General features: G+C 38.6%; 51 protein-coding genes, 1 pseudogene and 2 other annotated features (1 of these 54 running past the window's edge). Of the genes and pseudogenes, 33 read left to right on the forward strand and 19 right to left on the reverse strand.

Going from position 1 to position 57,671, the window contains the following annotated elements; all coding sequences use genetic code 11:
- Nucleotides 1-81: 81 nt before the first annotated feature.
- Nucleotides 82-348: a hypothetical protein gene (locus ASE01S_RS11235; protein WP_067842197.1), complete on the reverse strand. Its 267-nt coding sequence runs from the start codon at nt 346-348 to the stop codon at nt 82-84.
- Nucleotides 349-756: 408 nt separating this feature from the next.
- Here ASE01S_RS11235 and ASE01S_RS11240 point away from each other — a divergent pair.
- From ASE01S_RS11240 to ASE01S_RS11250, 3 genes and pseudogenes are all read left to right on the forward strand, one after another.
- Nucleotides 757-1,371 (forward strand): annotated as a pseudogene (locus tag ASE01S_RS11240) (Mur ligase family protein); the annotation flags it as partial.
- Between the two features lie 349 nt (nt 1,372-1,720).
- Nucleotides 1,721-2,266 carry a hypothetical protein gene (locus tag ASE01S_RS11245; RefSeq protein ID WP_067842203.1) on the forward strand — a complete coding sequence of 182 codons (546 nt, stop codon included), beginning with the start codon at nt 1,721-1,723 and terminating at the stop codon, nt 2,264-2,266.
- 436 nt (nt 2,267-2,702) lie between these two features.
- Nucleotides 2,703-3,905, forward strand: a complete 1,203-nt coding sequence (locus tag ASE01S_RS11250; RefSeq protein WP_067842206.1) for an ROK family transcriptional regulator — start codon at nt 2,703-2,705, stop codon at nt 3,903-3,905.
- A 644-nt stretch (nt 3,906-4,549) separates the two neighbouring features.
- Here ASE01S_RS11250 and ASE01S_RS11255 read toward each other — a convergent pair.
- The 4 genes from ASE01S_RS11255 to ASE01S_RS11270 are packed head-to-tail and all read right to left on the reverse strand — an operon-like array spanning nt 4,550 to nt 9,276.
- Nucleotides 4,550-5,593 (reverse strand): aldose epimerase family protein, encoded by a 1,044-nt coding sequence (locus tag ASE01S_RS11255; protein WP_067842209.1) that lies wholly within the window; start codon nt 5,591-5,593, stop codon nt 4,550-4,552.
- Nucleotides 5,594-5,611: 18 nt separating this feature from the next.
- Nucleotides 5,612-7,099 carry a UDP-glucose--hexose-1-phosphate uridylyltransferase gene (galT, locus tag ASE01S_RS11260; RefSeq protein ID WP_067842212.1) on the reverse strand — a complete coding sequence of 496 codons (1,488 nt, stop codon included), beginning with the start codon at nt 7,097-7,099 and terminating at the stop codon, nt 5,612-5,614.
- Between the two features lies 1 nt (nt 7,100).
- The gene (galE, locus tag ASE01S_RS11265) at nt 7,101-8,093 is read right to left on the reverse strand and encodes a UDP-glucose 4-epimerase GalE (protein ID WP_067842215.1); all 993 of its coding nucleotides are present in this window, start codon (nt 8,091-8,093) and stop codon (nt 7,101-7,103) included.
- A gap of 13 nt (nt 8,094-8,106) precedes the next feature.
- Nucleotides 8,107-9,276: a galactokinase gene (locus ASE01S_RS11270; protein ID WP_217995655.1), complete on the reverse strand. Its 1,170-nt coding sequence runs from the start codon at nt 9,274-9,276 to the stop codon at nt 8,107-8,109.
- Between the two features lie 183 nt (nt 9,277-9,459).
- Here ASE01S_RS11270 and ASE01S_RS11275 point away from each other — a divergent pair, with 183 nt between their 5' ends.
- Both ASE01S_RS11275 and ASE01S_RS11280 read left to right on the forward strand, forming a co-directional pair.
- Nucleotides 9,460-10,017, forward strand: coding sequence for a nitroreductase family protein (locus tag ASE01S_RS11275; protein ID WP_067842218.1), 558 nt, complete (start codon nt 9,460-9,462; stop codon nt 10,015-10,017).
- Between the two features lie 635 nt (nt 10,018-10,652).
- The gene (locus ASE01S_RS11280) at nt 10,653-12,101 is read left to right on the forward strand and encodes a glycoside hydrolase family 1 protein (protein WP_067842221.1); all 1,449 of its coding nucleotides are present in this window, start codon (nt 10,653-10,655) and stop codon (nt 12,099-12,101) included.
- 550 nt (nt 12,102-12,651) lie between these two features.
- Here ASE01S_RS11280 and ASE01S_RS11285 read toward each other — a convergent pair.
- Nucleotides 12,652-13,386, reverse strand: coding sequence for a MurR/RpiR family transcriptional regulator (locus ASE01S_RS11285; protein WP_067842224.1), 735 nt, complete (start codon nt 13,384-13,386; stop codon nt 12,652-12,654).
- Between the two features lie 255 nt (nt 13,387-13,641).
- On the opposite strand from ASE01S_RS11285, the gene ASE01S_RS11290 reads away from it, so the two are divergent.
- A complete protein-coding gene (locus tag ASE01S_RS11290; protein ID WP_067842227.1) occupies nt 13,642-14,412 on the forward strand; it encodes a LysM peptidoglycan-binding and 3D domain-containing protein in 771 nt (256 codons plus the stop codon).
- Between the two features lie 249 nt (nt 14,413-14,661).
- Here ASE01S_RS11290 and ASE01S_RS16360 read toward each other — a convergent pair whose 3' ends face one another.
- Nucleotides 14,662-14,787 (reverse strand): hypothetical protein, encoded by a 126-nt coding sequence (locus tag ASE01S_RS16360; RefSeq protein WP_281176904.1) that lies wholly within the window; start codon nt 14,785-14,787, stop codon nt 14,662-14,664.
- 678 nt (nt 14,788-15,465) lie between these two features.
- Nucleotides 15,466-15,713 (forward strand) — a binding site (T-box leader).
- 28 nt (nt 15,714-15,741) lie between these two features.
- Nucleotides 15,742-15,963, forward strand: a binding site (T-box leader).
- A 149-nt stretch (nt 15,964-16,112) separates the two neighbouring features.
- Here ASE01S_RS16360 and trpE point away from each other — a divergent pair.
- Genes trpE through trpA form a run of 7 tightly spaced genes read left to right on the forward strand, consistent with a single transcriptional unit; the run spans nt 16,113 to nt 22,457 of the window.
- Nucleotides 16,113-17,501, forward strand: coding sequence for an anthranilate synthase component I (trpE, locus tag ASE01S_RS11295; protein WP_067842229.1), 1,389 nt, complete (start codon nt 16,113-16,115; stop codon nt 17,499-17,501).
- Complete coding sequence (locus ASE01S_RS11300) at nt 17,485-18,117, forward strand: anthranilate synthase component II (RefSeq protein WP_067842232.1); 633 nt, start codon at nt 17,485-17,487, stop codon at nt 18,115-18,117. Before trpE ends, ASE01S_RS11300 begins: the two co-directional genes overlap by 17 nt.
- A complete protein-coding gene (gene trpD / locus ASE01S_RS11305) occupies nt 18,068-19,096 on the forward strand; it encodes an anthranilate phosphoribosyltransferase (RefSeq protein WP_067842235.1) in 1,029 nt (342 codons plus the stop codon). The genes ASE01S_RS11300 and trpD overlap by 50 nt, the downstream gene beginning before the upstream one ends.
- The gene (trpC, locus tag ASE01S_RS11310; RefSeq protein WP_067842238.1) at nt 19,093-19,875 is read left to right on the forward strand and encodes an indole-3-glycerol phosphate synthase TrpC; all 783 of its coding nucleotides are present in this window, start codon (nt 19,093-19,095) and stop codon (nt 19,873-19,875) included. The genes trpD and trpC overlap by 4 nt, the downstream gene beginning before the upstream one ends.
- Entirely contained in the window at nt 19,865-20,467 is a 603-nt protein-coding gene (locus ASE01S_RS11315; RefSeq protein ID WP_067842250.1) for a phosphoribosylanthranilate isomerase, read from the forward strand. Before trpC ends, ASE01S_RS11315 begins: the two co-directional genes overlap by 11 nt.
- A 6-nt stretch (nt 20,468-20,473) precedes the next feature.
- Nucleotides 20,474-21,679 (forward strand): tryptophan synthase subunit beta, encoded by a 1,206-nt coding sequence (trpB, locus tag ASE01S_RS11320; RefSeq protein ID WP_067842253.1) that lies wholly within the window; start codon nt 20,474-20,476, stop codon nt 21,677-21,679.
- Nucleotides 21,672-22,457: a tryptophan synthase subunit alpha gene (gene trpA / locus ASE01S_RS11325; RefSeq protein ID WP_067842256.1), complete on the forward strand. Its 786-nt coding sequence runs from the start codon at nt 21,672-21,674 to the stop codon at nt 22,455-22,457. The genes trpB and trpA overlap by 8 nt, the downstream gene beginning before the upstream one ends.
- A 15-nt stretch (nt 22,458-22,472) precedes the next feature.
- Here the strand turns inward: trpA and ASE01S_RS15855 are convergent, their stop codons facing one another.
- Nucleotides 22,473-22,643 carry a hypothetical protein gene (locus ASE01S_RS15855; protein WP_157065207.1) on the reverse strand — a complete coding sequence of 57 codons (171 nt, stop codon included), beginning with the start codon at nt 22,641-22,643 and terminating at the stop codon, nt 22,473-22,475.
- Nucleotides 22,644-23,110: 467 nt separating this feature from the next.
- Here ASE01S_RS15855 and ASE01S_RS11330 point away from each other — a divergent pair, with 467 nt between their 5' ends.
- Entirely contained in the window at nt 23,111-23,302 is a 192-nt protein-coding gene (locus tag ASE01S_RS11330) for a helix-turn-helix transcriptional regulator (protein WP_067842259.1), read from the forward strand.
- Entirely contained in the window at nt 23,295-23,870 is a 576-nt protein-coding gene (gene def / locus ASE01S_RS11335) for a peptide deformylase (protein WP_067842373.1), read from the forward strand. Before ASE01S_RS11330 ends, def begins: the two co-directional genes overlap by 8 nt.
- A 490-nt stretch (nt 23,871-24,360) precedes the next feature.
- Here the strand turns inward: def and ASE01S_RS11340 are convergent, their stop codons facing one another.
- A complete protein-coding gene (locus ASE01S_RS11340; protein WP_067842262.1) occupies nt 24,361-25,713 on the reverse strand; it encodes an FAD-dependent oxidoreductase in 1,353 nt (450 codons plus the stop codon).
- Nucleotides 25,714-26,132: 419 nt separating this feature from the next.
- The gene (locus ASE01S_RS11345) at nt 26,133-27,752 is read right to left on the reverse strand and encodes an ABC-F family ATP-binding cassette domain-containing protein (RefSeq protein ID WP_067842265.1); all 1,620 of its coding nucleotides are present in this window, start codon (nt 27,750-27,752) and stop codon (nt 26,133-26,135) included.
- Nucleotides 27,753-28,121: 369 nt separating this feature from the next.
- Between ASE01S_RS11345 and ASE01S_RS11350 the strand changes: the two genes are divergently transcribed.
- Nucleotides 28,122-28,721 (forward strand): nitroreductase family protein, encoded by a 600-nt coding sequence (locus ASE01S_RS11350; protein WP_067842267.1) that lies wholly within the window; start codon nt 28,122-28,124, stop codon nt 28,719-28,721.
- Between the two features lie 114 nt (nt 28,722-28,835).
- Here ASE01S_RS11350 and dat read toward each other — a convergent pair whose 3' ends face one another.
- A complete protein-coding gene (gene dat, locus ASE01S_RS11355; RefSeq protein ID WP_083512120.1) occupies nt 28,836-29,675 on the reverse strand; it encodes a D-amino-acid transaminase in 840 nt (279 codons plus the stop codon).
- 402 nt (nt 29,676-30,077) lie between these two features.
- Here dat and ASE01S_RS11360 point away from each other — a divergent pair, with 402 nt between their 5' ends.
- The 10 genes from ASE01S_RS11360 (at nt 30,078) to ASE01S_RS11405 (ending at nt 39,352) form a co-directional block, all read left to right on the forward strand.
- Nucleotides 30,078-30,473 (forward strand): DUF4181 domain-containing protein, encoded by a 396-nt coding sequence (locus ASE01S_RS11360; protein WP_067842271.1) that lies wholly within the window; start codon nt 30,078-30,080, stop codon nt 30,471-30,473.
- A 519-nt stretch (nt 30,474-30,992) separates the two neighbouring features.
- Nucleotides 30,993-33,146 carry a DNA topoisomerase III gene (locus tag ASE01S_RS11365; protein ID WP_067842273.1) on the forward strand — a complete coding sequence of 718 codons (2,154 nt, stop codon included), beginning with the start codon at nt 30,993-30,995 and terminating at the stop codon, nt 33,144-33,146.
- Between the two features lie 641 nt (nt 33,147-33,787).
- Nucleotides 33,788-34,375, forward strand: a complete 588-nt coding sequence (locus ASE01S_RS11370; protein WP_067842276.1) for a hypothetical protein — start codon at nt 33,788-33,790, stop codon at nt 34,373-34,375.
- Nucleotides 34,376-34,523: 148 nt separating this feature from the next.
- Entirely contained in the window at nt 34,524-34,832 is a 309-nt protein-coding gene (locus ASE01S_RS11375) for a lmo0954 family membrane protein (protein ID WP_067842279.1), read from the forward strand.
- A gap of 18 nt (nt 34,833-34,850) precedes the next feature.
- A complete protein-coding gene (locus ASE01S_RS11380) occupies nt 34,851-35,480 on the forward strand; it encodes a PspA/IM30 family protein (protein WP_067842282.1) in 630 nt (209 codons plus the stop codon).
- A 68-nt stretch (nt 35,481-35,548) separates the two neighbouring features.
- Nucleotides 35,549-36,268, forward strand: a complete 720-nt coding sequence (gene liaF, locus ASE01S_RS11385; protein WP_067842285.1) for a cell wall-active antibiotics response protein LiaF — start codon at nt 35,549-35,551, stop codon at nt 36,266-36,268.
- Nucleotides 36,265-37,311 carry a sensor histidine kinase gene (locus ASE01S_RS11390; protein WP_067842288.1) on the forward strand — a complete coding sequence of 349 codons (1,047 nt, stop codon included), beginning with the start codon at nt 36,265-36,267 and terminating at the stop codon, nt 37,309-37,311. The genes liaF and ASE01S_RS11390 overlap by 4 nt, the downstream gene beginning before the upstream one ends.
- Nucleotides 37,308-37,937, forward strand: a complete 630-nt coding sequence (locus ASE01S_RS11395) for a response regulator (RefSeq protein WP_067842291.1) — start codon at nt 37,308-37,310, stop codon at nt 37,935-37,937. The genes ASE01S_RS11390 and ASE01S_RS11395 overlap by 4 nt, the downstream gene beginning before the upstream one ends.
- A 17-nt stretch (nt 37,938-37,954) precedes the next feature.
- On the forward strand, nt 37,955-38,503 hold the full coding sequence (locus ASE01S_RS11400; protein WP_067842294.1) for an HAAS signaling domain-containing protein: 549 nt from the start codon (nt 37,955-37,957) through the stop codon (nt 38,501-38,503).
- Nucleotides 38,504-38,512: 9 nt separating this feature from the next.
- On the forward strand, nt 38,513-39,352 hold the full coding sequence (locus tag ASE01S_RS11405; RefSeq protein WP_067842298.1) for a DUF4097 family beta strand repeat-containing protein: 840 nt from the start codon (nt 38,513-38,515) through the stop codon (nt 39,350-39,352).
- A gap of 622 nt (nt 39,353-39,974) precedes the next feature.
- On the opposite strand, the gene ASE01S_RS11410 is transcribed toward ASE01S_RS11405, so the two are convergent.
- Together ASE01S_RS11410 and ASE01S_RS11415 are read right to left on the reverse strand one after the other, a co-directional pair.
- Entirely contained in the window at nt 39,975-40,604 is a 630-nt protein-coding gene (locus tag ASE01S_RS11410) for a YpmS family protein (protein ID WP_067842301.1), read from the reverse strand.
- A 38-nt stretch (nt 40,605-40,642) separates the two neighbouring features.
- Nucleotides 40,643-41,578 (reverse strand): GDSL-type esterase/lipase family protein, encoded by a 936-nt coding sequence (locus ASE01S_RS11415; protein ID WP_067842304.1) that lies wholly within the window; start codon nt 41,576-41,578, stop codon nt 40,643-40,645.
- A 525-nt stretch (nt 41,579-42,103) separates the two neighbouring features.
- Between ASE01S_RS11415 and ASE01S_RS11420 the strand changes: the two genes are divergently transcribed.
- On the forward strand, nt 42,104-42,550 hold the full coding sequence (locus ASE01S_RS11420) for an Hsp20/alpha crystallin family protein (RefSeq protein ID WP_067842306.1): 447 nt from the start codon (nt 42,104-42,106) through the stop codon (nt 42,548-42,550).
- Here ASE01S_RS11420 and ASE01S_RS16220 read toward each other — a convergent pair.
- Entirely contained in the window at nt 42,547-43,218 is a 672-nt protein-coding gene (locus tag ASE01S_RS16220; RefSeq protein WP_245630367.1) for a NusG domain II-containing protein, read from the reverse strand. The two genes, ASE01S_RS11420 and ASE01S_RS16220, sit on opposite strands and share 4 nt — an antisense overlap.
- Before the next feature lie 55 nt (nt 43,219-43,273).
- Here ASE01S_RS16220 and cls point away from each other — a divergent pair, with 55 nt between their 5' ends.
- The 3 genes from cls to ASE01S_RS11440 all read left to right on the forward strand — a co-directional run bounded on the left by cls (nt 43,274) and on the right by ASE01S_RS11440 (nt 48,342).
- Nucleotides 43,274-44,716 (forward strand): cardiolipin synthase, encoded by a 1,443-nt coding sequence (gene cls / locus ASE01S_RS11430; protein WP_067842312.1) that lies wholly within the window; start codon nt 43,274-43,276, stop codon nt 44,714-44,716.
- Between the two features lie 422 nt (nt 44,717-45,138).
- Entirely contained in the window at nt 45,139-47,022 is a 1,884-nt protein-coding gene (locus tag ASE01S_RS11435; RefSeq protein WP_281176905.1) for an ABC-F family ATP-binding cassette domain-containing protein, read from the forward strand.
- 84 nt (nt 47,023-47,106) lie between these two features.
- Nucleotides 47,107-48,342, forward strand: a complete 1,236-nt coding sequence (locus tag ASE01S_RS11440; RefSeq protein ID WP_067842318.1) for an aminopeptidase — start codon at nt 47,107-47,109, stop codon at nt 48,340-48,342.
- Between the two features lie 521 nt (nt 48,343-48,863).
- Here ASE01S_RS11440 and recQ read toward each other — a convergent pair.
- Both recQ and ASE01S_RS11450 read right to left on the reverse strand, forming a co-directional pair.
- Nucleotides 48,864-50,954: a DNA helicase RecQ gene (gene recQ / locus ASE01S_RS11445; RefSeq protein WP_067842321.1), complete on the reverse strand. Its 2,091-nt coding sequence runs from the start codon at nt 50,952-50,954 to the stop codon at nt 48,864-48,866.
- Between the two features lie 326 nt (nt 50,955-51,280).
- Nucleotides 51,281-52,372 carry an AI-2E family transporter gene (locus ASE01S_RS11450; protein ID WP_373277950.1) on the reverse strand — a complete coding sequence of 364 codons (1,092 nt, stop codon included), beginning with the start codon at nt 52,370-52,372 and terminating at the stop codon, nt 51,281-51,283.
- Nucleotides 52,373-52,743: 371 nt separating this feature from the next.
- Here ASE01S_RS11450 and ASE01S_RS11455 point away from each other — a divergent pair, with 371 nt between their 5' ends.
- Together ASE01S_RS11455 and ASE01S_RS11460 are read left to right on the forward strand one after the other, a co-directional pair.
- The gene (locus ASE01S_RS11455) at nt 52,744-53,739 is read left to right on the forward strand and encodes an acyltransferase family protein (protein WP_067842327.1); all 996 of its coding nucleotides are present in this window, start codon (nt 52,744-52,746) and stop codon (nt 53,737-53,739) included.
- Nucleotides 53,740-54,083: 344 nt separating this feature from the next.
- Nucleotides 54,084-54,329, forward strand: coding sequence for a DUF5327 family protein (locus tag ASE01S_RS11460; protein WP_067842330.1), 246 nt, complete (start codon nt 54,084-54,086; stop codon nt 54,327-54,329).
- Nucleotides 54,330-54,447: 118 nt separating this feature from the next.
- Here the strand turns inward: ASE01S_RS11460 and gerQ are convergent, their stop codons facing one another.
- Nucleotides 54,448-54,891: a spore coat protein GerQ gene (gerQ, locus tag ASE01S_RS11465; protein ID WP_067842334.1), complete on the reverse strand. Its 444-nt coding sequence runs from the start codon at nt 54,889-54,891 to the stop codon at nt 54,448-54,450.
- Between the two features lie 19 nt (nt 54,892-54,910).
- Nucleotides 54,911-55,330, reverse strand: coding sequence for a cell wall hydrolase (locus ASE01S_RS11470; protein WP_067842337.1), 420 nt, complete (start codon nt 55,328-55,330; stop codon nt 54,911-54,913).
- Between the two features lie 800 nt (nt 55,331-56,130).
- Here ASE01S_RS11470 and pta point away from each other — a divergent pair.
- The gene (gene pta / locus ASE01S_RS11475; RefSeq protein ID WP_067842340.1) at nt 56,131-57,102 is read left to right on the forward strand and encodes a phosphate acetyltransferase; all 972 of its coding nucleotides are present in this window, start codon (nt 56,131-56,133) and stop codon (nt 57,100-57,102) included.
- Between the two features lie 139 nt (nt 57,103-57,241).
- Here pta and ASE01S_RS11480 read toward each other — a convergent pair whose 3' ends face one another.
- Nucleotides 57,242-57,671, reverse strand: partial view of a lipoate--protein ligase family protein gene (locus tag ASE01S_RS11480; RefSeq protein ID WP_083512122.1) — the 3' portion only. 410 nt of this gene lie beyond the right edge of the window; 430 of the gene's 840 nt are visible here — the last part of the coding sequence; the start codon falls outside the window, past its right edge; the stop codon is at nt 57,242-57,244.

Below are 57,671 nucleotides of genomic sequence, written 5' to 3' on the forward strand. Positions count from 1 at the left end.
CAAACTGGAAGTTCCGTTTGCTTTTATTGTCTTATTGAACTAACGCAACCCGTTAGTTTAAGTATTTTTCTTCACAAGTAGTTATTCTTTCTGTGCCTGTTTAGGATAAACTAAAACATTATCAATAAAAATTCTACAATTTATAGTAAAAAAACCTCCAAGGCTTACTTTAATACTTTTAGTAACATCATGACTGCTTTTTAAGATACCAGTCAAAGCAGCTCTAAGTCCAAAACCAATATTTTCGTCTTGTAACTTGCCATCAACATAGAGCTTTTCACCATTAAACCAAGTATTTACTACTTGTATTTGGTGTCCTTCATATGTAACTTCAAATACTTTTTTCATTTTAAAATTCCTCCCATACAAAGTTATGAATACAAATTAGAAACAAAATAAGTATTTGACTAAACTTCCCCGTTAGTTGAATAAAGAAATAGCCTTTATACCGTAAACTTAGATAATCTAATTGTATCATAAGTTTCTATATTTGGAATTAAATCCCCTTTTTTATTTAAAACCGATCCATCCAAACTAACCTCATTTTCTGTTAATAAAATATAAATGGTTTATAAAAATATTTAGCATAGCAAATAAAAAGGTATTAATGATCTGGGTATTGAAGATAGTAATAGGCTAGATTTTTTTGTCAATATAAGAAGGTATTTCTAACTAACACAATAGAGATTGTTCAAAAATGGTCAAATCATTAGTCATAAGCATCGCATCTTATTATTGGTTTGCATTTTGAGACATATTGATGTCCATTTAAACTTATTAGGTTATTTCAATGTCTACAATGCTTTAGCAGCTATAGCAACTGCTTTGGCTGAGGGCGTAACTCTTGAAAATAACAAAAAGAGTCTTGCGACAATGGAAGGTGTATCGGGGAGAATGGAATTGGTTAGTGGTGAACAAGATTTTCAAGTAATAGTGGATTATGCCCATACTCCTGATGCACTAAAAAAAGTATTAAAAACCATTAAGGAATTTGCAAAAGGTAAGATAATTACTGTATTTGGCTGTGGAGGTTCAAGAGATATTAGTAAAAGGAAGGTTATGGGCGGTATCGCAAGTCACTTAAGCGATTACATGTTTATAACTTCTGATAATCCAAGAAAAGAGGATCCGATTAAGATTATAAAAGATATTGAAGTTGGAATTGGCAATGGCTTTGTAGACTATAGACTTATTGTTGATCGAGAAGAGGCGATAGAAAAAGCTATCGATCTAGCAAGCCCAGAAGATATTGTTTTGATAGCCGGGAAAGGACACGAAAACTATCAAATTTTAAGTGATAAGACTATTATTTTTGATGATAGGGAAGTAGCAAGAAAGAAAATAATAAAAAAAATAAACGCTAATCACTAAAATTCGGGAAAAGAGAATTACAAATGGTAATACTATGTATTTTTTTGAGAATTAACCAAATTAATTGAAAATAAAACGCAATAAATATACACTGTGAAATAACATCAAGAGATTTATTCTATTTAATTTACAAGGAAGAAAATTGGTAACATATTAAGCAACTTCTTTAAGAAACCTTAAGGAGGAGGGTATTTTATAACAAAAAATATCTTTAGAATTTTTTTATGGCGGCTGCATTTTTGTTAATCCCGGGTTTAAAGTGAATGCTCAATAGAATATAGCAGTTTTTAAAACAAAAGAAAATATAATACAATACTTTGTCGAGAACCCCAATTTAGAGGAGATAATAATGAAAAAGAAAATATTTATTATTTTAGCCATTGCTTTAATTGTAATCGTATCCATTAAAATATTTTCAGGAGAAAGGAATATTGAAAAATTACTTGAAAATCCCTCATCTTCTATGATTAATATTCTTCATAAAATTGAAACTAACGATAACTTAATTGTGTTTTATCAGCAATTTGAAAATAAAGATTTATCTGTTGCATGGATTGAAAAAAAAATCTTCGGCTATAAACTAGTTAATTCTATGGTTCAAGGAGAAATAGATTATACTTTAGATCGAAATGGTTTGACTATTTCAAATTCTCCAATTGAAAATAAAAATTTTTTTCCAATTATATTTGGCCTTATTGGCGATTCTAATATTAAAAATATAAAAGTTATCGATTCCATTAACGAAATTACTAAAGATGCAACCATTATTGACAATGATACTTACCGTCTCTGGTATATTGATTCATCGGTATTTTATGACTTGAAATCCCGAATAACCATCTCTGTAATTTCAAATAATGGAGAAGTGATGAAAGAATTTGAAGATAGTTTTTAATTATGGCATCAAAGCTGTCGGCGATAGGAATGTTCATGAAAAGATGTTGGAGCAAAGTGTTTATCAAAACCAATTACTGTCCTAAATAATAAACCATTCCAAATACTTCGAATAATGGTATCTTGAGTTAAGACATGTTCCATCGAACCTTTAAGCAAAACTATAGTATATAAAAGGAAGAGTTAGCAAATCGAACACCTGCTATTCCGATAAAGACTACATCAGTACACCAAATGGATAAGGAAATAAATGAATGAAGTATTCCAAGTCATGTCATGTGAAGCATACTTTACAGGCCATGCGTCTACAAACAATTCCTTTGCCATACACTTAGAAAATAGCTATATCTATCTAAGTTTGATTTCATTCTTTAATTAATTTAACTTAGATGATAAAATAAAAGTCTGGATAGTAATTGACTGACGGAGGTAACATCATGCAACGCGGAAGCTTTCAAGCTATGAAATCTTTGAATAAATCAATCATTTTAACTAAAATATTGAATAATGGCCCTATTTCACGTGCCCAAATAGCAAAGGAAACAGAATTAACCCCTCCTACTGTAGGGTCGTTAGTGAAAGAGTTAATTGAACAAGGTATTGTGAAAGAAAGCACACAAGGTGTTTCTAAAGGCGGCCGTAAACCAACCATGCTAGTTATTGATCAACAAGCTTTTTATATGATAGGTATTGATGCTGGGCCAAGCAAAATTTCTGCCATTTTAACCGATTTGGCAGGAAGAGTCCTCATGAATTTAGAGCAGCCGCTCTCCACTCCTATTACAGAAACGCAATTCACTCAACAATTAATAGGAATAACCGAACAGATGTTATCCCATAATCAAGCACATCAGGATGATATTATTGGAATAGGTGTCGCTATGCATGGAGTCGTCAACGCAGAGCTAGGCCAAGCTTTGTATGCGCCTAACCTAAATTTACGTGATATGCCGATCGGTGAAACACTGTCAGCACATTTCCCCTATTTAGTTAAAGTTGAAAATGATGCACGAGCATTAGCGTTAGCAGAATCATGGTTTGGAGACGGGAAAGGATTTGAACGGTTAGTTACCTTAAACATTGGAACTGGTGTAGGGGCAGGAGTTACGATAGATGGTGAACTTTATCGCGGTGAGTCACATATTGCTGGTGAGGTAGGTCATATGACGATAGATATAAATGGCGAAACATGTACTTGTGGGAACCAAGGCTGTCTACAAACAATGGTTTCTGGTCCTGCCATTGCACGTCGAATTGATAAATTAATTAAGACAGGGACAGAAACAAGCTTAAAAGGTCAAACTGAAATAACAGCATTTGATGTTTTTAAAGCAGCAGAAGCTGGTGACGAGTTAGCAGAGCAGGTTTTGGTTGATACCGGTGTTTATCTTGGTATTGGCTTAACCAATCTAATTCATACGCTAAACCCGAGTAAGATTATTTTAACAGGTGGTGTAGCTAAGGCTGGTAAGTATTTATTACCGGCTGTTAAACAAACCGTAGCAAAACGGGCGTTAACCCAATCAGCTAAAACGACCTCTATTTCCTTATCTAAGCTTGGGGATCATGCTACAGCTTTAGGTGCTGTCGCATTGATCTTGGTTGAACTATTTTCTAAAAATGGTGAAATGACTATTTAACTTTAATTAGCAGAAGCTCCCACTGCTAAAGTGGTGAGATCAATATCTATTTGTGTCTTTTATTGCAGTTTAACTGGCTGGGGCTGCGATTACTCGCCCCATCGAAGGGCTTTTGTAAGACTCCCGCTACAAGAAATAAGGGAACACGTCATGTCTAAGTGGGAGGTCCAACAGCCATAACGGCCCGATTGGTTCAACTAACGTTCAGTAGGGGAGAGAGGAAGCCGAATAAGTCAACATCTGCACGAGCACATCTTATGACTCGAAACTCCCACTGAACGAAGTTTCACTTTATCCAATGGGGTTCAAACCTCGGCAGCATCAAGTTAAACACAGCTTCAGAGGACAGCTTCGAGCATAGCTCGATAAAATTTGGGCGCAAATAACCCAAGGTGCATTTGCTTGGTTAAGCAAAGGATTAATTTGCTAAGGTCAGTCATGAAAATGGGAGGTTAGCCGCTTAGAGGTCCTAGGCAGATCGGGAAAACGTTCCAATCTAACAGGTCAAGGATTGCTGAGTGAACAGCTCAAAATGTACAGATCTATTAGAAAATGGGCATATGGCTTATTGGCCATGTGCCCATTTTTTTAGTCCAAGTTTGTTTACTACGCCTGTAGTCGCTAAATGTTCACTAAGACAAACTTCAAATCGTTTTAAAGGAAAAGGTTGTCGACTGGCGATACAACTCATCTGCTGGTAAATAAATACTTGGGAAGCCAGTATGCTCAAGGGATGCTGGTGAGCTTTGCGTTTCTAAGCATACACCTAAATACTTCTCAGACTGACGTTCCTTTAATGCTAATGTGTGATCAAGTCCGTTAGATGTGTACATCACCATACCTGGTTGATCGGTTTTAACCGTCAACATCCGACCACTAATCGGTTCTGTCACCACGACCTGTTCTTCATTTTGGTGGTCGAAGATAAAGAAATGATCATAACCATTTTTGGCATAAATATTTTGCTGGTCTGTCGAGTCAACACCATCAACGATTTTTCTTCCGTTTCTAAAGTCAAATACGGTGTTCGTTACAGATAAGATTTTTCCTGTTGGGATAAGGTCATGATCAAGCTCAACAAATTGACTTGAATCCATCTTTACTTCATGGTTTAAAATATTATCCTTTAAGTCTCCAGATAAATTAAAGTAGGAATGGTTGGTTAGTGTGAGCACAGTATCTTGGTCAGAAACGGCTTCATAGTCGATCATAAACTGGTTATCATTGGTTAGCCTATAGCAAACCTTAAGCTTTACTGTACCTGGATAACCACCTTCCCCATCATTACTCGTATGAGATAAAATCGCGCCAGCACTCGTAGCTGTGTCAAATAATTCAACTTGCCACACAACCTTGTCAAGTCCAGCAGGACCACCGTGAAGATGGTTCTCTCCTTCATTTTTCGGGAGCTGGCAGGATTGACCATTAAGCATAAAGTGTCCTTGTTGAATCCGTCCAGCAACACGTCCAATCAAAGCCCCGAAGTAATTCTCGTTATTTAAATAGTCTTGATAGTTATCAAAACCAATCACGACATTTTCAAAGTGATTATCTCGGTCTGGAGCGGTAATCGTTGTAATAATCCCACCATAATTTAAAAATTTAACGGTCATGCCATGATCATTAATTAAGCTATATTCAGTCCAATCTGTTCCTACTCCTTTTATTGGGTTTGAGCTAGTTTGCATGCTGATGTCCTCCTATTGCTATGAATTGAGTGTTTTGAGAAAACGCTTAAATGCTTCTCTTCCTATTGTATTCGTCTTAAAGACTCCAGAATCCTCTAAAACTTTGACAAATTTCTCAGCTAACGCTTGCTCAATAATATGATCAATGTTCTGTTGATTGACATTTGAATAGGTTTGTTTTAACTGCATGGCCCATTGTTGATGATAATCTTTAACAGAGTTGGATTGACCAAGTAAATAATTCTTAACTTGATCAAGCTCAGTACGTAATCGTGGTGGTAATACAGCAAGACCCATCACCTCAATCAACCCAATATTCTCTTTCTTGATATGGTGGACATCCTGATGCGGATGAAAAAGACCATCAGGATATTCAGCTGTTGTCCGGTTATTACGAAGGACCAAATCAAGCTCAAATACGCCCTGATTTTGCCGTGCTATCGGCGTAATGGTATTATGTGGACGTCCTTCAGTATAGGCGATAAGATCAACACGTTCATCACTATAATTGCGCCAGGCGGTTAAAATATGATCACCAGCATGAACAAGTTGGTCTGGATCTTGATGGCGTAATCGAATAACAGACATTGGCCAATTAAGTACGCTAGCTCTTATTTCAGGAAATGGGTCTAGCGTAAAATGAAAGGCATCTTCAGCTACAGTCATCGCAAACGTATAGTGTCCAGCCTGATAATGATCATGACTTAATATACTTCCACCTACTATCGGTAAATCTGCATTAGATCCTATAAAATAATGTGGAAATTGCTGAACAAAATCGAGCAAACGAGCAAAGGTGTATTTGGAAATGACCATGGGTCTATGCTCCTTAGCCAAAACAATACTATGCTCATTGTAGTAGACATAAGGAGAGTATTGGAAGAACCATGATTCCCCTGCTAATGTTAAATCAATGATGCGATGATTGGAGCGAGCCGGATGTCCAGTTCGTCCCATATAACCTTCATTTTCGATACAAAGTAAGCAGGTTGGATACTGAACATCATGCTTCATTTCACGTTCACGCTTAATCTGTTCAGGATCTTTTTCTGGTTTAGATAGATTGATGGTAATATCCATTTCACCGTAGCTTGTGTTTGTTTTGTAATGAATGTTCTTGGCAATACGTTCTGTTTGAATATAGTTACTAACTTGACTAAGCTGATAAAAATAATCGGTTGCTTTTGTCGGATCAACTTGGTATAGCTGTTTAAAGTGATGGTTGATCTCAGAAGGCTTTGGCAAAAATACATTCATTAGTTGGGCGTCAAGCTGCTCTCGCTCGTCTAATGCACCGCCAATCACTCCTCTTTTTACCGCATTGTCAATAAGCTGATTGAGTAAATGAGGAATCGTAGCATTCTCTTCTAAAACAGGGGAGTTGGTAAATGCATCTAGTTTGAGTAAACCTAGAATTTGATTGCGAGCATAAATGCGATCGCGTTCTTCAATTAGTCCTGCCTCAATGACTTTGTCGATGAGCAGTTCTATGATTTGTTCTGGCATTCTACTCCTCCTCATAGCCATTCGGATTTTGCTGATGCCAACGCCAAGCATCTGTTAGGATGCGATGAATTTCTGTTCGTTTAGGTTGCCAGCCTAAGATGTCCTTGGCTTTACTAGATGAAGCAATTAATGTACTTGGATCACCAGCTCGTCGTGCTCCATATTGTTCTGGGATTGGGTGGCCTGTAACCTTTCGAGCCGCATCAACAATTTCTTTAACTGAGAAACCTTGTGAGCTACCAAGATTAAAAATATTATTTTCTCCACCCTTACTCAAATATTCAACAGCACATATATGAGCATCGATTAAATCCTCTACATGAATATAATCACGAATACACGTCCCATCAGCAGTTGGGTAATCATCACCAAAAATCGTAATAAATTCGCGTTGTCCTAGAGCAACCTGTAAGACAATCGGGATAAGATGGGTTTCGGGATCATGGTCTTCTCCAATCTTAGCATCTGAACGGGCTCCAGCTACATTAAAGTAGCGTAACGAAACATAGCGGATTCCATATGCTTGCGAACACCAATGCATCATTTTTTCCATCGCTAGTTTCGTCTCACCATAGGTGCTTGTAGGTCTGTTTGCCATCTCTTCAGTGATAGGAACGGCCTCTGGTTCTCCATAAGTTGCAGCGGTTGAAGAAAAGACAATATCTCGAACTTGATGCTCTTGCATCGCCTGTAAGATAACTTGTGTCCCGTATACATTATTATCAAAATACTTTAACGGATTCTCCATAGATTCACCAACAACGGACTTAGCTGCAAAATGGATTACCGCATCAATTGGCTCCTGTTTAAACACTTGACGCATAAACGTTAAATCACGTATGTCACCATCATAAAATTTAGCGCTAGGGTGGACAGCTTGACGATGCCCAGTTGATAAATTATCAACGACGATTACATGATAACCTTGTTCAATTAATTGAAAGACAGCATGGGAACCGATATAGCCAGCGCCACCTAATACTAAAATATTCATCAAACATCCTCCTTTAAATTAATTCTTTTGCACCATCACCAATGGTAGCTTGATAGAAAGTAGGCGAGTAGCCTATTCGTCTTTTATAAGCATCTTCAACATTAACTTTGAAATCGTCAACCTTGGATTGGTTAACTAAAGCAATGGCACAGCCACCGAAGCCAGCTCCTGTCATTCTTGCGCCTAATACACCTGACTGATCCCATGCTGATTCGACTAATGTATCAAGTTCAATACCTGTTACCTCATAATCATGCTGTAAGGAGAGGTGTGATTGATTAAGTAAGAGACCAAAATTAGTCAAATCGCCTTGCTCTAATTTTGTCAAAGCCTCTTTTGTCCGTTGATTTTCATAAACTGCATGTTTGGCGCGCTTTTGATCAACCGTATGCTTAATTAAGTCTTTATGGGCTTCAAACATCTCAATCGTCATTTCGCCAAGACTATTAATCGGGAGCTCTTTCTGCAAGTCTTGCAATGCCCTTGCACACTCATTCCACCGCTCATTGTATTTGGATTCAGTTAGTTCGCGTCTTTTATTTGTATTCATTATCATTATCACATAGTCATCAAGCTTGATGGGTGCATATTGATACTCTAAAGTCTGGCAATCTAAAAGAATCGCATGATCTTTTTTGCCCATACCAATTGCAAACTGATCCATAATTCCACTGTTTACCCCAATATAATCATTTTCTACCTTCTGCCCTAATTTTACCATATCAATCCGATCGATAGAGAGGTTAAAGATGGATTCAATAGCTACGCCAGTGACTAGCTCAATGGAGGCTGAGGAGGAAAGACCAGCGCCATGTGGAATATTACCATAAAATAAAATATCAAAGCCGTGATCAATTGGGTAACCGGTCTCAATAAAAGCCTTGATCATACCTTTAGGATAATTAGCCCAATCATCTCTCTTAGCATAGCTAAGCTGGTCAAGGCTAACCGTTATGATTCCCTGATCTTCAAAGTTCATCGAATAAAAGCGTAGGTGACGATCGTTTCGCTTAGCGACTATGGCGTATGTTCCAAATGAAAGAGAGGCAGGGAAGACATATCCACCATTATAATCTGTATGCTCGCCGATCAAGTTGATACGTCCGGGAGCAAAAAAATGGCGTGTTTCTTGGTTGGTTTGAAAGATATCGTGAAATGTATTGATTAACCTTTCCATCTGCATTAAAGTTGTCACACCTTTCTAAATCACTTAATTAAATTAATTTATTAACTAACCTTATCTTATCATGGATGACATCTTCGGGCAACAGAGATTTTTGAAAATGGCAGATAAGTCTAATCTGCAGATTTTTCTGACAGTATATGCTATACTAACGACACAAATGGGAAGAAAGGATGAAACAGATTGAATTTAGAGCAGCTTATACAAGAGAGAAGATCCGTATCGCTTTTTGATGACCGCTCCGTTGATTTGTCTGAAGTTAAGGCACTGTTAAAGACAGCTGCTTGGGTCCCTAACCATAAAATGACTCAGCCCTGGCGGTTTGTATTGGTAACAGGTGAGACAAAGGATCAGCTTGCTCAATTAGCAGGTCGTTTTAATAGTCGAGGAAAAACAGGTGAAGAAAAAGACACAGCTTACACAAAGGGGTATCAAAATTTTAAGCAGGTGCCTGTTTTTTTAATGGTACTAATGCGTGAAACGCATTTATTAAAGCTAAGACAAGAAGATTATATGTCAACGGGACTCATTATTCATAACCTAAGCTTATTATGCTGGGAAAAGGGAATCGGAATGATTTGGAAGACTGGACCGCTTACAGACGAAGCAGAGTTCCGTGACTTAATTGGGGCAACCCCAGGAGAAAAATTTGTTGGTATGATCCAGCTAGGTTATCCTAAGAAAATACCTAAGGCTCGACCCCGAATTGACTTAGAAGAGCGAATTACCGAATTAAAATAATCAAAACAGCACGTATCATCTGATGCGTGCTGTTTTAACTTACCCACTTCTATAAATGGTGGGATGAATGTTTTGGTTCAAACCCTGGATAAATCAAGTTAAAACGTCCGGCAGATTGGTTCAACTAACGTTCAGTGGGGGAGAGAGGAAGCTGACTAAATTCGGCGCATTTGATTGTACAGTTAATTCGCAGACGAAATACTACGGATAAAGAGTCGCTTTATCTTAAAGGATCAATAAGCTATAATAAAAATATTGGTAAAAATTAAATCAAAGTGCTGTTCAAATACTACCAAATGATAAGCGTTGCATTTATCGCGTATAACTGGCTGGGGCTGCGATTAATCGCCCCATCGAAGGGCTTTTGTAAGACGCCCACTTCAAGAAATAAGCGAGTACGTCATTTCAAAGTGGAAGATCCAGTAGCCAGTAACGGTCCGATTGTCAACTAACGTTCAATGGGAGAGAGGCAGCTAACTAAGTTCGCGACGTTGCACGAGCACATTCTATGCGTCGAAACAACTACTGAACGAGGTTTCACTTTTTGTTAATACGACTCGTGTATTTACAAGCATCCATGCCAATCCTAGCTTTTCATTCGGTATTTTTGAACAGAGACTAAAAGGAGTTATTATATGGAACATAAAAAAATGAAAGCGTTCCCGTCAAACTTCCTATGGGGATCAGCTTCGGCAGCCTACCAGATTGAAGGTGGGTACAAGCAAGACGGAAAGGGCCCTTCTGTCTGGGATGTTTATACTAAAATACCGGGGACAACATTTAAAGGAACCAATGGTGATATCGCGGTTGATCATTATAATCGCTATCAAGAGGATGTTAAACTAATGGCTGAACAAGGCCTGAAAGCCTATCGTTTCTCGATTGCTTGGAGTAGAATTTTCCCTGAAGGTCGTGGTCAAGTAAATGAAGCAGGTTTAGCTTTTTACGACAAATTAATTGATACGTTATTAAAGTACAATATTGAGCCGGTTATTACTGTGTATCATTGGGATGTGCCACAAGCTTTAATGGATGCTTATGGTGCGTGGGAGTCACGTGAGATTATTGATGATTTTAATCATTATTGCAAGACAATCTTCAAGCGTTATGGAGACCGAGTGAAGTATTGGGTAACCTTAAACGAGCAAAATATTTTTATCGGATTAGGCTATCGATCAGGCGTACATCCACCGGGAGTCAAAGACCTTAAGAGGATGTATCAAGCAAATCATATTGCCAACCTTGCCAATGCTAAAGCGATTGTATCATTCCGTGAAATAGTTAAGGATGGTAAAATTGGGCCAAGCTTTGCTTACTCACCTGTCTATCCTTATGATAGTGACCCTGAAAATGTCTTGGCTGCGGAAAATGCAGAGGAGTTAAATGCCCACTGGTGGATGGATGTGTATGCATGGGGCGAGTATCCTGAAGTGTCTTGGCGATATTTACAGGATCAAGGACTTGCTCCAGAAATGGAAGCAGGGGATCTAGAGCTATTAAAGCAGGCTCGACCTGATTTCATGGGATTGAATTATTATCAAACAGGTACGATCAAGCATAATCCACTTGATGGTGTCGGTGAGGCAAAAATGAATACGACAGGTAAAAAAGGAACATCTAAGGAATCTGGTGTACCAGGTTTGTTTAAAAATGTTCAAAATCCTTATTTGCGTACAACTGACTGGGATTGGACCATTGATCCTAGAGGATTAAGAATTGCCTTACGTCGCATTGCCAATCGTTATCGTCTACCCGTTCTTATTACAGAAAATGGTCTAGGGGCTTTTGATACATTAGAGGATGGTGATATAGTTAATGATGACTATCGTATTGACTTTCTAGAAGCTCATATAAAAGAAATCCAAGGAGCGATTAGTGATGGGGTAAGTGTGATCGGTTACTGTACATGGTCATTTACCGATCTTCTAAGCTGGCTTAACGGCTACCAAAAGCGCTATGGCTTTGTCTATGTTAACCGAGATGAAGAAGGGCCAAAGGATTTACGCCGGATTAAAAAGAAAAGTTATTATTGGTATCAAGAGGTAATCAAGGCTAATGATTTAGTTGATCGAACTCGATCATAAAGAAGAGGGCGACCATAAATACATCTTGAGCCTAAATTTAGCTATATTCCATCGGTATCGGAAGTTTTAGTATCATTATATTGTAGTGTAATTGGCTATAAGACTCCCCACTTCAAGAAATAAGGGAGTACGTCATGGCTAAGTGGGAGATCAAACAGCAAGTACCGGCCTGATTGGCTCAACTCACATTCACTGGTGGAGAGGAAGCTGACTAAGTTCACGACGTCGTGTCGCAACGTCTGCATTAGCACATCCTATGCCCGAAACCCCCACTGAACGAAGTTTCACTTATCTAGTATTCTGGTTAAGTGATTATGGCTATATATTAAAAACGACTGAGTGAGAAATCGATAGCTAAAATCTAGCAATCAGATGCACCTTGGCGTGTTGCGCGAGAGGGAACCACCTATTTCTCTCTTGATATTTTTAGTAGTAATCATTCTACCACAGTCTCTATATTTGCTAAAAGGTAATCATGAATAAACAGCGTATGGTTAAGATGTCACCATACGCTGTTTGCTGTTTGTTCACCTATTGTTCAAAGCTTTTTTCAGTGATCGCTAAGCTCTTGATAAGTGGCCTTAGCTAAGCGTTCAAGTAAATAGATAACAGGAATTTGAGTAGTTAAATTCGTATTTCCTATGAATTCGGTACTTACATAATAAGATAAGTTATAATCAGAAATCTTGGCTAGTGAGCTATCAGCATGATTGGTAATACTAATAATTAAACTACCTTCCTGCTTAAATTGGTTTACCTGTGAAAGAATATTAAGAGATTCACCGGAGACAGATAAAACGATCGTGACACTATCTTCAATATACTGTTCATGTATGGGAAGGAAAGGGTCCTTAATGTAAAACGCGAATTTCTTTAAGCTGGAAAAATAGCGAGAACCATATTCCGCAAGTATTCCAGAGCTTCCAATCCCAATAAATACGACTCGCTTAGCTTTAGCGATTATTTTAGCAATCGTCACAATCTTATCCTGAAAGTCTTGGGTGAGTGTACGCTCCAAAAATTCTGTTAAGCTCTTCTCACCACTGACAAATGATTGAGCCTCAACCTGCTCTTCTTTGTACATCTTTAGTTTTATTTTAAATTCTGAAAATCCCTCACAATTTAACTTTTGACAAAATCTTAATATTGTTGTTGTTGAAACATGCGTTTCATTAGCCAAATCTCGAATTCTCATGTAAACGACTTTATCTATATTTTTAATAATGTAGCTGTATAGGCTATGTTCTAAACTGGAGAAATTAGCAATTTGTTTACTCGTAAACATGACGAAATTCACCTCGGAAAATTAGGGATAAACTCTAGTTTCTATTATAGGCAGGGTGGATCTCAAAAGGCAATAATGAAAAAAACTGTGAGAAAAATGACAAACTGATGTATAAAATCTATTAATATTGCCCCACAATGACAAATGTAACAAGGTCACGCATTATTTTCATTAACCTTTAATCGCATTGTAACCTACTAAGCTTAATTTTGTATTATCATGAAATCTGCTTAATCTAAAAGGAGGCAATTTTAAATGAAGAAGATGGTTATGTCACTTTTGACGGTGGCAGTAGTTTCAACTGCAATACCAGCATCACTTCATGCACAAGAGTACGAAGTCGAGTCGGGGGATAGTTTATGGAAGATTGCGCGTGATCATCATACAACTATAGCTACATTGAAAAACTTAAATGACCTTGATTCAGATTTAATCCATCCAGGACAGGTGCTAAAAATTGAAGAAGAAATTTACCATAAAGTTGAGCGAGGCGATACGCTCTATGCATTATCAAATAAATATGAAGTCACCGTTCTAGATCTAATGAATTGGAATGACTTAGAATCTGATTTGATTATTATAGGAGAAGAGCTTGTTATTTATCCAAATGCCCAGGCTGTTGATCATGAATTAAATCAGCAAGATCAGCCAGCAGCGGCACCAGCCGATACCAATCAATCGGTAGAAGCTCCAGCATCTAATCAATCAAATGAGACAACGACAGCGCAGGCTGGTCAAAAGACTTTAACGATGACTGCAACAGCTTATACTGCCGAATGTGAAGGATGTACAGGTATTACAGCAACAGGTCTAAACCTTAATGAGAATAGAAATATGAAAGTTATTGCTGTTGATCCATCTGTTATCCCACTTGGAACCCGTGTCCATGTTGAAGGCTACGGCGAGGCTGTAGCTGGAGATGTCGGTGGTGCTATTAAAGGTAATAAAATTGATATTCACGTTCCAACACGTGAAGAAGCCCTAACATGGGGTGTGCGTGAAGTAGAAGTTACAATCTTAGAGTAACATAAAGAGGAGCAGCAGCGATAGCTGCTCTTTTTTAGTGCTTGGAAAAGTAAATTATTAAGTAATGGTACTTAATAATAGAGCAGGTAGTCGTAAAAAAATAGAATTTGTCAGGCACTAGCAAGGTTTTAACAGGATGATGTAAATAAAAAGATAGACAGGCATCGAGAGCCTTGTCATTCTTTTTGGGTTGAAGATACTGACATTTCTTTATCTATGTTTGTTCTGAATTTTTGAATGGCTATCCTCTTACTGATGAATAGAAGTTGTCTCAGTTTGTATTTTTATATCATGATGATCATCGCTTTGTAATATTCCGATTAATCCGAATGTTATTACGAGTAGCAGAAATAAAATAATTAATCCCTTCCGCATCTGTCTTTCCTCCTAGATATTTAGTACACTATCTTCTATTTTATCTGATAAAATAGCAATAGAAAAGTTATAATTAATGGAAAAATAAATATTACTATAGAGTTGCTGGAAAAGCTAGAGTAATAGGGACAGAGCCTTATTTAATAAGAGATTAAGCAGGCTTATATTGGAAGAGACCCTGTTTCAAAAAGATAGGTATCTTAAGACCCTATTGATGTTTGGACAACAAATCCCCTTAAACTGCTATAGGTGCTAGTCATAGCTATAACGAACCAACAATTAATGACGTTATGGCTGGGTAATGAGTTGCTAATGTGTAGGGTCTATCATACTCCAATCCTAAATTGTAAAACAATAAAGTGAAATTTCGTTCAGTGGGGGGTTCGACGGATAGGATGTGCTCGTGCAGACGTTGCGACACGACGTCGCGAACTTAGTTAGCTTCCGCCCCCACTAAACGTTAGTTGAACCAATCGGGCCGTTACTAGTTGTTGGATCTCCCACTTAGACATGACGTGTTCCCTTATTTCTTGGAGTGGGAATTTTACAAAAGCCCTTCGATGGGGCGAGTAATCGCAGCCCCAGCCCGTTACCCTGCGATAAAAAAGTAAGAAAATTTAATCTTTTAGTGTTGACATCTGAAAATGATCGTACTATGATAGTAAACAATTAATACATTGCGATGCGGTGACGAAGAGGAGTAGCTTATCGTTATTCTCCAGAGAGCTAGTGGTTGGTGAGAACTAGTGAAGACTTTAAGTGAATGGACTTCTGAGCATTCAAACCGAACAGGATATCCTTAGTAGGCTTTGACGGGACTTGTTTCGCCGATACCAAGGAACAACGATTAGTGTCAATCATTGATCGTAAAGTGAGCAATTTCTATTGCTAATGAAGGTGGCACCACGGGTTTCCTCGTCCTTTAATTGGATGAGGGAACCCTTTTTATTATATTTGAAATCAATGATGTAAGAATAGTATGCTTAGAAAACGTTATTTTAGAGAGCTGGCGGTGGTGGGATTCCAGTATAACAACTAGGCAGAATGGGCTTACTAGAGCTTCCTCAAACGGATACAAGTAGAGGAGGACGGCTAATCCCCGTAATCGGATTGAGAGAGTAGAGACATCTGTCTCTAAATAGTGGTGGTACCGCGGTATAATTGATCGTCCCTAGATAGCAAGAGCTATTTAGGGACTTTTTTCTTTGCCGGCCAAGACGCGAGTTAAGGGTATGTTCAAAATGTTGAGTGAGGATGCGCCGTTCATCATTCGGTCGTTTTTAATAAATCCCTTTCAATAACATGAATTAAAGGAGTGAACAGGCATGACTTATCCATTTCAATTGCATCAGCTTAACGCTGATACGCTAACCCCTATTACCGTGTTTAATCGACTTCAAGGGCAGAACAAATTTATTCTCGAAAGTTCAAGTGGACATGGAGAAAAAGGACGCTATTCATTTATTGGTATCAATCCATTTAAGGAAATAAGGGCAGTGAGCCAACAAGTTGAGATTAAACATGCTGGAACAGTCGAGTTGATTACAGCTAAGCCGTTAGAAATTGTTAAACAACATATTCCGCAAATTGATTTAGATTTGCCGTTTCCATTCTATGGTGGGGCAATTGGCTACATCGGCTATGATTGCATCAGAGATTATGAAGCGATTGGGACGATGTTAACTGATGAGATTAACATGCCTGATTTACATTTATTATTCTATCAAGATTTAGTTATATTTGATCATAAACAACAAACCTTAAGTCTTGTTGCGATTGACTTTACTGGAGAGCGATCAATTGAACAGCTTCAATCTAGCGTAAAAGAGTTGGCAGAACAAATATCGACTCCTCAGCCAGAGCAGACACAGGAAAAGTTCAATTTATCCTTTCAGCCAGCTCTTGACCAAGAGACATTTGTAAATATGGTTAAGACAGCAAAACAACACATTATTGATGGTGATATTTTTCAGGTTGTTTTATCTCAACGGATGAAAGCACGTTTTACGGTCGATCCGTTTACGTTTTATCGACGCCTAAGACTAGCTAACCCGTCACCATATATGTTCTATATTGACTTTGGCTCTTCGGTAGTATTAGGCGCGTCTCCTGAGAGCTTAATAAAAACCAAGGGAAAAACAGTTGTGACTAACCCAATAGCTGGTACCCGTCCACGTGGTCAGACAGAAGAACAAGACCAAGCTTTAGCTGATGAGTTATTGGCAGATGAAAAGGAGCGGGCAGAGCATAAAATGTTAGTAGATTTGAGCCGTAATGACTTAGGGCGTGTCTGTCAGGTGAACTCAGTAAATGTCTCCAAATATATGATGATTGAACGGTATCAGCACGTCATGCACATTGTCTCTGAAGTAACTGGGGAGTTAGCCGATCCGTATACAGGGTTAGATGCTCTTATTGCAACTCTACCAGCAGGTACAGTGTCGGGTGCACCAAAGATAAGAGCAATGCAAATCATTAATGATTTGGAGAAGGATAAGCGAGGTGTTTATGCTGGTTCGGTAGGTTATATTAATATCAATGGTGACATTGATCTCGCATTAGCGATCCGAACAATGGTTATTAAAGAGAAAACGGCTTATGTTCAAGCTGGGGCTGGCATCGTTTATGATTCAGATCCTATTAGTGAATATCAGGAAACATTAAATAAAGCAAAAGCATTATTGGAGGTTACTAACCATGATTTTATTAATTGATAATTATGATTCGTTCACCTATAACCTCTATCAATATATAAGTGAGCTAGGTGTGGAAGTGAAAGTGGTACGAAACGATCAAATTACCCTTGAAGAAATAGAAGCATTAGCTCCAGAGGCAATTGTATTATCGCCGGGTCCAGGTACTCCAAAAGAAGCGGGAATATGCATTGAAGTGGTTAAAGCTTTTGAACAAAAGCTGCCGATATTAGGAATCTGCTTGGGGCATCAAGCAATCGGAGAAGCCTATGGGGCGAAAGTTAGCCATGCGAAGCAAATTAAGCACGGAAAAACATCTCTGATTACGCATCATCAAGCTGAACTCTTTCAAGGCTTACCTAAGGAAATTGAAGTGATGCGTTATCATTCCCTTGTAATTCTTAAGGATACATTACCCGATTGTTTAACCGTGACGGCTACATCAATAGACGATCACGAGATCATGGCGATAAAACATCATGTTTTACCGATCTACGGTATGCAATTTCATCCAGAATCGATAGGGACAACTGAAGGAAAACAACTACTGGCGAATTTTTTAACAACGATTAGGGAGGTTTGTGCAGATGAAGACATATCTAGAGAAAGTAATCGCTCATCAAGCGTTAACCGTTGAAGAAATGGAACAGGCATCACAGTTGCTTTTTAACCCTGAAACGCCGGAGCCTCAAATTGCTGCCTTTCTAACAGCGTTAAGTATGAAGGGGGAGACCGTTGATGAAATAACTGGACTTGTTCGAGTTATTCGTCGGCAGGCACTTTCTGTTCCAGAGGTGGTGACAGATGCGATCGATAATTGTGGAACGGGAGGGGATGGCTCACACAGCTTTAATATTAGCACAACAAGTGCCTTTGTCTTAGCAGGAGCAGGTCTTACTGTAGCGAAACATGGCAATCGGAGTGTCTCAAGTAAAACTGGCAGTGCGGATGTGCTGGAGGCATTAGGAGTTGAATTAAGTGCTACACCAGAGCAAATGAGTGAGTTGTTAAAGGATAATGGAATTGCCTTTTTGTTCGCCCAGCATGTTCACCCAGCTATGAAGCAAATCATGAAAGTAAGACGAGGGCTAGGTATTCCAACCATCTTTAATCTAATTGGTCCATTGACCAATCCTGTTGATTTAACGACACAGCTATTAGGCATCTATCGCCGTGAATTATTAGAGCAGATGGCCAATGTGCTTCACCAGCTTGGTCGTAAACGTGCCTTGATCATTAATGGGGCTGGTTATATGGATGAAGCTTCGTTAGCAGGTGAAAACCATTGCGTGCTGCTTGATCGTGGTGAAGTGATGCAGTTTACACTAAACCCCGAGGACGTTGGCTTGACTCCGGTTGAGAACGAAGCAATTCGTGGAGGCGATGCAGTTGAAAATGCTAGACTGCTAAAGTCAGTGTTAAAAGGCGAGCTAGGTCCGCATAGAGACACAGTTTTACTTAATGCAGGACTCGGTATTTTTGCTAGTGGTAAAGTAAATAGTGTTCAAGAGGGTGTTGAACTTGCTCGAGAAAGTATTGACTCTGGTGCTGCTTTGCGTAAGCTAGAGTTCTTGATCGACTACAGTAGCCGACATCAACAAGGGGTGAAAAAATGACTATTTTAGCTGATATTTTAACTGAAAAACGTAAAGAAGTAGAACAATTAAAACAGCATTATCTGCCTCAGGAACGTCATGCACCATTGCATTCATTTTATCGCTATTGTCAACAGGCAGAGCAGATTCAAATTATTGCAGAATTTAAGCGAGCCTCTCCTTCTAAAGGAGTGATTAATGCTAAGCTTGATCCTCGTGCACAGGCGATTGCCTATCAAAAAGCAGGGGCTGCGATGATTTCTGTCCTTACTGACCAACCATTTTTTCAAGGTTCGTTTCAAGATTTGCGTGAGGTTCGTTCAGTTGTTGATCTCCCCATCCTAAATAAGGATTTTATCATTGATGAGATTCAAATTGATCGGGCTTACCAACAGGGTGCTGATGTGATTTTACTTATTGCCGCGGCACTACCCGAACAGCGACTTGAACAATTATATCATTATGCGACTAAGCTTGGCTTAGAAGTTTTACTTGAGGTACACGATCCGAGCGAATTAGCTTTGGCGAAGCAAATAGGAGCAAGCTTAATTGGTGTAAATAATCGGAATCTTAAGACATTTGAAGTGGATTTGGCTGTGACTGAGGCATTAGCTAAACTTATTGATCATTCTAAGCAAATACTGATTAGTGAAAGTGGCATCAAGAATAGTACTGATGTGGCTCGTGTACGACGTGCAGGGGCTAAGGCTATCTTAGTAGGAGAGACAATGATGCGGTCCACTAAACTAGAGGACACGTTTACCAAGCTCACCGAAGCAGGTGCTAGTCATGCTGACTAAAATCTGTGGAATTCAGACTGAAGCTGATGCTTTAGCTGCAACAAAGTCAGGTGCAGATTTGCTTGGTTTTGTCTTTGCAGATAGTAAGCGTCAAGTTACCGTAGAGCAAGTGCAACGAATAAAAGCAGGCTTGTCGAGTCAAGTGCAAACAGTTGGCGTGTTCGTCAATCTGCCTATCACGCAAATTAATCAGGTGGCTAGTTTAATTGGCCTCGATTATGTTCAATTACATGGTCAGGAGTCAGTTGAACAATGTAAGGCAAGTTTAAAGCCAGTTATTAAAGCTTTTTCGATAAATAGTCGACAAGACTTGGAGCAGGTTAAAGATTATTTACCTTATGTTGCCTATGTTTTACTTGATGGCTCAAAAGCTGGTAGTGGCCAGACGTTTGATTGGCGTTTAATTGACGCCTTTGATGCGATCAAAGACTGTTTTATTTTGGCGGGGGGATTAAATCCGGAAAATGTAAAATCAGCGATTACCTACACCAGTCCGATCGGAGTGGATGTCTCAAGTGGTGTTGAAACTAATGGTATAAAAGATCCGAATAAGATACAGGATTTTATAACAAATGCAAAGAAGGTTAGGTGAAAAGAAATGACAAACTATCAGCAACCCAATCAAGCTGGACATTATGGTTCATTTGGAGGTCGATTTGTACCCGAGACATTAATGCCAGCAGTTATTGAGCTAGAGCAGGCTTATCAACAAGCAGTTAGTGATCCTGAATTTAATAAAATGTTTGATTTTTATCTAAAGCAATATGTCGGTCGAGAGACGCCACTTTATTTTGCAGAACGATTAACGAACCATCTAGGTGGAGCTAAAATCTACCTGAAGCGTGAGGACCTTAACCATACTGGGGCACATAAAATTAATAATGCGTTGGGTCAGGCATTACTAACCGTTAGAATGGGCAAAAAAAAGGTAGTTGCTGAAACGGGAGCTGGACAACACGGTGTCGCAACAGCGACTGTTTGTGCCCTGCTTGGTTTGGAATGCATTGTATTTATGGGTGAAGAGGATATTCGCCGTCAAAAACTAAATGTTTTTCGAATGGAGCTGCTTGGGGCTAGGGTTGTCAGTGTCAGTCAAGGTAATGGCACTTTAAAAGATGCCGTTAATGAAGCACTGCGTTACTGGGTTGCTAATGTAGAAGATACGCATTATATCATTGGTTCAGTTGTAGGCCCTCACCCTTTTCCACAAATTGTTCGCGATTTTCAAAGTGTAATTGGCATGGAAACACGGGCACAATTTGATGATATGGTGGGAGGACGTCCAGATGCTGTGGTAGCTTGTATCGGTGGCGGGAGTAATGCAATGGGGATGTTTTATCCTTTTGTCAATGATCAAGGTGTTAAGCTATATGGTGTAGAAGCAGGTGGCGCTGGTATTGACACGGGAAAACATGCTGCTACCTTAACAGAAGGGAAAGTTGGTATTCTGCATGGTACAATGACTTATTTACTCCAAGATGATGATGGTCAAATTATTGAACCACATTCTATTTCCGCTGGATTAGATTATCCTGGTGTTGGGCCAGAACATAGTCATTTTAAAGAAATAAATCGTGTCAAATACGAATCCATTACCGATGCTGAGGCACTAGCAGGGTTAAAGCTATTATCTCAAACAGAAGGAATTATCCCTGCGTTAGAGAGTGCCCATGCTGTCGCCTACACAGAGAAGTTAGCTAAACAAATGCGTCCAGACCAATCGATTGTTATTTGTTTATCAGGCCGAGGTGATAAGGACGTTGAAGCCGTTAAAGATGCGTTAGGGGGGAAGATCAGTGACTAAAGTTAAATTGGAGCAAGCCTTTGCCCATACCTTATCAAGAAACGATAAAATCTTTGTACCGTATATTATGGCTGGTGACGGGGGATTAGACATACTTCCTGAGCAGATTGATTTTCTGGCAAAAGCGGGTGCTACAGCTATCGAACTCGGCATTCCCTTTTCTGATCCAGTTGCTGATGGCCCAACTATCCAAGAAGCAGGCTTACGTGCGTTAGCTAATGGGACAACATTAACCAAGGTGCTTGACAGGTTGGCTGAAACAAAAGGGAATCGTGACATTCCAATTGTATTAATGACCTATTTAAATCCCATTTATTTATATGGGACGAATAAATTTGCTAAAGCCTGTCTAGACGCGGGAGTAGCTGGAGTTATTGTTCCAGACTTACCATTAGAAGAATCGGCATTGTTAAAAGACGACCTAACTAGGCATGAGATTGCACTTATTCAGTTAGTAGCGCTCACAAGCCCGCAGGAACGTCTTGAGCGTATTGCTAGTCAGACAGAAGGATTTCTATATGCTGTAACCGTAACAGGAACAACGGGTACTCGAACAGCCTTTGCTGATCAAGTCGGTACGTATTTACACAATCTAAAACAAATAAGTCCAGTCCCTGTATTAGCAGGCTTTGGTGTATCAACACCTGAACATGTTCAATCATTAAGTCACTATTGCGATGGGGTGGTCGTTGGTAGTAAGATCGTAGCAAGTCTGAATCAAGGGAAGCAAACAGAAATTAAATCTCTCATTGATGCAGCTAAGAGTAGGTCCAAATAAGCAAGGATCTGCTCTCTACTGCTGATGCATATAATGCGCAATTGAGGTGTTGGAAGTGATTTTACCTTCATTTAATTCGATCAAATGATCAAATAAAGGATTGTTACCTAGTTCTTTATCATGTGCAGCAATAATAATTGTTTTACCATTACGCTTAAGTTGCTCAAGCAGTTGCATGACTTTCATATAATGGGGATCATTCAGTGTCATTTCCTTTTTTGTATTAATAAAATTGGAGATTTCTCACTAACATCAATGATGATTCAATCAAAGAAGACCGTTAGCCTTTTGGGTTAACGGTCCTTCTCATGCCTTTTGTTATCACAGAATGCTAGACCCTTGGAGTTGTATTTTCTCATCCCCGATTTCAATTTCATCAGTTAAAATCCCAGAAAAAGAGTTGGTGATCAATTTCAAAGGCAAAATAGATTTTTTCGACCTCTGACTCCAAATTTGCATCAGCTGGTAAGTTATCAGGGTAATATGCTAATAGTAATCACATATGTTCCCATCATTGATTCATCAAAAATGGTCTTTCATGCTTGAATTATTGTGTATAAACCCTCAAATAGATTCTGAAAAATGTCCAAAGTTATTGACATATTTGGAGAATTTGTTGTTATAATATTAGTGTACTTTGAAAGGTGATGCTGTTGAAAAATAAAATTAAAGTATTACGGAAGAAGTTGGGGATCACACAAGAACAACTTGCCAAAGAGTGTGGAGTTGTGAGACAAACAATAAATTGTATAGAGAATGATAAATATGATCCCACACTAGAACTGGCTTTCAAATTATCAAAAACGTTAAGAGTAAAGGTAGATGAATTGTTTATTTATGAGTAAATTTCATTCAGATTATATTATAACAATGAAAGATATTGTAAGGGAAAAAAACGAAATCCTACGTCAACCAACACAAAAGGTGATGGTACCTCCATCTAATGAAGATAAGCAAACATTAACTTGTATGATGCATTTCTTGAAAAATAGTCAAGATCCCTACCTATCCAAAAAATATAAACTGCGCGCAGGGGTTGGCTTATCAGCGAATCAGATTGGTTTGAATAAACGTATGTTCGTAGCTTATTTAACTGATGAGGAAGGACAAAAGCATGAATATACCCTAATTAATCCAAAAATAATCAGCCATTCTGTTTCCACGATTTATATGTCACCCAGTGAAGGCTGCCTGTCTGTTGATCGCGATATAAAAGGTTTTGTCCCAAGATATGAGCGAATTAAAGTAAAAGGGCTTAATTTAGAAGGAGAAGAAATAGTATTAAAACTTAAAGGCTATTCCTCTATTGTTATTCAACATGAAATAGATCACCTAAATGGAATTATGTTTTATGATCGTATTAATAAAGAAAATCCTTTCAAATTACCGGAAAATTGTAAAATGTTGTGCTAAAAATTACGCATTAGGTCAGTATTCAAAGCTGTGAAGCGGCGATGAGCTGTTAGTTGACAGCTCATTTTTAATGATGTCTGGTAGAGTATATGACAGAGGAGTTATTATGGTGGATTATCATGTTCTATTGGATCATTCTAATAGGGTCCAGTCGTATGTATAAATGATAGGTGGCCATTGGTATGGAGCGTTCAAATAATCTAGAGTTTAAAATATTTCAACAGTATCTAATTATCTAGTTTTAAGGGTAATCTAACCATCATGGATGAAATTGATTGAGATGCCTATTTTCTACCCTATTTGATCCGGTTATCACTACCCTTATCAACTTTAAAAATTAAGAATGTAATTGATCAAACAGATATTAGAAAAAGTATGCAACAAATCAGGGTATTTGCCTAAAGATTGTGGTGTTTAGATATGAGATGAATGAGCGTTCCAATACAAAAATGCTGAGACAGAGCCTCAGCATTTTTTGTATATCTAATATTTATTTTACAGTCGTTTCTACTTCTTGTTGCATAGCCTGTAATGCCACTTCATTCAAGTAGTTAACAGGCTTGTTAAAGTGTGGTTGGAAGAAGAAATCGGTTAGAGCTAGTTGCTCAATGGTCATATCGTTAGCAATCGCAACACTTACAGTATTAACAACCTGTGTTAAATCGGTATCTGAAATGACTTGAGCCCCTACTACACGGTGACTACTCACTTCATAAACAAGCTTTAACTTAATCACATTGTTTTCAGGCATGAAGTCTGGACGGTAGGTCTCTTCTAGGTAAGCAGAACGAACCTCAATACCATTGATTTCGGCAGCAGTTTCAGTTAAACCAGTTGAACCAATGTAGTGGTTGTAAATCTTCAATCCAGATGTTCCTTGTGTACCTGGGTGTGGAAGCTTAGCTTCAACTAGGTTTTGGGCGACTAAAGTCCCCATACGTACAGCATTCGTGGCTAATGGAATATAAGCTGATTGCTTTGTAGGGTTATAAGGTACTGCACAGCAGTCACCTGCTGCGTATACATCTTTAGCGCTTGTACGCATGTATTCATCGACAATAATTGCACCATTTGGTAGCATGTCAACTTGGCCTTTAATAAGTTCTGTATTCGGACGGAAGCCAATACACATCACGACTAAATCCGCTTTAACTTCACCTTCATTTGTTAATACCTTCTCGACTTTACCGTTGCCTTCAAAGCCAGAAACAGTTTGGTTTAAGAGTAAGTTAACGCCTTTGTCACGGAAAGATTGTTCGACTGGATCAGTAAAGGTTTTATCTAAATAGCGATTTAAAATACGTGATTCAGCATCAATTAAAGTAACATTTTTGCCGTTTTCTTCAAATGCCTCAACTAATTCAACACCAATGTAGCCACCACCAACGACTGTTACATTTTCAACATTTTCAGAACGACGAATAATCTCTTTGGCATGGTCATAATTTTTACATAAAACAACGTTTTCTAAATCTGAGCCTGGGATTGGTGGTGTAATAGGCCAAGATCCAGTCGTAATAATTAATTTATCGTAAGTGTGTGTAGCAACTTCACCCGTATTTAAATCTTTAGCAATAAGGTGTTTCTTTTCAATATCAACACTTGCAACTTCGTGTTCCATGTGCATTTTAATACCTTGCTCTTGAAACCCTTCAACCGATGCATAGAAAAGCGATTCAGCTTTTTCTACAACACCACCCACATAAAGTGCAATTCCACAGGATAAGAATGAAACAGTATTGTTTCGCTCAAATACCTCGATTTGCGCATCTGGATATAGAGCTAAGGTGTTCTTAATCGCTGCTGTTCCTGCGTGAGTACATCCAATTACGGCTACTTTCATGACTTGTCATCCTCCATCTTTTAGGTTCATTATTTCACATTTAGCAATAAACATACATAAAATCTTACAAAACTTATTATACCTATTAGTTTTTTAAGTCGCAAGGGATTTGTGTTATATTTCACAAACTTTTTCGAATAACCTTATAATAACGGGTTATGAAAGCGATGACGAAAATAAATTCACAAAGTCGATACGTATTATACATAGCTAATTAAAATGTCTAGAAAGCCTTGTTTATTTAGAATTCAAGATAAAATCAAGGTCACTCTAGTCTCCATTTGTGAAATGGTAGAAGGGACTATACAGGACGTTAGATTAGATTACTTATATCGAAAAAAACCGGACAAGCGCATACTTATCCGGTCTACCTCATTTTGATTTTTACTTAAATCCTTTTGTTTCGTTTTAACCTGCTTCTATTGGTAAGCCTTAGCAATCTCTTCTTGTAATGGTTTGTCAGTAACATACTCATCATAACTCATTTCTTTATCGAACAAGCCTTTAGGTGTAATTTCAATTAATCGGTTAGCGATACTATTTATAAATTGATGATCGTGTGACGTAAAAAGAACCGCCCCTTTAAATTTAATTAACCCATTATTGACTGAGGTAATCGATTCAAGATCCAAATGGTTGGTTGGCTCATCGAGCACCAATACATTGGCACTAGAAAGCATCATTTTTGAGAGCATACAACGTACTTTCTCACCACCGGAAAGAACTTTTGCTTTTTTAAGTGCTTCTTCACCAGAAAAGAGCATCCGACCAAGGAACCCACGTAAAAATGTTTCGGTTTGATCCTCTGGTGAATATTGCCTTAGCCACTCGACTAACGTTAAATCAGAATGCTCAAAAAACTTGCTATTGTCTTTAGGAAAGTAAGATTGCGAAGTTGTCACTCCCCATGAATACGTCCCTTGATCTGGTTCCATTTCTCCCACTAGAATTTCAAATAATGTCGTTTTAGCTACCTCGTTTCTTCCAACAAAAGCAACCTTATCATTTCTATTTAAGGTAAAGCTGACGTTATCTAAAACTTTAACCCCATCTACGGTCTTAGTTAACCCTTCAACACGTAATAAATCATTACCAATTTCCCGATCTGGTGTAAAAGCCACGTATGGATAACGTCTTGATGATGGCTTAATATCATCAAGTGTAATATTCTCTAGCATTTTTTTACGAGAGGTTGCTTGTCGAGATTTTGATGCATTGGCGCTAAAACGGGCAATGAAATTTTGTAGCTCTTTAATTTTCTCCTCTTTCTTCTTATTTTGATCCTGTGCCATTTGTAAAGCAAGTTGGCTAGATTCATACCAAAAGTCATAATTACCCACGTACAACTCGATCTTACCAAAATCGACATCAGCGATATGCGTACAAACCTTATTCAAAAAATGACGATCGTGTGATACGACAATAACAGTGTTCTCAAAGTTGATCAAAAACTCCTCTAACCACTGAATGGCTTGAATATCAAGGTGGTTGGTCGGCTCATCAAGTAATAAGATATCTGGTGAACCAAACAAAGCCTGAGCTAATAAAACCTTCACTTTGTCAGAGCCCGTTAGATCAGCCATTTTCTTATCATGAAGTTCCTCCGAAATGCCTAACCCTTTTAACAATATAGCTGCATCTGCTTCAGCTTCCCAGCCATTAAGCTCGGCAAACTCTCCTTCAAGTTCGGCAGCACGCATGCCATCCTCTTCAGTAAACTCTGCTTTGGCGTATATTTCATCCTTTTCTTTCATAACTTGATACAGTCGGCTATGACCAAGAATAACGGTTTCGATTACAGGATACGCTTCAAAAGCAAAATGATCTTGTTTTAACACGGCCAATCGTTCATCTTTACCTAATGATACATGACCTGATTGTGGTTCAATTTCTCCGGCTAATATTTTTAAAAAGGTGGACTTTCCAGCACCATTAGCACCAATTAGTCCGTAGCAATTACCAGGAGTAAATTTAATATTCACATCTTCAAATAACTTTTTATCACCATAACGCAAACTGACATTAGTAGCTTGTAACATTAATATTGTTCCTCCAAAAAAGACATAATTAAAGCCTAGCTTAAGCGAAAAATGCTGATAAGTCAATCTTATCAGAGTATTAAAAGATTGGCATCTTCAAATTAATTGAGACAGAATATGTCATGTAAAAGGATGATGAGTCTAAGCTTACTCTATGTCTTAATTAGAAACACAAGCCAAAAATTTATTCATGGCCGATGGCTAAATTGATCATATCTGTTAGAAAATTGGGCATAACAATAAGGAGTAAAAAAAAATAGTTTGAATTCGAGCTAATTAATTGACATTGAAAAATCAAGCTCGGTATACTAAGCGTGTTATGATAAAACTTTGTGTATTTTAGCACAAAAAATTGAGGAGGCAATGAGAATGGCAAAGGATTTTTATCAAGCGGTAGAAGATCGTCGCTCTATTTATGTCATTAGTGACGAGAAGGTTGTACCAGAAGAACGTGTACAAGAAGTGGTGGAGTTTGCGATTAAGCATACCCCATATTCCTTTAACGCGACGAGCGGACGTATCGTACTATTATTTGGTGATGAGCACAAAGCACTTTGGGACTTAACAAAAGAAGAGTTGCGCAAAATTGTGCCAGCAGAAAACTTTGCTGATACGGATAACAAAATTGAAAGCTTTAAATCTGGGTATGGAACGGTATTATTCTTTGAAGATCAAGATGTAGTAAAAGGTCTTCAAGAGCAATTTGCCTTATATAAGGAAAACTTCCCAATTTGGTCAGAACAGGCATCAGGTATTCTTCAATATGTTGTTTGGACAGCGCTAGAAAATGAAGGTTTGGGTGCCACCTTACAGCATTATAATCCACTTATCGATGAAGAAGTTAAGCAACGCTGGCAAACACCAGATAGCTGGTTACTTCGGGCTCAAATGCCATTTGGAAAACCAGAAGCTGAAGCAGGCGAAAAAGAATTCCAGCCAATTGCAGAGCGAATCAAAGTATTTAAATAATGTTTCGATACCGATCCTTTGCGAAGGATCGGTATTTTAAATGATTTGAGCCTGACGTATTTTGCAAAGAATCGATCGACCAGCACCTATTATTACTCGTAAGCCACAAAAAAATTATTTTAAGCCTGCGTCACGCTGGTAAAGATCCTGTAGGCTTTTGGTCATCACACCGACTTTACCTGTGCCAATTTTTTTCCCATCAATTTCTACCACAGGGAGTACTTCGATGCCACTACTGGTCAAAAAGACCTCATTAGCCTCAAGTAAATCTGAAACAGAGTAATAGGCTTCAACTACAGGAATTTCATTTAATTTAGCTAATAAAATTAAGCGATTGCGAACACAACCATGTAAAATCCGCTCAGTTGCTGGATGTGTTATGATTACATCATCTTTCACTATAAACACGTTAGCAGCTGTTGATTCTGTGACAATCTGGTCACGATGTAGGATCGCATCAAATGCTCCTTGTTCAAATGCTTCTTGCTTGGCCAACACATTGGGCAACAGGTTTAAGCTTTTAATATAGCAATAGTGCCAGCGAATATCTTGCTTTGTTATAGCCTTGATACCTGTTTTAATCTGTTCAAGCGGTCGTGCAAGCTTATCGGTGTAGGCGAAGAAGTTTGGTTCACAGTCAGGGAAAAGGTGTAGGCGCTTTGCAGAACCACGGGTTATTTGCAAGTAGATTAAACCATCCTCTGTTAGCCGATTTTCATTAATTAACGCCAAAAGCTGTTGCCGTAAATGTTCCTTATCAAATGGAATGGTCAATTTAATCGCTTCTGCTGAACGATACAATCGATCAAGATGTTCTGTCATTAAGTAAGGTCGACCTTGATAAACACGAATAACCTCATAAATACCATCACCAAACTGTAGGCCCCGCTCCTGATAAGGATAATGCAGGGCTTCACTAGCTACAAATCCTTGATTGGTTAATACGACAGCCACTACCAACACTCCTTTTTAAAAAATAAATCAAATATGTACCTTGGTGTATTTACACCCAGATTTTATCGAGTGAAGCTCGATAACTTTCCGCTGAATCTCTAGCATCCGCCGGAGGCTTTAACTTTATTCAGCTGGGTTTTTAACCCTCGTCAAATGGAATACAAATAGGCGCATTTATCTCAACCCTTGTTAGGAGTGGGAGACTCCTGCGGTATAAAGTTAAATTTATTATAGCAGGATTGCAACATAGATGTTCAATATCGTGAGGAGTCTAAGATGGAAAGTTCTTCAATATAGAAGCCTGGAATGTTAAACTAAAAATAAAGTGTGAAGAAATGTACTTAAATTAGTGTGCAAGGTTTACAGTAGTTATCAGCCAAGTTGAAAGGGGTAGAACAAACTATGGTTGCGCTAGTGTTAAGTTATCTACTGATTTATTTTCTTGTTAACATTTTTATGACAAGAAAAATATCTCAACGTTATCATCTTCCTAAAAGGAAGTGGTGGGGACCTCAATATATTAATCAAAAACATATGTCTGTAGAAATAATAGTTAGAATTATATTAGGTGTGACCATTCTAGTATATAGTATTTATTGTATTGATCAATTTGGAGTACTACCACCTTTTTTAACTCTTTTTATTACTCCAAGCTTAATAGTTAGTGCCGATCTGGTAAGGGCCTGGTTTGAAAGGTATCGTTCTAGTCAACCTGAGCAGGCTTACATTACATGTGTTGGAGTTGGTGGGGGGTATTTGACTTTTCTGATGATTTATCTGACTTTAAGGGGTTATTAAAAAATCACCGAATGATAAGCGTCGCATCTCATTGTTGGCTCGTTTTTGCGCTACTCACGTATCTAAAAGCATACGTTGTGTTGCTCAAACCGTCGCCGCCTCGATCTGCTTGCTTCTAATTCGGCAATTTCTTAACTATATTTAAGGGGTTATTAAAAAATCACCGAATGATAAGCGTCGCATCTCATTGTTGGCTCGTTTTTGTGCTACTCACGTATCTAAAAGCATACGTTGTGTTGCTCAAACCGTCGCCGCCTCAATCTGCTTGCTTCTAATTCGGCAATTTTTTAACTGCATTTAAGGGGATATTAAAAAATCACCGAATGATAAGCGTCGCATCTCATTGTTGGCTCGTTTTTGCGCTACTCACGTATCTAAAAGCATACGCTGTGTTGCTCAAACCGTCCCCTTCATCGCTTCATACGTCTCTCAATTACGTTTTAATTGTGCCATCCTTTCGTATTTCCATTACATTATGATAAGCTTAAGAAAGTTTGATGAGAGGAAGGAATGAAATTTATGAGTAAAACTGTTGTCTTGGCTGAAAAGCCTTCTGTTGGTCGCGACATAGCAAGGGTGCTAAATTGCACAAAAAAACAGAATGGATTTTTCGAAGGCTCTAAATATATTGTGACTTGGGCATTGGGCCATTTAGTGACTCTCGCTGATCCAGAAGCCTATGATGTCAAATACAAGACATGGAGAATCGAAGACTTACCCATGCTACCGGATCGATTGAAGCTCGTGGTGATGCGCCAAACAAATCGACAATTTCAAGTTGTCAAGGCTCAATTGAATCGTAAAGATGTAAATGAGGTTATTATTGCAACTGATGCCGGACGAGAAGGGGAGCTTGTCGCCCGTTGGATACTTGAAAAAGCACGGATTAACAAAGTGATTAAGCGGTTGTGGATTTCTTCGGTAACAGACAAAGCAATTCGTGATGGTTTCAAAAACTTAAAGCCAGGTCAAGCCTATCAAAATCTGTATGCAGCGGCTGCGGCAAGGTCGGAAGCTGATTGGTATGTCGGGTTAAATGCAACGCGTGCTTTGACGACCAAGCATAATGCTCAACTATCAAGTGGGCGTGTTCAGACACCAACATTAGCAATGATTGCTAAGCGAGAAGATGAAATTAAACAATTTAAATCAAAGCTGTTTTATGGAATCCAGGCTCATGCTAACCATGGACTTCATTTTGTCTGGCAGGATGAACAAAACAATAGTCGTATTTATAATCAGGAAAAGGCTGAACAGCTTTTAACATCCTTACAAGGAAAAAAAGCGCGCATTACAGCCGTTAAACGAGTTGAGAAGAAAAGTTATGCCCCGCCACTATACGACCTGTCCTCATTACAGCAGGAAGCAAATAAGGCATTCGGCTTTTCGGGAAAACAAACCTTATCGATTATGCAAAAGCTCTATGAACATCACAAAATTTTAACCTATCCACGGACAGATTCGCGTTTTTTGTCAAATGATGTAGTTGCAACCTTAAAGGATCGAGTTGACGCTTGTGGTGTTGATCAATATACTGCAACAGCTAAGAAAATTCTGCAACAAGGTATCAAAGCTAATCGGTCGTTTGTTGATGATCGTAAGGTTTCTGATCACCATGCCATTATTCCAACTGAAGAGCCCGTATTTTTAGCAGAATTAGATGATAAAGAACGAAAAATTTATGATCTCGTTGTTAAGCGTTTTTTAGCTGTTTTATCTAACCCTTATCGTTTTGAGCAAACGACGATCATTTTAGAGGTGGCAGGAGAACGCTTCGTCACAACAGAGAATCATGTAAAAGATTTAGGATGGAAGGTCCTTTATCAAGATCAAGGAGATCAGGTTAGATTACCTGATTTGAGAGAGGGACAAACTCTTGAAGTCAAGGTCAAGCTAACCAAAGGAGAAACTCAGCCTCCAGAACGTTTTACAGAAGGAACATTATTACAAGCCATGGAAAACCCGGTAAAATTCCTTGAGACAAAAGATCAAAAGCTAGCCAATACGTTAAATCAAACAGGGGGATTAGGAACGGTTGCCACACGTGCTGATATTATTGATAAGCTATTTAATACCCATTATATTGAAAGTAGAGGGAAGTATTTATACACGACTTCAAAAGGACGTCAGCTACTAAACATGGTCCCTGCTGATTTGCGCTCACCGATTTTAACTGCTAAATGGGAGCAAAGGCTAACCGCCATTGCTGAGGGGAAGCTTAAGAAAGCTGTTTTTATTGATGAAATGAAAACATATGCTGCCAAAGTAGTCGCTGAAATAAAACAGAGTCGAGAATCGTTTAAGCACGATAATATTACAGGAACAAAATGTCCTAATTGTGGTAAGCTCATGCTTGAAGTAAACGGGAAAAATGGTCGAATGCTTGTTTGTCAAGATCGTGAATGTGGTGAAAAGAAACACATCGCTAGAAAAACAAATGCACGCTGTCCGAACTGTCATAAGAAGATGGAATTGCGTGGAAAAGGTAACGCACAGACCTTCTCATGTCGTTGCGGTTATCGTGAGAAGCTATCTGCCTTCCAAAAGCGTAAAGAAAAGCAAAGTACTGAGAAAGCCTCCAAGCGAGATATAAATAAATATTTAAAAAAGAATAATGATGATCATTTCACCAATTCGGCCTTAGCTGATGCCTTAGCGAAATTAAAAAAGTAATACGAGTTTAGTTGTTCATTAAATATAACGAGATCAGTCGCATATATTGTACAATCAATGTAGCGGGAAGTCTGTGGACTGCCCGCTATAAAATTATAAAATTGCATGATATACCTCCTAACAATTATTAATCTCGAAACTTAATTTAACATTATTCAGCAGGTAATGCTCCCACTTCTATAACGACTGAATAAAGTTAAAGCCTTCGGTTTGATAGGAAAGTTATCGATCGAAGTTTGATAACATCTGGGGATTTGATTATCTCCGAAAATGATTTCAAAATAAAAGAGTCTCCCATTATTATCTGAATTTGGTATAATAGCTATATTTATTGCAGTGTAACTGGCTGGGGCTACGATTACTCGCCCTATCGAAGGGCTTTTGTAAGCCTCCCAGTTCAAGAAATAAGGGGACACGTCATGTCTAAGTAGGGAGATCTAACAGCCGGTAACGGCCCGATTGGTTCAACTAACGTTCAGTGGGGGAGAGGTAGCTAACTAAGTTCGCGACGTCGTGTCACATCGTCTGCACGAGCAAACCCTATGCGTCGCCCCCCCACTGAACGAAGTTTCACTTTATATGAAACCATTTTGTCCAAAAAAAAGTCTATTAGTTATATAGATGTGGAAGGGGGATGACGAATGAAAACAAGAACAGTCTATTTGTTGTTTCTTAGTACGGGTACGATGTTAGCAAAGACAATTGATTTTTATACTAGGTCATCGTTAAATCATGTCTCAATAGCACTTGATCGTGAACTTAATTATGTATATAGCTTTGGGCGTAAAAAACCTAACAATCCTTTTATCGGTGGATTCATTAAAGAAAATTTAAATTTACCATTTTTCAATCGCTCAAGTTGTGCGATCTACCAGTTAAAAGTGTCTGAGACAGAATACAATCAATTGGTGGAACAAATAATGATCATGGAGAGCCATAAGCACTTATACCGTTATAATTTTTTAGGATTATTTGGTGTCATGATGAATAAAGAATTCCGCCGTAAAAATGCGTATTTCTGTTCACAGTTTGTGGCAACGATTTTACAGGAGTGTGGCGTGTATACTGGTCCGAAGCCGCCTGGCTTAATACGTCCGGAAGATTTACGTAACTGGCGCGAATTGAGTCCTGTCTACCATGGTAAACTTAAATACTATCCTTTTTTTAATTATCAGCCAGAAGACCAGCCGAAGCAAAGCTGGCGTCATTCATTCTTTAAGCTTAGCTAAATAATTTTTAGCTAAGCTTTATTTATTTGCAGGAGTAGTGGTCTTACCTTGAGATACATCTCTAGTCTTAAGTCAAGATATAGCCTGAGCCTGTTACGGGAAAGGAAGGCTCAGGTTAGAATTAAGGTATCGAAAGGAGGTCGAGGCAATGCGTACATTCTTATTTGTTATCATTGCGTTAATCACAGGGATAATCATATTGACCACTGTAGCACCATTAGTTGGCTTAGTTATTAGCTTAGCAATTGTTTATTACGCTGTGCGCCGTTTTCTCTTAACGGATTCAGTAGGTGCCAAGATTGGGTGGAGCATTGTTGCATTGATGGGAGTATCGATGGCAATTTCAAACACACCAGCATTGATTGGCATTGTAGCTGCGATCCTCTTGTATTACACATATCGAAGCTATCGAAAAGCAAAACTGTATGACGAAGAAAAAGACTGGATTATTGATTAAAAAAAGGAGTGGAAGACCATGAGCAATATATTTACACGGTTAAAGGATTCTATTGTAGCTGATTTTCATCATTTACTTGATCAAAAAGAAGAAAAACACCCGATGACACATTTAAATCAATATATTCGTAAATGTGAGGATGAGGTGAAGAAATTAAAGCAATTAATTGAGAAACAGTATGTGATTAAGCAACAATACCAAAAAGAATTAAACCAAGCCAAGCACATGCTGGATAAGAGAACGAAACAAATGGCTTTAGCAGAAAAAATGGATGAAACAGAGCTTTATCAAGAAGCAAAGCTTGAGGCTGATAAATATCAAGTACGTGTCGATCAATTGTCTGAGCTAGCCGCTAACGCGACGAATCAAATTGAAGAAATTGAAACAAAATATGGTGAGATGCAGCATCAGCTTAAAAACTTGTACGTGAAACGTCTTGAATTAAAAGGACGTGAAAATTTAGCACGGGTGCACCGAGGGATAAATCAGGTTCTACAAGCCGAATATTTAGACCGAAGCAGCAACAAGTTCGCCGAAGCGGAAGATTATATTGAGCGGTTAGAACAACAGGTAAACACGAACTATCGTTTGCATACTTTAGATGCACGATTTGCAGAATTAGAAAAAAAGGATTCTATTTCTAACTAAGTTCGTGTACGCTATAGGTAGTTAAGCAATAGCTTGACTACCTATTTTCACCATAAAGGGGTACGCCTATGTTTAATCAAATGAATAAGAATCTCTTATTTTATATAGTGGTAGCGGCACTTGCTTTATTTGCCGTAGAATTTGTGTTTGTCCGATCAGATGTTTGGATATGGCTCTTAGTCTGGGGAGGCGTCATTTACTTATCGTGGCGTTATTACTATCGGCCGCAGGGGCGTATCGCGTTTTGGGTTGGCTGTGTTGCATTAGCTATAACGATAATGGACACGATGTTTTTCCGATTAATCATTGCAGCAATCATCTTTGTCACTGTCCTTTACTTTTATCAACATAAAACAAACATCAAGCCTGAGCAAAAGGAACTGCAATTTGGTGATGAGCCAATTCAGCAGGAGGATGTTTTATTTTCAAATCAATGGTTTGGTAAGCAAACGACAGGTGACAGTCCTTATCAGTGGCAAGATATTAATTACCAAACCCTAGCTGGTGAAACAGTGATTAATTTAAATAAAACTGTTTTACCGAAGGGTGAACCTATTATAGTTATGCGTCACTTACTTGGTTCGATCAAAATTATTGTCCCTTACGATGTTGAAGTCAGTATTCATCATTCTGTTATGATCGGCTCAGTTAATTTTTTTGGTTATGGTGATGATCAGTTAACCAATCGAACGGTGCATTATCAAACAGCAAATTACCAAACAGCCAATCAGCGGATCAAAATATATACCTCAATGCTTGCTGGGAAGATTGAGGTGAAGCGCGGATGAAAAAGGCGTTTTTCTCAATTTTCCTTCGGAATTTTTGCATCATCATGTTGTTCTCAATCGGTTTTCTCGTTATTTTGTTTACACAAGTAAGCTCATTATCATGGCCAGTGCTTTTAAGCACTTCATTTGGACGGTTTCCATTGGGACTCATCTTAATCTTTGTCATAATTGTTGCTAGTTTGTTAACATCTTTAATCCCTTATCTTATCTATAAGAAGGAATTTAAAATCATTCATCAATTACTTGAACAGGTTGAAGCAGGTAATGATGAGCGGGTCCGTTACTATGGAAAAGTAAGTGAAACGCAAATGATCACCTATTTGATTAGTAGGATTCAAACGAATCTCCATGCCCAAACCATGCGAATACAAAAGGTTATGAGTGAACGGATTGAGGATCAAGAAGAGCAAATTGAAGCCAGAATTACCGAGGAACGAAACCGGCTTGCTCGTGAGCTACATGATTCTGTGAGTCAAGAACTCTTTGCAGCATCGATGCTTGTCTCAGCCATCAACGAAATGTCAGAAACAAATTCAGACCAGCTTAAACGCCCGCTTGAGCAAGTGGAGTCAATGATCCAGCAGGCACAGCTAGAAATGCGGGCATTACTTCTGCATTTACGGCCAATTGCTTTGAAGGATCATGCATTAAAAGAAGGGATTGATCAACTATTAACCGAGCTTGTAGCTAAAATACCGATTCATGTTAACTGGCGAACTGAACAGATTACATTAAATCGAGCTGTTGAAGATCATTTATTTCGAATCCTGCAAGAATCTCTATCAAATGCATTGCGACATGCTAAGGCAAGTCAAGTTGATGTTTTATTTATAGAACGTGATGGAATGGTCGTGCTTTCTGTTGTTGACGACGGGGTTGGATTTGATAGTGAAGCACAGCAATCGGGTTCATACGGACTTGTTAACATGAAGGAAAGAGCAGAGGAAATTGGGGCACAGTATCGACTTGTGAGTGTACCTAATCAAGGTACAAAAGTTGAGGTGCGCGTTTTGATAAATAAAGAGGGGGATGAATCACAGTGATACGCGTTTTATTTGTTGATGATCATGAAATGGTTAGAATCGGTGTTACAACATACCTTACCACACAGCCTGATATTGAAGTGGTAGCGGAAGCAAGTAATGGTAATGAAGCAATTGAGTTAGCACTTAAGCTCAAGCCAGATATCATTTTGATGGATATTGTCATGGATCAAATGGATGGGATTGAAGCAACGAAGCGGATTATTCAGGAATGGCCAGAAGCAAAAATTTTAATGGTAACGAGCTTTGTTGATGATGATAAGGTTTATCCAGCTCTAGAAGCAGGTGCGACTAGTTATTTGCTTAAAACATCTAAGGCTAGTGATATCGCTGATGCGATCCGCAAAACAGCCAATGGTGAGTCTGTTTTTGAAGCAGAGGTCACTAACAAAATGATGGCTAAAATGCGAGGTAATCAACCATCTGCTTTACACGAAGATTTAACAGCAAGAGAAAAAGAAATCCTTTTGTTAATTGCTCAAGGAAAGACTAATCAGGAAATTGCAGATGAGCTATTCATTGCTTTAAAAACAACGAAAGTGCATGTCAGTAATATATTAAGTAAACTAGAAGTGCACGATCGTACACAAGCAGCAATCTATGCTCATAAGCACCAGCTTGTTTAAGACAGGAGAGGATGTTAGTGGATCAAAAGCGTTATCTACAGGAATTGACTTATCATTTAAGGTCACTACCAAAGCCGGTACGTGATGATATTTTAGAAATGTATCGTGACCAATTTAAAATAGCCGAAATAGATGGACAATCAGAGCAAGATTTAATTTTAACGTTAGGGCGTCCAAAAGCCGTAGCAGAGAAAGAATTAGCCATTCATGCAGACCAAATTGACTATTATCCAACATCTGCAGAAGAATCAGAACCAAATCAATCAAAAAGTAATGTATTTGTGTTCATATTACTAGTCATGTTTAATCTTATTGTCGTTTTGGGCCCAGCATTTGGTATTGGATTAGCCTGGCTTATGCTATGGGTTGCATCAGTTGTCCTCATGATCGCTCCATTTGTAGTTTTGTGGCAATTCTCACTATTTGCTGTACCTGAGATCTTTGTCGCCATAGCGGCATTTGGTTTAGGATTACTATTATTTGTTGCACAATATTACATTTCTAAGTTTTTGTTCTGGCTCGTCCATCGTTACTTCCAGGTAATGAGACGAATGGTGAGAGGGTGAGGTGAGAGGATGAAAAAGCTAGCATTTATAGGTTTATTAGCGGTTATTATTGGTGGAATAGGAACATTTATCAATCGTGATAAATTGTTACAGTCTGAGAATAAAATTAATATTAATCAGGCTTATCAATTTGAAGTCGATCAGTTTTCTTCTTTGCACTTAGATGTAGATGTAGGTCAGATTAATATTCAACCAAATACACAGGATCAAATTGATATTAAGTTAACAGGCTATAGCAATACGGATGTCGATCAATTTTTGACCATAAACGAACAAGATGATCAGCTAAGTATTACCATTGATCAGGACCACAAGACTTGGACCTCATTTATTCCGATGCTAAAAAATAATCAGTTAACACTTAACATAGCTCTCCCAGAAGGCGTAATCAATGAAATTCATGCACAACTTAACGTAGGTTCACTTTATGGTAAAGGATTAACTGTGGATCAATTGGGAGTATTTGTTGATGTTGGTGATGTTACATTTGATGACCTGGCTGTGACTAATGGGGAGGTAAAAACCAATGTAGGTGGAATTGAATTGGATCGTGTTTCGGGTAACTTGACCTTAAAGGGTGATGTAGCAGATCTCAGGGTAGCCTTACTCGAGTGGGATGATACGATAGATATGGCTACCAGTGTTGGGAATATTAGACTAACATTACTAGATCAACCTGATGATTATTCATTTACATTATCAACAGAGCTTGGTGATGTGGACGTAGAAAATGCATCTGCATCTGAAATAACAGATTCAGTGGTCGGTCAAACCTATATTAGGCATAGTGATGGTCCGCATATTGAATTGCGCTCAGAGCTAGGGGATATTAAATTAATCGCACGTTAACGCAGTGGATAGGGTCTGATCCCAGCTTGAGATTAAAAGCACCAATAAAATTTTATAATTAGAGGTTGTATAGTTGGCAAATGGAGACAGCCTTGGATGATCAATTAGCTTTAGCCACGGTCCAGCCTATTACAACATAACCTAGAATGAAGTAGCCCTCACCAATGGTGAAGGCTATTTGACTATTCTCATATTCTAGCTTTTGCCCTGATTCTAACCTGCTAATACTGTCGTTTACAATCGTTCGATAGTGGTATTTAACTTCATTCAGCAGAAGTCTCCCCTTCTAGAAGTGTTTGAGATAAATGCTTATTAGCAGGGGGTCAACCCCCGCTTGAAGATTTTCAGCGGAAATTTATTGCAGTGTAGCTGGCCGTAAGACCCCCAGTTATAAGAAATAAGGGAACATGTGAGGTCTAAATGGAGATCCAACAGCCAGTAACGGCGCGATTGGTTCAACTAACTTCAGTGGGGAGGGAGGAAGTTGACTAAGTTTGCGATGTCGTGTCGCAACGTCTGCGTCGAACCCCCTTTATTGAGCGAAGCTCGATAAAATCTTGGCACCAAATACGCCAAGATGCATTTGATTGATCGGAGAACAGTTAAAACAGATAGCAGTTGACTAATTAGCTGACTCCACTAACGTTCCTGCACGGGGCACCTTAATTAAGAATGAAATAACATTATCGGTTAGATCAAGCTCTTGAACACTAAAACGGAAGTTACTTTGAATATCAATTTGAGTGACCGCTAGATAAAGTTGTTCATTTTCCGAATCGAAATACAGCCAATCGGGTGTCTTTATTTGTTGATTAATATAGTGCAAAATACGATCTCGAGGCAAATTTAATAGCCCTAAAGACATTTCAGTCTGTTTTAGTATCAGGTCTCCATTTGGTTGAACTTCGGGATCCATTCTTACATTTAAAGGGATAGGAACACCAAAAGCACGAAAAGAACCAAATAAGTGAACATCTTCATCAATCCGGACTGAAAACTCTGCATTATCTGCCTGCAAAACCTGATCTAAATAATCATTGATTAATTCATTTAAATCTTTTTTGGTGGCCTCCACGCGGAATTCAGCACCCGGCTCATCATCAATATACTGTGGCGCTGGCAGCGTGTCTGAGATAGGTGAAGAAGAAAAAATTAAAAAAATAAAAATTGAAATGACAATGATATTTAGACTAAACAGGATAAGAAAATAAAGTTGCCAATCTCGGTTTTTTTTGTTTTTGTTTGGTTCCATCTTCCTCTATCACCCTTTGTCACTTCGCATAGTCCTCGTTACTCCATCGATATATTTCCATCCTGTAGTTCACGTTCCGTAGCAATTTGTTCTAGCATTGGCGTAATATCGTTTAAGACACGTAAGCCAATTAAAGCATAGCCTGTTGTATTTGGGTGGAAATTGTCATCAGCTAAAAGATTGACCTGGTCAATTCGAAAGAGATCATCTATGGCAATAAAATGACCATTTGGATAGTTTTCTGATACACTTTGACTAACCTCATTCCAACTAACTAAAATCGTATCCAAAGCTTGTATTTCCTCAAAGATGCCTTCAAATGGATTATAAAAGCCAATTAAATAGATTTCGGCGTCAGGATTATAGCTAAAAATGGAATCATATATTTCCTCTAAGCGTGTCCGATAGTCATCGAGTTCTTCTGTAAACGCCGCTTCATTAAGATCAAGGATATTTTCCCGAGCTATCCGCATAATATCATTCGCGCCGATTGTGATTAAGACTAAGTCTGCTTTAGCAATCGAACGTTGTAGTGCATGATCCTCCTCTAAGCGAGTTAGCAACTGGTCTGTTCGATTACCTCGTTTACCAAAATTATCGATCTTAACACGATAGCCAAGTGCGTTCAAACGGCGATTAAGTACCCCAAGATAACCATCATTATTGGTTTCATCGCCTACACCTTGTGTCAAGGAATCACCAACTGCTGTTATGGCATAATCTGTTCTAGTAAAAATACTTAAGGTTTGTTCAACTGCATCCTTTAAATTTAAGGAAATATCATTGGTTGTGCTCTGAACTTCTTGATCCATATCTTCGACCTGTTCAATTACAGCTTCAAGATTATTTTCATTAGGTTCAACTACTGTTGTTTGATTAATGGGAACCGGTCTGAACGTTAAAAAAAGTAAAGTACCGGCGATAACAAATGTTGTCAAAATAATGATGATTTTTCGTTTTCTGCCTCGTGTCATATGATGACATCCATCCATTTCGAATTAGATTTGATTGTTTATCGCAGTGTAACTGTCTGGGGCTGCGATTACTCGCACCATCGAAGGGCTTTTGTAAGACTCCCGCTAGGGAAGACGTCTTGTCTAAAAGGATCCAACTAGCCAGTTACTAACGTTCAGTGGGGGAGAGAGGAAGTTGACTAAGTTCGCGACGTCATGGCGCAACGTTTGCACGAGCACCTCTCTATGCGTCGAACCCCCACTGAACGAAGTTTCACTTTATATATATTCCCTTTTTAGCAAAATTAAAACAAGGTTGTGCTCCCCATTATAAGTCAAAAGGACTTAAGCTAACAACCTAAAAGGTTTTAACTTCAGTCAGCAAAACTTTCCTACCTCTATAAGTAGTGAGATCGTTATATTTAGCGAGAAACGATACAATAGCCAAATAATATGCAAGCTATGATTTAATGACGCTTTGACAACCGCTACTCACACTTTTTTGGATATCTTGCATAAACTATACTTAGGATAGGAGGGGGAAAAATGCCGGACCAATATCATGATTTATTATCTTTAGGTCGAGAGTGGTTGAAAAAGATGGATCATCTATTTCAAGGGTATCCACAGGATAGTTTACTTGCTTCAATCGATCAGTTTTTTCAACAAAGTCGTATTCCGACGCATGTTCACCAAACTGATCAGGATTGGGAGGCGACTTTTCAAATCCCTGGTATAAAAAAAGATCGAGTTAAGGTTATAACAGAACAAGATCGACTTATTGTTCGCATAGCAGATGATCGACAGCAAGAAGTTAAAGATGAACAGGCTCAAACCTATCACTATCATCATTTTAGTCAGGAACGTGAGCGTGTCGTTATGATTCCAAGCACAGTCATACCATCAACCTTGACTGCATCATTTGAACAGGGACTGCTAAGAGTAAAGGGAAGGAAACGTGTTACTAAGCAACGAAAGCTATCGATTGACTAGTAAATGACATCATCGTCATAGTTACTACCACTACCCTTTATTTCAATAATAAGTCGGTGAGGGAGACAGATACTTGTCTGACCAGGTCGACTAATCCAGCTCGTTTTTACTGCAATTTGATCTGGACTATTATCCTCCTTCACCCGTATTCGTGTACCATCAACCTCTATGATGTTATATTGACCTTCGTTAGGATAGTATGTGATTTCCTGATGTGGTGTATCTTCAGATAGGACAAACTCATCGACTACCTCTCCATTAATGCTAACTACTGCTACTAATTGCTGGTCGTTATTTAGAGCTTGAGCATGGTAATTAGTAAAAATTAGAATGGGTAAAAATGATAATAAGATTAATAATAGGATAACTATAATATCTAAGGGCTTTAGCTGTTGTTTTAAAGCTGACCACATGGTTGAATGCTCCTTTAGTTCGGCATAATAAGTAAGTACTCTAAGGGTAAGAAAATGTCGACCTTTTGTCAATCTTTCATCTCTAAGGCTGATTCGTGTTGCATAAAATAGGAGGGAGAAATCAAATGGAAAAATAACACCAATATTTCTGAGATTGTTAAGCAAATGACGTGACATTTTTTCAAAAGTTGTATACAATGCTGTTTCTATCTCTAAGGCTATATAATAGAAATATTTAGGTGTTATTAATAACATGATTCCTTATTTTATGCTATATTGTCTTTAGGGTGTTCGAAGGAGGAGAATAAGCTTGGATATTATGGCAATCATTGTCGGTCTTATTTTTATTTTAAACATTGCACTAGCCTTTGCCATTGTTTTTCTCGAACGCAAAAATCCTACCTCAACCTGGGCATGGTTGCTCGTCTTAACCTTTGTTCCTTTAGGGGGCTTTTTACTCTATTTAATCTTTGGGCGTAAATTAAGTCGGAGAAGGCTCTTTATCTGGGATAATAAAAGCCGATTAGGGGTAAAAAAGGCAGTAGAGAATCAACTTCAACTTTTGGACGAGGGCAGCTTTCCAATCCCTAAACACTATGAGGCACATCAGGATTTATTCTATTTACATCTTCGTAATAATGATGCAATCTTAACGCAAAGCAATGAAGTAGACATCTTTAACGATGGTAATGCTAAATTTGAGGCTTTACTATCTGACATTGCTTCTGCTCAATATCATATTCATATTCTTTATTACATTGTACGAGATGATGAATTAGGGAAGCGCATTGCAGATGCGTTAATTGAAAGGGCTCAAGCTGGTGTATCCGTCCGCTTTCTATATGACGATATGGGTTCGCGGCGTTTAAGTCGACAATTTCTACGACGTTTAAAAGAGGCGGGTGTTATCATAGCATCTTTCTTTCCATCATTAATCCCAAAAATCAATTTTAAAATTAATTATCGCAATCATAGAAAACTAGCTATTATTGATGGTAAGATTGGCTATATCGGCGGTTTTAATATCGGTGATGAGTATTTGGGTAAGAAACAACGCTTTGGCTACTGGAGAGATACTCATTTGCGTATTACTGGTGAATCAGTACGGAACATGCAAACACGCTTTATTTTGGATTGGAATCAAGCTTCAAAGCATCATATTTTACAGTATGAACCAACCTATTATCAGGCGATTCCTGCAGGGGATGTTGGGGTGCAAATTGTTTCGTCTGGTCCTGATTCCGAATGGGAGCAGGTTAAGTATGGGTACATAAAAATGATTATGGAAGCAGAGAAATACGTCTACATCCAAACCCCTTACTTTATTCCAGATGAGAGCTTAGCCGATGCTGTTCGCATTGCTGCATTAGCTGGAATTGATGTTCGAATCATGATCCCTAATAAGCCGGATCATCCGTTTGTATATTGGGCTACTTATTCGTATCTTGGTGAAATGCTTGAGGCGGGTGCCAAGGTGTATATTTATCAAAATGGTTTTCTTCATGCCAAAACGATTATGGTCGATGATAAACTTGCTTCGGTCGGTACTGCGAATATTGATGTGAGAAGCTTCAGGCTAAATTTTGAAGTCAATGCATTCCTGTACAGTGAGGAAGTAACAAAACGGTTACTGGAAGATTTTGAAACCGATATGAATCAATCCAGTCTCCTAACCTATGAGGCTTATATCAAAAGATCGACTTGGATTAAGGTAAAGGAGTCTGTTGCTCGGTTAATTTCACCAATTTTGTAACAATCTGTTTAGTTTTTTAACCTCATTCAACAGAAGTCTCCTACTTTTAAAAGACTGACGTTAACTGCTGTAGATCAGCATGTGTTACGTCAGTCTTTTGCATGTGTGATTGTGCTTTCTAATTGATTCATTGGAAATTTATTTTATCACAGTGTAACTGTCTGGGGCTGCGATTACTCGCCCCATCGAATGGCTTTTGTAAGACTCTCACTGCTAAAAGGCAAGATGATGTCTATTTGACCTCGGTTCAGTGGAGTACAAACGCGATCGAATCAAGTTAAAGCCTCCATGGCGGATGCCACCGATTTGCAGAGTAAATTTATCAAGCAAAGCTCCTAACAACTGAATACAAATACGCCAAGGCGAATGTGGTTAATTGATAGTTGCGTTACTTTTTTGTAACGAGTAGAATGGGTTTGAGAATGAAGGTGAATCAAATGGAAATTATGTCAGTGACGTCATTAACCAAAGCATATGGAGATAAGGTGTTGTTTAATCAGCTCACTTTTTCTATTGAACGGCAAGAACGAATAGGATTAGTAGGTGTGAATGGCACCGGTAAATCAACTTTTTTGAAAATTTTAGCTAAACGTGAGGAGCCTGATCAAGGAACGATTCATCACGCTAAAGACTTTACCGTTTCTTACTTGGCACAGGACCCTGAGCTAGACCCAGATCATACCATTTTAGATGAAGTCTTTACAGGTGAGAGCTCAGTTATGAGGGCTATCCATCAATATGAATCGGCCTTATTCCAATTAACCGAACGTGCTGATGATGAGCATACTCAGGAAGTATTTACACGTGCGCAGGAGCAGATGGATCAGTTAGAGGCCTGGGATGTTAATACCATGGTAAAAACGATGTTAACAAAGCTTGGAATTGACCGAGTTGAGCAAAAGATTGCTTGGTTATCCGGTGGGCAAAAAAAACGAGTCGCATTAGCCAAAGCTTTAATTCAACCCGCCGATTTATTAATTTTAGATGAACCAACGAACCACTTGGATCATAGTAGTATCGAATGGTTAGAGAAGTTTCTTCCAACCTATCAAGGGACCGTTTTATTGGTTACTCATGATCGTTATTTTCTAAATCGTGTAACCAATTGTATTTATGAGCTGGATCATGGTCAGCTTTATCGGTATAGCGGTAACTATCAGACTTATCTTGAACAAAAGGCTGAGCGCCTACGTTTAGCAAAACAAGATCAACAGAAGCATGCTAATACATTAAAACGAGAAATGGCCTGGCTAAGACGTGGAGCAAAGGCAAGATCAACTAAACAAAAAGCGAGGATCGAACGAATTGAAGGGATGAAACAACAAACCTTTAACAAAGAAGGGGAGCAACTAGAAATAAGCGTTGGGAGCTCAAGGCTTGGTAAACAAGTGATCGAACTGAATCATATAGTAAAAAGCCTTGGTGATCAAATCGATTTTCAACCGTTTAGCTTTTTAATTAAACCAGGTGATCGAATTGGCATTATTGGAGAAAACGGCTCAGGTAAAACGACTTTACTTAATATGATTGCAGGTCAGATCTCTCCAGATCAAGGTGAGATTAAAGTTGGCTCTACCGTAAGATTTGGTTATTATCAACAAAATCATCAGGAGATGGATCAGGATTTGCGGATTATTGAGTATATAAGAGAAACAGCTGAGCTGATTTATACGCCGAGCGGAGAATCGATTACAGCAGAACAAATGCTGGAACGTTTCTTGTTTCCCCGTGCTCAGCAGTGGACTTTTATCAGGCGGCTTTCTGGAGGAGAGAAACGTCGGCTATACTTGCTCAAGGTATTAATGTCACAGCCGAACGTGTTATTACTTGATGAGCCAACCAATGATCTCGATACACAAACCTTAGCCATATTAGAAGATTATCTTGATGCATTCCCAGGTGTAGTCATTACTGTTTCCCATGATCGATTTTTCTTAGACCGAGTTGTCGATCAACTTATTTATTTAACACACTCAGAGATTAAAACGTTTTACGGTAATTATAGTGAATTTTTGTCTAGTCATGCTAGAGAGGAAAAGCAAGTTAATGAACAGAAAAAAAGCGTAGCAAAACCTAAACCAAAACGGAAAAAGCTGTCTTACCATGAACAAAAGGAATGGGAAACGATTGAAGATGTCATTGGTGAGTTAGAAACGGCTATTGAAGTGGAAAAGCAGTCAATCATTCAAGCGGGTGCAGATGCCGATCGCGTCCAAGAGCATTATCAACAACAGTTGAAGCTCGAGTCTGAGCTTAATCAAAAGCTTGAACGATGGGAGGAGCTATCGCTAAGAATGGAAGAATAGCAACGATATTTTTAATTCTTTCATAAGATGAAATAAAGTATGTATAATAGAAATGGAAATTATATTAAATATGGAGGAATCGAGATGGCAGATATTAAGTTACAAGAAAAGTACGCAGAGCTTGCCCTTCGGACAGGTGTTAACTTACAAAAAGGACAAGCTTTAATGATCAATGCGCCAATTGAAGAAGCTGGCTTTACTCGTATTGTTGTACGAAAAGCCTATGAATTAGGGGCAAAGGATGTCACAATCAATTGGCAGGATGATGAGATTTTTTTGTTGAAATACCAGTATGCATCGGAAAAAGTATTAACAGATATTCCACAATGGTTTGTTGATAAATACTTAAGCTATGCCAAGGATGGAGCAGCATTACTAAATATTAAATCAACCAATCCAGACTTACTAAAGGACGTTGATTCTGCAAAGGTAGCAAAGGCGACAAAGGCTAACGCAGAAGCCATGAAAGAGTTCCGTCAATACACAATGAATGATCGTATGCCATGGACGATTATTTCGATTCCAACAGGAGATTGGGCACAGAAAATCTTCCCAGAATATGATAAAGAAACAGCAAAGGAAAAGCTTTGGGAACAAATCTTTAAGATTGTTCGTGTGGATCAGGATGATCCTATTGCGGCTTGGGACGAGCATAATAAGCGCTTAGAAAACGCAAGAGAGGTTTTAAATCAAAAGCAATTTACGAAATTGATTTTTACGGCACCTGGAACTGATATTACTTTCGAGCTTCCGAAAGGACATATTTGGAAGGGAGGCGGTGCTAAAACACCAGATGGCCGCCACTTCAACCCAAATATGCCAACGGAGGAAGTCTTTACCTTGCCACATAAGTATGGTGTTAACGGTACAGTTGCTAGTACCAAGCCATTAATTTATGGCGGTAATATGATTGATAATTTTAGCTTAACCTTTGAGGATGGTAAGGTTGTCGATTTTACCGCAGAACAAGGCTACGAAACGCTTAAGCACTTGCTTGACACTGATGAAGGAGCCAAGCGTTTAGGAGAATTAGCATTGGTGCCAGATGCTTCGCCGATTTCACAATCTGGCTTAGTCTTTTACAACACCCTCTATGATGAGAATGCCTCCTGCCATATAGCGCTAGGAAAGGCTTACCCAACCAATCTGCAAGGGGGTTCAGAGATGTCAGACGAGCAGCTTGATCAGCATGGTGTTAACGACAGCTTAACACATGTAGACTTTATGATTGGGTCTAAAGAGCTGGATATTGATGGTGTAACCTCTGATGGTTCGATAGAGCCTGTTTTCCGTAAAGGGGCTTGGGCATTAGATATCTAAATTAAATGCGCCTTGGCGTAGTTGCGCCTAGATTTTATCAGCCTGGCTCGATAAATTTCAGCTGAAAATCTGTGGCATCCGCCGGGGCTTTAACTTGATTCAGCCGGGGCAACCCCTGAATGGGAAAACAAGCCGGCATTCATCTCTAGAAGTAGGAGAATCCCGCTGAATGAAGTTAAATGCTTTATCCTTTAAGAACACCCACTGAATGGGAGAAACATTCAGTGGGTGTTTTATCGTAGTGTAACTGGCTGTGCTGCGATTACTCGCCTCATCGAAGGGCTTTTGTAAGCCTCCTACTTCAAGAAATAAGGGAACACGTCATGTCTAAGTGGGAGATCCAACAGCTAGTAACGGCCCAATTGGCTCAACTAACGTTCAGCAGGGGAGAGAGGAAGCTGACTAAGCTCACGACGTCGTGTCGCAACGTCTGCACGAGCACATCCTATGCGTCGAAACCCCACTGAATGATGTTTCACTTTTTCTTGATTCGGGTATAGGTATTACTTTCTAAAAGGGGATTAGGACTGAGTAAAGAAATGGCCCAATCCATGGCGGATTAATATGGCTTTAATGGCTGTATAATCAATTTCGTCTCTCACTCGTTCTTTAATCATTTTTAATGTTGGTTCAGTTAATTGGTGATAAACAGTTAAAACTTCATCTTCTGCCGCTTCATGATAAAAGTCAGACCAATTGAGGGTCTTTCCCTCTTGGTAAGCCTTTAGGATGTGATCTACAACCGTTTGTTCTTTAATGCCCCGCATTTGTGCTATTGAAGCAAGACTTTGACCGTCGTAATAAAGCTGATAGCTCTTCAAATAACTAGGCTGATCTTTTGAATGTAGGAGAATAATGTCTAGAAAGTCTTGACCATATTGTTCATATTTCTTTTCACCAACCCCTTTTATTAATAGCATATCGCCCTTCGTTCTTGGCAACTGTCGACTCATTTCTTTTAAAGTTGCATCAGAAAAGATCACATATGGTGGCACATGGTGCTCGTCTGCCATTTGTTTTCTAGTTTGCCGCAACAACTCAAATAGCTTCAGATCATAATCAATGACACCGGATTGCTGAACTTTAGTTTGGCGCATCCAGACTTTCGCTTGGTTTTTTAAGACTAAAGCAGCTTTATTGGTAAGCTGTAGAACTGGATAGCGTTGTTCACCTGTGGTAAGGTATTCTTCTGCAATTAGAAAATGAATAAATTGGGTAATTTCCTTTTCTGTTCTTTGCCGCATCAGGCCATAAGTTGAAAGCTGATCAAATCCGAACTGTTTAAGCTTTTTGTCCTTAGATCCCTTTAGTACTTTAGCAGTCATCCCTGTTCCAAAGCGTTGATCCATTCTAATTACACATGAAAACACCATTTGAGCATCTATTGTTCGATCAATTTTCTCACCGGTGTGGGTACAATTTGTACATCGGCCGCAAGCGTGTCGATGACCTTGATCGTTGAAATAATCAAGCATATAGTTTAGTAAACACTCTTCGGTATGACAATAATTAATCATCGCTTGTAGTTTTTTATACTCTAATGCTTTATTTTCCTCAGTAAGTCCAGACTGCTCAATGAGGAACTTTTGCAAATGGGCGTCCTGACCAGAGAAAAGCAAAATACAATCACTTGGTTCACCATCACGACCAGCTCTGCCTGCCTCTTGATAGTATGCTTCAATATTCATGGGTAGTCCATAATGAATGACGTAGCGAACGTTCGACTTATTAATCCCCATTCCAAAAGCATTGGTTGCAATCATAATAAGCGCTTCGTCTTGGATAAATTTAGATTGTTCAAGCTGCCTTGTTTGTTCGGTCAGACCAGCATGATAGTATGCGGTTGAAAAGCCAAGTTTGGCTAGGCTCGTTTTTAGTGTATCGACAAGTTTACGTGTCGGCGCATAGATAATACCAGCATCCTGTTGGTGCTCACGTATGTAATTTACGATAAAGCTTTGTTTGTCTTCACCTTTGATCATGTGGAAATTAAGATTACTACGTGCAAAGCCAGTATTGATCACATCCTTGTCATCAATACTGAGTAGCGCTTGGATATCACGAATAACTTCTGGTGTTGCGGTGGCAGTTAAGGCGATCAAAAACGGAATGGTGTCCAATTGCTTAACTATTTCAATCATTGAACGATAGCTTGGTCTAAAATCGTGTCCCCACTGGGAGATACAATGCGCCTCATCAAAGGCTAAAAAGGCCACTTTGGTCTGATTAAGTGCGAATAAAAAGCGATCATGATCAAAACGTTCTGGGGCAACATAGACAAAATTATATTCTCCCTTAATCATAGCAGCTATCCGATCATCATGTTGATCAGGTGTTAAGCTGCTGTTTATATATGTTGCCTCTATCCCTAATGCCAGCAGACTATCTACTTGATCCTTCATTAATGAAATAAGTGGTGAGATAATAATAGCTGTTCCCTCATGTAAAAGCCCCGGAATCTGATAACAAATCGATTTACCACTCCCTGTTGGCATAATCCCCAGAGCGTTTTTCTGTTCAAGGGCGGCCTCGATTAATTCTTTTTGGCCATCACGAAAAGAAGAATAACCATAATATGTTTTTAAAATGTGTTGTGCTTTTTCAATATTCATTGTGAACACCTTTCATTGCCTAAACTTTCAAAAAACGAAGTAAAACAGGATACTAACCTGTTAAGAAGAGCTAGCCTAAATAAAGAATAAAGTAATGATGGGCCAGATGGCTAAAGCAAATATTAATTTCGATAATTAACATTTGAATGCCTATTTTAACATAAAAGGACCACGTACTCATGGGCACGTGGTGAAAAAGATTGAACTTAAGCGGCTAGCGATAATATCAAATTAAGAATAGCAAGCGTCACCTCTTGTTGGCAGTTTGTTTCACTGCTCACTTTCTCAATCTGCTAGCCTTTTGACTTGGTCGTTTTGAAGCTCTTTTAAAGTATTGTTTTCTTCCCAGCAGGGAGGTTATTCGTATACAACTCATAGAAATGTGTAATAATCGTTTTCGCTACAGCATAAGTCGGTACTGCAAGTAAGAAGCCAACAAATCCTGCCATTGCACCTGCTGCGAGAATAATTGTTATAACCGTAAGTGGATGAAGCTTCAATACTTTGCCCATTACATTAGGAGAAATAAAGTTACTTTCAATTTGTTGGGCAACAATCATGATGACTGCTGTCCACAGCCCGATCATTGGATCTTGGAAGAATCCAATAATAACAGCAGGAATCGCTGAAATCCATGGTCCAATAAATGGAATGAGATTCATAAATAGACCAAATAGAGCTAACATTAAGGCGTAATTTAATCCAACACTTAAATAGCCGATCAATAGCATAATGCCGACGCAAAAGCTAACAAGAAATTGACCTTGAATGAAGGAAGCAAGTGTTCTACTAATGTTAGTAAATAAGCGTTCAATATTTTGAGCCTTTGATTCACTAAAAAAGCTTGTAATAAATGGGACAAGCTTATGTCCATCCTTCAACATAAAAAAGAGGAAGAATGGGATTAACACAATGGAAAAAACAAAGCTAAATAGTGATCCAATGAATGAAAAGAGTGACCCCATAATGTGTTCAATATAACTATCTAGATTATTTAGTACATTCTGTATCGTATCCTCCACACCTGAAGGAAGAAATTCATTTCTGTTTTGCCAAATATCAATAAGCTCTTCAAACGAAGCGATCATTTTTGGCATGTTGTCTACTAATAAAGCAAACTGCTCCTGAACTGGAGGAATAATAAAGTAGATACTTAGATAGGCGAAAAGAATAATAAGCACAAAGACAATGAGAATCCCAACTATACGTGGAACTTTGTAACGCTCTAATAAAGAAACTAACGGATTGGTTATGTAATAAAGTACACCCGCTCCGATAATTGGAACAGCTATTGCCGCGATTAAAAGACCGACTGGCTTGAAGATAAAACCAGTTAAATGAATAAGGTAAATGATGGTGAAAATTAACAGCGTGTAAATGAGCGAGCGAAATAATTTATTGTTCGTCAAACGAACCACACCTTTCTATGATATTTCTGTCTATGTAAATAACTAGCCATTGTCTTTGATCAATTCGTAATACCCTTTTTTTAGCAGAGAAACAACCAGTGCGGTGTTGGTGATCAATACTTAATCTATCTACAGGCCTTTGTTATATAGCTCAATTGCTAGTTCTATTATACAGTATTTGCTTGCAAAAGCCATCTGCTAGGGTCTGATCAAAAATAAAAAAATTCGAAATTATTTCACTTAAATGTCAGTTTAATATCTAACTTTAACAATTAGGTAACAAAGCTTCAACAATTTTTCAAAAGAAAGAAAATAATGTTTTTAAGAAGATAAAATGGGTATAGGTATGCTAGAGAAAAGTGGTTTAGGGGGTTGATATTATCAAACGAGAAGCCTTTTTTGATAATGCAAAGTTTATCTTGATTTATTTAGTTGTGTTTGGTCATATTATTCAACCACTAACAACTGAATCAGAACTATTATCTGTCATCTATCACTTTATTTATTTTTTTCATATGCCAGCTATCATTCTCATTAGTGGCTTTTTCGCCAAGGGAAGTCGTCACCCTAAATATTTATTTAGCTTAATTCGAAAACTAATCATACCTTATATCATTTTCCAAGCCATATACACAGTTTATTACTATTTAATTAATGACAGCAGTTGGAAGACGTCATTATTTGAACCGCATTGGTCGCTATGGTTTTTATTAAGTCTGTTTTGTTGGCATATTATGTTGATCGGATTCAAAAAACTATCTCCGGTAGTCGGAATATTTGTGGCGATCTTGTTAGGACTTGCAGTAGGCTATGTTGATCAAATAGGACATGACTATAGCTTATCAAGAACCTTCGTATTTTTTCCATTTTTCTTAACGGGGTACTGGTTAACTAAAGAACAGCTCTTTAGGGTAAAATCAAGACGATATCGTTTGATAAGTCTTGTTATAATCCTTATGGCTATTGGCTTGATTGCTTTTATTCCACCATTTCCTAGCGGATGGTTATATGGCTCCTTATCCTATGCTGAACTAGGTCAGCCTTTGATCGGTGGGATGATTAGATTTTTAGTATATATGATTGCCTTCTTACTCGTCTTTAGTATTTACGCATGGGTTCCGAAACAAGAAGCTCTATTTACTCGTTTTGGACAACAGACCATTTACGTTTACCTTTTACACGGACTGTTTGTCCAGTTCTTTCGTGAAAACAATACGATTCAAATTGGTTCAATTCAAGAGTTTTTCTTGGTTATGCTCCTAACGTTAGCGATCGTATTGTTGTTATCAAGTAAACCAATTTTTATCTCATTTCAACCGATTATTGAGACTAAAACGACTGGCTTAAAGAAGATTGTTAATAAAGCCTCATCCTAGACTGATTCCTATTTGGAATCAGTCTTAAAAATTGAGTATGGAAAGAAAAAGAGACAGAGGGCGATTACATAAATGCCTATTTGTCTTCCATGCATTAGGGATATAAATCCCGACTGAATAAAGTTTAAGCCTCCGCCAGGGGCACAGATTTTCAGTAGAACTTTATTGAGCGAAGCCCGATAAGATTTGGGGAAAATACGCAAGGCTTATTTTTTTACCTTCATTCATTGTTGTTTAAATGGCTAATTAAATGGTTTAATGATATCCATCAACTAGCTTCACCTCTTCTTATAGCGATAAGCTTGGCTTTTACGTTATAATATAGAAAAGGGTGGGATGAGACCATGATTAGTCACGAAAAAATCTTGAAAAAAATACAAAGTGAACTTAACTCAGCAGAGAATGCCGCAGCTATTGATAAGGTAAGAGAGCACGCTCGAGCTATAAAGTTGCTCGCCGAACTCATATTAGATGAGGAAGAAGAGGGTGTGAAAATAGATCAAGTCATTCACACTAATGATGATCATATCAACAAATCAACACCATTAACCAATCAATATGACAATCCAGGCTCTCTACTTGATTTTTAGGAAATTTTTTAGCAACGGAAAGCAAAAAAAAACGGGCGCATGGCTATATTTAACCATGCGCCCGTTTCTATGACGGGGAAGCCGAGATTGCTTCAAGCTTCATTATAGACTCTATTGGTTATTGACCAAAAGGCAAATCATATTCGATTTCTTCATCAAAGGTAATATAATCAAGATAAATTGTTAACAATAAGTAGCGTTTTCCTGTTTCGGGATCACTAAGTATAATATGATCGCGTCCAGCGGCTTCAACCACCCCTTTAAAGATTTTAGCGTTCCAACGCTCATTATTATCAAATGTCATATAAACCGTTGCCACTTTACCTCTGTTTAGCCTTAATATATTTTCTACATAGGATTCTTCTAGCGGCAACATGCCCGGTGTCTGTTGCTGCTGCGGCTGAATAGGTTGTGGTTGCTGTGGGAAAGCGGGCATTACTGGCTGGAATTGGCTTGCAGGTAATGTTTGTGGAAATCCTTGCATCGGCATCATCGGATAGGGTGGATTTGCATACATACCATGTATAGGTGGCTTATTGCGCTGTAGTTTTTCTTCACTCATTTTGCTCACTCCTTAAATTTTATAGTCTTGGGCACTCTGTTGCTAATGGCGAAAAGAAACAATGAGATTTAAAACGGCCGGTATTCCATTGACCATACCATTGTTCTGGACAGGCTCCCTCAGGCATAAAAAACCATAAAGCTCGTGTAGCTGGATGGAAACGTTCACCATTAATAACACGTCTTGCTAATGCTTTATCACGTTCTCGTGCTCGCTGATAGAAATAACCTTTTTGTGTTGCTTCAAATCCACCTGGACTCTGAAAGATCATATCTCGTATCGATCGGATGTTTGCAAAGTCAAGGCAATCTTCAATCACGCGATTAACGCCAACGTTTCCAACCATGAGCATGCCAAGCTCACCTTCTCCCTCGGCCTCTGCTCGCATTAACCGAGCTAACAAGCTTACATCATTTTCATTATGAGCAACAACAGCCACGCTAATCACCTCATTTTTATCATCGCAGTGTAACTGGATGGGGCTGCGATTATTCGCCCCATCGAAGGGCTTTTGTAAGACTCCAAGTTCAAGAAATAAGGGAACACGTCATGTCTAAGTGGTAGTTCAACAGCCAGTAACGGCCCGATTGGTTCAACTAACGTTCAGTGGGGGAGAGGAAGCTGGCTAAGTTCGCAGCGTCTGCACGAGCACATCTTATGCGTCGCCCCCCACTGAACGAAGTTTCACTTTATAACACCTTCCTTAGTCATATGTATGCAGATCATGCAATGAATATGTTTGTTTGATCAAGTTTAGGGTAATTTAATAGCAAGAAATTGCTAAAAGTACAGTCAGTGGATCCCAGTCATACATGAACGGAGGTTAAAATTAAAGCATCGAAGAAAAGCCAAGTGAAGAAGCGAACAAGGAAGTATTTTGCTAGTGAGTGAATTGAGAGCGATATGAGGTCTAGGTCAGGTGGCTTCTAATGGGAAGGGCAATGGGAACACGTCATGTTTAAGGGGGAAATCCAACAGCCAGTACGGGCCGATTGGTTCAACTAACGTTTAGTGGGGAGAGAGGAAGCTGACTAAGTTCGCGACGTCGTGTCGCAACGTCTGCACGAGTACATCCTATGCGTCGAAACCCCACTGAACGAAGTTTCACTTTATAAGACCCTTAAGACTAACCACTTATAAAATATATAAGATTTTGTGAAAAATATGACTTTACTCTTTTCATTAAACAGAAAAAAGCGTATTATATATAACAGAATAGTATTTGGAGGGTTATAAATCATGAGTAACTTGTTTGTTACATTAAAAGGAAGATTGGCTGGAAACACTAAGAAAATTGTCTTTCCTGAAGGATCAGATCAACGGATTTTACAAGCTGCCATTCGATTAGCTGAGGAAGGGCTGGTTAAACCTGTACTAGTAGGAAAACGCACTGAATTAGAACAGAAAGCGGCTAGTCTTAAGATTAAGTTAGATGATGTTGAAGTAATCAATCCTGCTGAATATCCAGAATTTGATGCGATGATTGCAAGCTTTGTAGAACGGAGAAAAGGAAAAGCGACTGAAGATCAAGCGCGTGAGTTGTTGAAGGATGAAAATTATTTTGGCACCATGCTTGTTTATATGGGAAAAGCAGATGGACTAGTAAGTGGAGCGGCGCATTCAACAGCTGATACAGTACGTCCAGCGTTACAAATTATTAAAACAAAACCAGGAATAAAAAAGACCTCTGGTGTTTTCATTATGGTACGTGAGGATGAAAAGTACGTCTTTGCTGATTGTGCGATTAATATTGCACCAAACAGTCAAGATTTAGCGGAAATTGCCTTAGCTTCTGCAGAAACAGCAGCATTATTTGATATCGATCCTCGTGTGGCTATGCTGAGTTTCTCAACTAAAGGCTCAGCTAAATCTGAAGAGACGGATAAAGTGGCAGAGGCGGTTAAAATTGCTAAGGAGCTAAAGCCAGAGCTTACGCTTGATGGCGAGTTTCAATTTGACGCAGCTTTTGTACCAAGTGTTGCTAAGCAAAAAGCACCGGATGCTGATATCCAAGGTGATGCTAATGTTTTCGTATTCCCAGGACTTGAGGCTGGTAACATTGGCTATAAGATAGCCCAACGTCTAGGTAACTTTGATGCAGTTGGACCAATTTTGCAAGGGTTAAATCAACCGGTAAATGATCTATCTCGTGGTTGTAATACAGATGATGTCTATAAGCTTGCTATCATTACAGCAGCACAAGCTTTATAGTTAGTAATAAGCATCTCATCTCATCATGGGCTTGTTTTGGTGCTACTCACGTTTTAAACCGTTGCTCAAACGATGTTGTCACGATCAGCTTGCTACTAATTTGTTTTTTTGAACACATATTTAAAGCACTTGGCGCTTTTTACTCAAATAAGCTGCCAAGTGCTTTTTTATTTCGGTCAATCATTTGTTGACGACGCTGATAGTAAAAGTCAAGTTCATAGGGAAGGAGGCTTGACTCTGTTAAATTTGGTGTGACCTTATTCAATAGTGACTTTATTCTATACACGACATCTGTTACTGTTATCGATCGGTTAAGTAATGTCGCTAATGCCTCCATTGTTTCAGGTTTAACTTTTGGATAAGCAAAGCGTGTGTCTTCATTTTGAATACCATACTGATAAAAGGTTTGAATAAGCTTAGCTCGCCGCTGCTCGTCTGCTTCAATCGACAAATAGATTTGAATCGCTATCCCCTTACGCACTCGCCGCTGTGAGATACCGGCAAATTTTTTACCATTGATACTTAGATCATAATCTCCAGGGCAGTATGAGCCTACCACTTCAAAAGCT

It is taken from the genome of Amphibacillus sediminis NBRC 103570, from assembly GCF_001552275.1.
GTDB classification, from domain to species: Bacteria; Bacillota; Bacilli; order Bacillales; family Amphibacillaceae; genus Amphibacillus_B; species Amphibacillus_B sediminis.

Bases quoted from the DNA above. Each gene is read 5' to 3' on its own strand.
- ASE01S_RS11235 (WP_067842197.1), bottom strand. From the start codon at position 348: ATGAAAAAAGTATTTGAAGTTACATATGAAGGACACCAAATACAAGTA.
- ASE01S_RS11245 (WP_067842203.1), top strand. From the start codon at position 1,721: ATGAAAAAGAAAATATTTATTATTTTAGCCATTGCTTTAATTGTAATC.
- ASE01S_RS11250 (WP_067842206.1), top strand. From the start codon at position 2,703: ATGCAACGCGGAAGCTTTCAAGCTATGAAATCTTTGAATAAATCAATC.
- ASE01S_RS11255 (WP_067842209.1), bottom strand. From the start codon at position 5,593: ATGCAAACTAGCTCAAACCCAATAAAAGGAGTAGGAACAGATTGGACT.
- galT (WP_067842212.1), bottom strand. From the start codon at position 7,099: ATGCCAGAACAAATCATAGAACTGCTCATCGACAAAGTCATTGAGGCA.
- galE (WP_067842215.1), bottom strand. From the start codon at position 8,093: ATGAATATTTTAGTATTAGGTGGCGCTGGCTATATCGGTTCCCATGCT.
- ASE01S_RS11270 (WP_217995655.1), bottom strand. From the start codon at position 9,276: ATGCAGATGGAAAGGTTAATCAATACATTTCACGATATCTTTCAAACC.
- ASE01S_RS11280 (WP_067842221.1), top strand. From the start codon at position 10,653: ATGGAACATAAAAAAATGAAAGCGTTCCCGTCAAACTTCCTATGGGGA.
- ASE01S_RS11285 (WP_067842224.1), bottom strand. From the start codon at position 13,386: ATGTTTACGAGTAAACAAATTGCTAATTTCTCCAGTTTAGAACATAGC.
- ASE01S_RS11290 (WP_067842227.1), top strand. From the start codon at position 13,642: ATGAAGAAGATGGTTATGTCACTTTTGACGGTGGCAGTAGTTTCAACT.
- ASE01S_RS16360 (WP_281176904.1), bottom strand. From the start codon at position 14,787: ATGCGGAAGGGATTAATTATTTTATTTCTGCTACTCGTAATAACATTC.
- trpE (WP_067842229.1), top strand. From the start codon at position 16,113: ATGACTTATCCATTTCAATTGCATCAGCTTAACGCTGATACGCTAACC.
- ASE01S_RS11300 (WP_067842232.1), top strand. From the start codon at position 17,485: ATGATTTTATTAATTGATAATTATGATTCGTTCACCTATAACCTCTAT.
- trpD (WP_067842235.1), top strand. From the start codon at position 18,068: ATGAAGACATATCTAGAGAAAGTAATCGCTCATCAAGCGTTAACCGTT.
- trpC (WP_067842238.1), top strand. From the start codon at position 19,093: ATGACTATTTTAGCTGATATTTTAACTGAAAAACGTAAAGAAGTAGAA.
- ASE01S_RS11315 (WP_067842250.1), top strand. From the start codon at position 19,865: ATGCTGACTAAAATCTGTGGAATTCAGACTGAAGCTGATGCTTTAGCT.
- trpB (WP_067842253.1), top strand. From the start codon at position 20,474: ATGACAAACTATCAGCAACCCAATCAAGCTGGACATTATGGTTCATTT.
- ASE01S_RS15855 (WP_157065207.1), bottom strand. From the start codon at position 22,643: ATGAAAGTCATGCAACTGCTTGAGCAACTTAAGCGTAATGGTAAAACA.
- def (WP_067842373.1), top strand. From the start codon at position 23,295: ATGAGTAAATTTCATTCAGATTATATTATAACAATGAAAGATATTGTA.
- ASE01S_RS11340 (WP_067842262.1), bottom strand. From the start codon at position 25,713: ATGAAAGTAGCCGTAATTGGATGTACTCACGCAGGAACAGCAGCGATT.
- ASE01S_RS11345 (WP_067842265.1), bottom strand. From the start codon at position 27,752: ATGTTACAAGCTACTAATGTCAGTTTGCGTTATGGTGATAAAAAGTTA.
- ASE01S_RS11350 (WP_067842267.1), top strand. From the start codon at position 28,122: ATGGCAAAGGATTTTTATCAAGCGGTAGAAGATCGTCGCTCTATTTAT.
- ASE01S_RS11360 (WP_067842271.1), top strand. From the start codon at position 30,078: ATGGTTGCGCTAGTGTTAAGTTATCTACTGATTTATTTTCTTGTTAAC.
- ASE01S_RS11365 (WP_067842273.1), top strand. From the start codon at position 30,993: ATGAGTAAAACTGTTGTCTTGGCTGAAAAGCCTTCTGTTGGTCGCGAC.
- ASE01S_RS11370 (WP_067842276.1), top strand. From the start codon at position 33,788: ATGAAAACAAGAACAGTCTATTTGTTGTTTCTTAGTACGGGTACGATG.
- ASE01S_RS11375 (WP_067842279.1), top strand. From the start codon at position 34,524: ATGCGTACATTCTTATTTGTTATCATTGCGTTAATCACAGGGATAATC.
- ASE01S_RS11380 (WP_067842282.1), top strand. From the start codon at position 34,851: ATGAGCAATATATTTACACGGTTAAAGGATTCTATTGTAGCTGATTTT.
- liaF (WP_067842285.1), top strand. From the start codon at position 35,549: ATGTTTAATCAAATGAATAAGAATCTCTTATTTTATATAGTGGTAGCG.
- ASE01S_RS11390 (WP_067842288.1), top strand. From the start codon at position 36,265: ATGAAAAAGGCGTTTTTCTCAATTTTCCTTCGGAATTTTTGCATCATC.
- ASE01S_RS11405 (WP_067842298.1), top strand. From the start codon at position 38,513: ATGAAAAAGCTAGCATTTATAGGTTTATTAGCGGTTATTATTGGTGGA.
- ASE01S_RS11410 (WP_067842301.1), bottom strand. From the start codon at position 40,604: ATGGAACCAAACAAAAACAAAAAAAACCGAGATTGGCAACTTTATTTT.
- ASE01S_RS11415 (WP_067842304.1), bottom strand. From the start codon at position 41,578: ATGACACGAGGCAGAAAACGAAAAATCATCATTATTTTGACAACATTT.
- ASE01S_RS11420 (WP_067842306.1), top strand. From the start codon at position 42,104: ATGCCGGACCAATATCATGATTTATTATCTTTAGGTCGAGAGTGGTTG.
- ASE01S_RS16220 (WP_245630367.1), bottom strand. From the start codon at position 43,218: ATGTTATTAATAACACCTAAATATTTCTATTATATAGCCTTAGAGATA.
- ASE01S_RS11435 (WP_281176905.1), top strand. From the start codon at position 45,139: ATGAAGGTGAATCAAATGGAAATTATGTCAGTGACGTCATTAACCAAA.
- ASE01S_RS11440 (WP_067842318.1), top strand. From the start codon at position 47,107: ATGGCAGATATTAAGTTACAAGAAAAGTACGCAGAGCTTGCCCTTCGG.
- recQ (WP_067842321.1), bottom strand. From the start codon at position 50,954: ATGAATATTGAAAAAGCACAACACATTTTAAAAACATATTATGGTTAT.
- ASE01S_RS11460 (WP_067842330.1), top strand. From the start codon at position 54,084: ATGATTAGTCACGAAAAAATCTTGAAAAAAATACAAAGTGAACTTAAC.
- gerQ (WP_067842334.1), bottom strand. From the start codon at position 54,891: ATGAGTGAAGAAAAACTACAGCGCAATAAGCCACCTATACATGGTATG.
- pta (WP_067842340.1), top strand. From the start codon at position 56,131: ATGAGTAACTTGTTTGTTACATTAAAAGGAAGATTGGCTGGAAACACT.